Consider the following 56,105-nt stretch of genomic DNA (forward strand, 5'->3'; position numbering starts at 1 on the left):
CAGGCCAGTTCGGTGTCGGTACTCGATGCGATGGAAATCCTCGGGCCGGACCTGACCCGTTACCGTCTGCGCCAGGCGATTGACCTGCTGGGCGGCGTGTCGAAGAAAGAAAACAAAGAGTGGGAAAAGCTGCTGGGCGCTATCGCTTAATAGCGTCTGACTCTGCAGGAACCGCCGAAGGCCGGGATCGTTTGATTTCGGCCTTCGGCGTTTTTCCCCCGGACTTTCGGGGGGAGGGCGGTAAGTGATTGTTATGCCGACAAAAAACTTTGAAATATTTTAAAAATAAGTTTGACAGCCCTCCGATACGCCCTTAAGATTCGCCCCGTCCTCAGCGATGACATCAACGATGAGGGGCTATAGCTCAGCTGGGAGAGCGCTTGCATGGCATGCAAGAGGTCGACGGTTCGATCCCGTCTAGCTCCACCAATTTACACTTCGATGCCTGGCCACACCGGCTTCGAAGCGATCAACACTCAGCGTTGATCAGTTGTATAGAAGGGTTTGCGTCCCCTTCGTCTAGTGGCCTAGGACACCGCCCTTTCACGGCGGTAACAGGGGTTCGAGTCCCCTAGGGGACGCCAGTTTTACAGAAGTGATGTTGAAAAATATCGCTCCGCCGCGAGGCGAAAAATCCGGGGCTTTAGCTCAGCTGGGAGAGCGCCTGCATGGCATGCAGGAGGTCAGCGGTTCGATCCCGCTAAGCTCCACCAATTTTACAATTTCAAGGTCTGGCCACACCGGCCTTGAATCGATCAGCTCTCAGCACTGATCAGTTGTATAGAAGGGTTTGTGTCCCCTTCGTCTAGTGGCCTAGGACACCGCCCTTTCACGGCGGTAACAGGGGTTCGAGTCCCCTAGGGGACGCCACGATTACCCGCTCTGCGGGATTTATAAGGGTCATTCAATTATTGAATGGCCCTTTTGTTTGTCTGGCGTTTGGCCAATTCTCCTTTTTCCTTACACTGTGCTTCAGACCAGCGGTCATATCCTCGACTTGCAGAATATTATTATGCGAATAATATTCTAGTCGTAATATTCGGAGGCAACGATGAACGATAAAAAAGCTCAAACCCGCGAACGCATCCTCAAGGCTGCCAGCGCCGCACTGATCCAGCGTGGCCCGGCAGACCCAAGCGTGGGCGAAGTGATGGGCGCGGCCGGCCTGACCGTCGGCGGTTTTTATGCGCACTTCGAAAGCAAGGACGCAATGATGCTTGAGGCGTTCAAGCAATTGCTCGGCCGCCGTCGCGACCTGATTGCCGACATGGATGCCGAACTGACCGGCGAAGAGCGCCGCGCACTGGTCGCAGCTTTTTACCTGTCGCGCAAACATCGCGATTCCAGCGAGTCAGCATGCCCAATTCCGGCCTCGATCGGCGAACTGGGGCGTTTGCCGGAGTCGTTCCGCATCGCGCTCAACGAACATCTGGAATTGATGCTTGCGCAGTTGGCGTCCAGCCCTGAGGACACCGACAAAGCCTTGGCCGACGTGGCCTTGATGGTGGGAGGTCTGGCACTCGCAAGAGCGCTCGGCCCTGGCGATTTATCTGATCGATTGCTGCGCGCGGCCAAGTCGGCGGTGCGTTGACCTGAAGGCAACACGCCTGAGGAGAGAGCGATGAACACGTTGAAGTGGGTTCGTGGCGTTAATGGCACCTTGGGCTGGATTGCACCGAAACGGGTAGCGAGCAAAATGCGCCTGGCGTTCATGACGCCGCGTGCGCTACCACTGCGGGATTGGGAGTTACCGTTGCTGGCCAATTCCGAACGGATCACGTTGCGCTTTGGTCTGTCAGCCCTGCGCTGGGGTCAAGGTCCGACCGTTTTGCTGATGCACGGCTGGGAAGGGCGGCCAACCCAATTCGCCGCGCTGATCACCGCGCTGGTCGAGGCCGGTTACACGGTCGTCGCACTCGATGGCCCGGCTCACGGCAGATCGCCGGGGCGCGAGGCCAATGTCGTATTGTTTGCCCGAGCGATGCTCGAAGCCGCCGCCGAGCTGCCGCCATTGCAAGCCGTGATTGGTCACTCCATGGGCGGCGCCAGTGCGATGCTGGCCGTGCAACTGGGCTTGCGCACCGAAACTCTCGTCAGCATTGCTGCTCCCGCGCGAATTCTCGGAGTGCTGCGCGGTTTCGCACGCTATGTCGGGATGCCACCCAGAGCACGTTCCGCGTTCATTCGTCAGGTCGAGCAGGATGTGGGCATGCGTGCCGCCACGCTGGACGTCGCCCACTACCAACTGGATATGCCTGGCCTGATCGTGCATGCCGAGGACGACAACTTCGTCTCGGTCAAAGAATCGCAACTGATCCACGAAGCCTGGTTCGACAGCCGACTACTGCGCCTGGAAGCCGGCGGCCATCAGCGTGTGCTGGCCGACCCTCGGGTGATTGATGGCGTGTTATCACTGTTGGCCGGTCGCAGCCTTCAGGCCCGGCAATCGGCGTAAGCATCCGTTACACTGCCCCGGTTGAATAATCTGACCGGGAGTGGGGCATGGGCTGGGATCGGGCAACGCCGTTTACCATTGATCTGCAAGTGGGCGCCGAGGACATCGACGGACTGGGCCACGCGAACAACGCGGTTTACGTCACCTGGCTCGAACGCTGCGCCTGGCGCCACTCGCAGCGACTGGGGCTGGATCTGGTCGAGTACCGGCGCCTGGATCGGGCGATGGCGGTGGTGCGTCACGAGATTGATTATCTGGCGGCGGCCTATGAAGGCGACGAGTTGCAGTTGGCGACGTGGATTGTCGATTGGGATCAGCGCCTGAAAATGACCCGGCATTTCCAGCTGATTCGCCCGAGCGACAACGCCACGCTGCTGCGCGCTCAAACCACGTTCGTGTGCATCGAACTGTCCACCGGCAAGCCCAAGCGCATGCCGGCCGAGTTCATCGAAGGCTACGGGCCGGCGATCCAGACGCCAGAGTCAGCGTAAATCACCCCCTACAGGTGGTCGTGGGTTTACCTCGCACAATCCAGTAAACTGCCGCACGTTTTTCCTTTAAGTAGTGTTTCCCATGCAAATTGCTCTGGCGCCCATGGAGGGGTTGGTCGACGACATCCTTCGCGACGTGCTGACCCGCGTTGGCGGCATCGACTGGTGCGTGACCGAATTCATTCGCGTCAACGATCAGTTGCTCACTCCGGCCTATTTCCACAAGTTCGGCCCGGAGCTGCTCAACGGTGCCCGCACGGCGTCCGGCGTGCCGCTGCGTGTTCAGCTGTTGGGTTCCGACCCGGTGTGCCTGGCGGAAAACGCTGCGCTGGCCTGTGAACTGGGTTCCGAAGTGATCGACCTCAACTTCGGTTGCCCGGCCAAAACCGTCAACAAGTCCCGTGGCGGTGCGGTGCTGCTCAAAGAGCCGGAACTGCTCAACCAGATCGTCGAGCACGTGCGTCGCGCCGTGCCGGCACACATTCCCGTAACCGCCAAGATGCGCCTGGGCTTCGACAGCCCGGACGGCTCGCTGGTCTGCGCCACCGCGTTGGCTGAGGGTGGGGCGGAGCACATCGTGGTCCATGCCCGGACCAAAATGGACGGCTACAAACCGCCGGCGCACTGGGAGTGGATTCCGCGCGTGCAGGACGTGGTCAAAGTGCCAGTGTTCGCCAACGGTGATATCTGGAGCGTCGAAGACTGGCGTCGTTGCCGCGAAATCAGCGGCGTGGAAGACATCATGCTCGGTCGCGGCCTGGTGTCGCGCCCGGATCTGGCCAAACAGATCGCCGCTGCACGGGCCGGCGAAGAAGTGGTCGAAATGACCTGGGCCGAGCTGATGCCGTTGATCCAGGACTTCTGGTTGCAGGCCAAGGCGCAGATGACTGCACGTCAATCCCCGGGTCGTTTGAAGCAATGGCTGGCCATGCTGACGCGCAATTATCCTGAAGCCACCGAGCTGTTTACCGTCCTGCGCCGTGAGACCGAACCGGATCATGTCTCGCGTTTGCTCGGTCTGCCGGTGGCTGAAGCCGCCTGAAAAAAATCTGCAAATAATCTCTTGAAATCAAATCAGCGGTCCCTATTTAAGGGGTACGCGATGCCGAATTCGGGTCGCGGAATCAAAAAACCTTGCTGATTGTTTTCAGGAGATTTGAACTATGAGTACTGCATTTTCCCTCGCGCCACTGTTCCGTTCCTCGGTGGGTTTCGACCGTTTCAACGACCTTTTCGAAACCGCTCTGCGCAACGAGCCAGGCAGCACCTATCCTCCCTACAACGTTGAAAAACACGGCGACGACCAATACCGCATCGTCGTAGCGGCAGCCGGCTTCCAGGAAGAAGACCTGGAGCTGCAAGTCGAGAAGGGTGTGCTGACCATCAGTGGCGGCAAACGTGATGCCAACGAAGGCGTGACCTTCCTGCATCAGGGCATTGCCCAGCGTGCCTTCAAGTTGTCCTTCCGCCTGGCCGATCACATCGAGATCAAGGCTGCCGGCTTGAGCAACGGTTTGTTGAGCATCGACCTGTTGCGGGTGATCCCGGAAGAAGCGAAAGCCAAACGCATCCCGATCAACGGGGAGCAAAAACCGGCTCTGCAGCACTGAGTCATAAGCAGCAACACACTCGTCTGAACAGGCGATGAGTCGCTGAACGAAGGCCCCGATACGTCGGGGCCTTTTTTGTGCGCGCAGTAAACGCGCTCACAATATTTGCCGCTCCTGCCACGGCTCTTTACAATCCGCGCCAACAAGGCCGGCACTCCCTCATTCCCGCTGGCTCCGGAGCCTTTCTTCATGGACGAAATGGAACAGCGCTGGCTCTATGCGCTTTCTGCGCCTTTGGTCGCCCTCAATCCCGATGCGGACTACGCCGCACCCACATACTGCTTTGACCTCAAGCATGTCGACGTCGAAGGCGGCTGGGGCATTACAACGCGTCCGCAATTGCTCGACATGCTGAGCACGGCCGACGATGGGCACGCGACCTATTTGAATGAAGCCTATCGACAGTGGGAGCGTTGCCTGCCGTCCGAATGGCAAGCCTTGCTCGGCTCGCTGGATACCCGTCAACGCGCCTTTTATGAGTTGGCCAGTCGCACGTTCGGCGAGTGCGGCTCGGGTGGTATTCGCGCCTGGGACATTGGCCGAATGGGCTTTCTGTTGCGCTCGGCGGTACTGCATGGCTGGATCGATCTCACCGAAAGTCTCTGGCTGCACGGTCGCATGGCGGCGCGTGCGCGGTACTACTACGACAGTTGGACGAGTTACCTGAATGGCTTCGTCCTCGGCAAAGCCTTCTGGCATTGTCTGGGGAATAAAGATGAGGAACTTGCCCATGAATACGATCGGCAAGGCGACTACATCGGCACTACGGTGGTCATCAGAAAGCTTGATCGCGATGCCCGCGAATTCTTTGCCCAATTGCCCTGGGATATGCCCCTGCATCTGCCTGAGCGGCCGGACTCACTAGGGGAGTTCGACTGGTCATGAGCTGCTGGATTCGCTTGGGTATCGAGCCCACCAAAGACAATGACGCCATTCGCGGTGCCTATCGTGCGCGTTTGCCGCAACACCACCCGGAAACCGATCCGGAAGGTTTTCAGGCCCTGCGCGAGGCCTATGAACTGGCACTGCGATTCGCCCGCGAGGAAGTATCTGAAGCGCACGTGCCGACCGACGATGAGGTGAGTCCTGCTGACCAGATGTTGGCGGACTTCGAAGCGCTACTGCTCGATTCGACGCGTCGATTCACTCCGACGGCCTGGCAGGCATTCAACCTTGAGCTTGATCGACTGCCGCTAGAGGTGCTGGACGAAGTCTGCTGGCCGCTGTTGCGCGCGTTGCTCGACGCCGGCCCGATTTCCCACGTCTGTGCGCGTTTGCTCGCGCAGCGCATGGGCTGGGCGAGTCGGATGCTCGATCTGGCTTTCGACAACGCCCGCACTGTCGATGAGTTTTTGAAGGCTATCGACGCGCCGGATCCGTTCGACACCTCGTTGATGAGCCATTGGCCAGCCACCGCGCAACTGGAGACCCTCTGGTACGTGCGCACGTTGAATCATCTTCACCGTAACGCATCGCTGGACGATTTCCGCTACTTCGCCAGCCTGCATACCTGCATTGCGCTGCCTGGGGATGACGCGATGTTACAACGTCTGGCAATACAGTTCAGTCAGGCCGGCATTGCCAGTAAAGACTTTCTCGACATCATCAGCGAGCAGCATCGGCTCGCGCCGCAGGATGTTGACTGGCTTTATCTGCTGGCATGTCAGCGCAGTGCGCTGGGCATGGAAGAGTTGGCGCTTCAGGCCTGGGTGCAACTCTGGCGAGAGCATCAACACCCAAAAGCCGCCACCTGGTTGCTGGATCTGTGCGCGCGCCATCAACCACAGCGCTTGCCATTGCTGATCCAGGCGTTTGATCGTCTGGAAAACTTCCGCGGCTGGTCCGCTGACCTCAGTGATTTCACCCAGGAATACGGCAGTCCATCGCAGCGCCCGGAAACGTTGGGGCGCTGGTTCCGCGCACGGCAGCTCGACTTGCAGGGCATCGCCGATGCCTTTGTTGAATGGCGCGTCAGCGGTGATGAATTACCCCTGCTGGCGTGGTTGATCATTGAAAGCGACGACCCGTCACTCCAAACCCTGTACCAACATGCCTGGGCCTTGCATCGTGGTGATGTGACCTTGTTGCAACGAATCATGGATGCGCCAGAGACTCCGGAGATTCTTGACCAGTTGGTGCTAGAGGGCTTCAAGTATCAAGCCGATCAGCAGATCTGCTGGCTGTCCCAGGCACCCATTCCGCGTGCGCTGCATGCGTTTCTGGCCAGCGATGCAGCGGCGCAACTGCCGCCGGAACTGCAAAATGGCGAGCCGCTAGAGCTCAGTCTGCTGTGGATGCGCCGCTTGCGAGCCTATGACGCGCGTTCGCTGGCGCGGCTGGACGAAGCATTCAGTCTGAACAAGCGCGATGTCGTGCTCGACGGCCTGAAACTGCAAGCACAGTTGGCGGAACAGGGCATGTTGCTCCCGGCCATCAATACCCATGGTGATGTATGGGAATGGCATCGTCAGGCGTTGTATTTGCTGGCGACTCTCGATGAGCCAGCACGTTGGCTAGGTGCTCAATCGGCGCACTGCGTTGATTCGATGAACGTTGCGCGTGAGCATCCATTGGCGCGTTTGCAGCCTCTGCTGTGCCGATTGAATCGCGAGCAGGGCAGCGCCAGTGGTCTGCTGGGCTGGCTGCAAGCGAAGGATCCAGTGCATGCCTTGCTCGCGCGTAAATTGTTCAGCGTCCAGGAAGCGCTCGACAGCACACGGCTGTTGAGCAATGACCGCTTGTACGAGTGCATGCGCAGCGAGATCAGCCGTTTCAATGAGGATTTGCTCGGTCGCATGTTGTTGGGTGGGGTGCTTTATCACGATCCGCTGCTGAATGCGCAGCAGCGCAAATACCTGCTTGAGAGCATCACCGAAGTCGTCAATCCTCAGGACTGGTTCGACGGATTCCGCCACAGTCTGATCAAAGGTGAACCCATACGCCCGCCGCGTGAGGTGCTGGAGGATGACGGCGTTGATTACACCGACTCGTTTTACCTGGCGCTGGATGTGCTCAAGGATCTGGCGCGTTACGGTAGCGCCGGGGTGCCGCGACAGAAAATTCTGATGCGCATGCAGCAGGCCAAGGACAACACGCACAATGGCCTCGGCTTACGCTTTGCCTTCAGTGCATTGCTGTCGTGGTCAGAGCGTTTGCTGTTGGCCAAGGCTGACACTCGGCCAACGCCTGCAACCGCGTTCTGGCGCCTTGGCACACGACTGGGGCGCGAGGCATTTATCGGTCAGGTGATCGGCATCGTGCTGCTTACGCCATTGCTGGCCTTGTTCAGTGGCTCGATGTTTTCCGCTTTCGTGGTGTTGGCAGCGGCGCTGGTGCTGATGCTCAGCGCCATTCTGAGGCGCCTGCATGATATGGGCCGAGGTGTTGCCAGCTTTCTGATTCTGGCCGGCCTGACCCCGGTCTTGCCATTTCTGCCGCTGGTGCTGTTCGGCTTTCCCGGCGAGAAGTTGCCCAACCGCTACGGTGTACCACCGGACAGTGATCGTGAGGACACGTTATCCGGTGGTTTGCAGGCCGCGTTGCGGCGACTCAACGGTTAGAGACGCAGCTCATCCAGCACTTTGTTGAGTTGTGAGCGATGGCTGGCGATTTCTTCTGATCGCTGGCCACTCAGCACCGTGGTGAAACTGTCCAGCCATTCAGCGATGCGCTGACGCTCCTCGCCAAGGCTTTGCATCCAGGCACGTTCCAGTCGCGCCAGCAGGGTTCGGTTGGGCAGAGCATCGCGAGGATGAATTTTCAGGCTGGACAAGCGTTCCTGGCTGGCCTGACGCGATTGCTCATCGAGCCCGGTCGGGCTGCGATCGATGCTATGGCTGTGGCGCTCGCCGGTTTCCAGCAACGTGACGTCGACTTCGAGCAAGCCATTGATGTCGTAACTGAAGCGCACGTCCAGCGCCTGGATGTGATCGCTGGGTGTCAGCGTGACATCGAAGGCATCGATGAAGATGTTGTCGCGCACCCACGGCCGTTCACCCTGATAGACCGCAATGCGGATGACGTCCTGCCTGGGCGAAGTGGTGTGGAAGCGCTCCACCCGTGACGTCGGAATGATGGTGTTGCGTTCGATAATGGGTGAGAACGCGCCTTTGACGTCATCGCCGCGCATGGTCGAAATCCCCAGCGTGTACGGACAGACATCGGTCAGGATCAACTCTTCAACCGCTCCATCCCGCGCCTTGCAGGCCGCTTGCGTGGCCGCGCCGAGCGCGACAATGGTGTCCGGATCAAGATGCCGATAGGGCAGGCGCCCGAACAGCGTGGCGACCATCTGCTGCACCGCCGGCATCCGCGTGGCACCCCCCACCAGCACCAGACTGTCGAGGTCACGCGGCTTGAGCCGGGCATCGCGCAGGGCTTGTTCGATGGGTGCGCGCAGGCGGCCGAGCAGTGGCTCCCAAATCTTCACGGCACCCGCTTCGTCCAGCGACCATTCGAATGTCTTGTCGGCATGCCGCCAGCTCAATGTCTGGATACCTTCGCCGAGTTTGCATTTGAGCTGCTCCAGCGCATCACCGAGGCTCGCCATGCCTTGCGCATCGATCATTGACGGGGTCAGTTGCCAGTCTTTCAGGCAGGCCTGCAACAGCGCAGCGGTGAAGTCTTCGCCACCGAGAAAGTTGTCACCGGTCGACGCATGCACCTCGATCAGTGGCAGCGCATATTCCAGCACCGTGACATCGAAGGTGCCGCCGCCCAGATCGAAAATCAGCGTGCGTTCGAATTTCTGCTCATGCAGCCCATAGGCCATGGCGGCGGCAGTCGGCTCGTTGATCAGGCGCGTGACGGACAGGCCGGCCAACTCCGCAGCAAACAGCGTGCGTTTGCGTTGTTCGTCGCTGAAATAAGCCGGCACGGAAATCACTGCTTCGGATACCGGATGGCCAAGAAAGGCTTCGGCGTCCTGCTTGAGTGAGCCAAGCACCAGCGCTGATAACTCCTCCGGTCTGAACTGGCGACTACCGAGTTCTATTTGTTTGTCGCTGCCCATGAACCGCTTGAACGCAGCGGCGGTGCGCTCCGGGTGCGTGGTCAGTCGGGCGCGGGCGGCTTTGCCGACCAGAATCGTGTCGTCTTCATCGAGACTGACCACCGATGGGGTCAGCACGTCGCCGAGGGCGTTGGGAATCAATCGGGCCTGGCCGTCCTGCCAGACGGCGATCAGACTGTTGGTGGTGCCAAGGTCAATGCCCAGCAGGGCCGGGCGGGGGAGGGTTGCATCCTGCATGATTGATCTCGAAACGGCGCAAAAAACGCGACCCTACAGGTTGCCGTCAGCACTGGCAATTGCCGGTCTGTTGCAACCTGCGCGCATCAGGGCAGCAGCTTTTTCAGACCCTCCAGCGGCAATGGCCGGCTGTGCAGATAGCCCTGATACAAGTGGCAGCCCAGACCTTGCAGGAATGCCAGTTGCTCAGGGGTTTCCACGCCTTCGGCAATCACTTCGAGTTCCAGGCTGCGGGCCATGGCAACGATGGCGCGGATGATCTCCGCGTCGTTCGGATCGGTGGTTGCGTCGCGAATGAACGACTGGTCGATTTTCAGCGTGTCCACCGGCAAACGCTTGAGGTAAGTCAGCGACGAATAGCCGGTGCCGAAATCGTCCATGGCGAAGCTCACGCCGAGTTTTTTCAGACGACGCATTTTACTGATGGTGTCTTCCAGGTTCTGAATGACGATGCCTTCGGTGATTTCCAGTTTCAGCAGCGAGCAAGGCAGGCCGTGGCTGGTCATGCTGTGTTCGATGCGCTCGACGAAGTCATTCTGACGGAACTGTCGTGGGCTGATGTTCACGCACAGGCTGAAATTCAGCGGATCGACCAGCTTCAGGGCGATTAGTTGTTTGAAGGCTTCGCAGGCTTCGTCGAGGATCCACGTGCCGACCTCCAGAATCAGGCCGCTGTCTTCCAGTACCTTGATGAACTCGGTCGGCGACTGCGCACCGAGTTCCGGATGATTCCAGCGCACCAAAGCTTCGGCGCCAATGATGCGGTTGTCGCGCGCGTCGATCTGCGGTTGAAAATGCACATTGAATTCGCCGCGAGACAGCGCCAGGCGCAAGTCGGTCTCCATGCGCAGCCGTTCGCTGGCCGCCTTCTGCATGGTGTTGTGGTACATCGTCGTGGTGTTGCGCCCGGAATCCTTGGCCCGGTACAAGGCGATGTCGGCGCGTTTGAGCAGATCAGTCGGGGTCGAGCCGTGGTCTGGAATCAACGCCACGCCGATGCTCGGCGTCACTTGCAGGCGCTGGCCATCGAGGAACATCGGTTCCGAGAGCAGTTCGCGAATGGTGTCGGCCAGATTGCGCACCTGCGCGCTGACTTCGTTGCGCGAGCCTTCCAGGCCGCTGAGCAACACCACGAATTCATCACCGCCCAGGCGCGCCACGGTATCTTCCATGCGCACGCTGGCTTCGAGCCGTGCGGTGATGATCTTCAGCACGGTGTCGCCGACCGGGTGGCCGAGGGAGTCGTTGATGTGCTTGAAGTGATCCAGATCGAGAAACAGCAGCGCACCGCGCAGGTTGTGGCGTTTGAGCAGGGCGATCTGCTGGCTCAGACGATCCATCAGCAGGGCGCGGTTGGGCAGGTTGGTTAGCGGGTCGTGGTAAGCCAGATGACGGATCTGTGCTTCGGCGTTTTTCAGCAGGCTGACGTCCCGGGCAGTCAGCAGCAGGCACGCCGTTTCGTTCAGTGTGATCGGTTCGACCGAGACCTCAACCGTGAGCATTTCCCCGCGTTTGTTGCGCCCGAGCATTTCCTGATGATGCACGCGGCCCTTGATCTGCAACTCGGCCAACAATGCCGAACGTTGTTTCTCCTCGGCCCAGATGCCCACCTGATACACGGTTTTACCGACCACTTCATCGGCGCGATAGCCGGTGAGGCGACAGAAACCATCGTTGACCTCCAGATAGCGCCCGGTGTCGCGCTCGGTGATGGTGATCGCGTCGGGGCTGGAGTGAAAAGCCTTGGCGAATTTCTCTTCGCTGGCCTTGAGTGCGGCTTCCGAGCGTTGCTGTTGGGTGATATCCCGCAGCGTGGTGACGATGCACGGTTGGTCGCCGACGCTGATCTGCCGGCTGGAAATCACGCAAGTCAGCGACTGTCCGTCCTTGTGCTGGACGATGATCGCGACATTGCTCAGGCCCTGTTCACGGATGACCCGTTCGATGCGTTGCAGGCTTTTTGCCGAGGCGTCCCACAGGCCGATATCTTCGGCGGTGCGACCGATCACGTCAGCAGCGCTCCAGCCGAATGTTTGGGTGAAGCTGGAATTGATTTCGATGAAATCGCCGCTGTCCTGGCGGGTAACGCAGATCGGGTCGGGGCTGACCTGGAACAGCGTGGCGAATTTTTCTTCCGACGCCACCAGCCGCTGCTCGCGCTCGACCTGATCGGTGATGTCCAGCAGTGTGCCGGCCATGCGCAGTGGCGCGCCGTTGTCGTCGCGATAGAGGCGCGCGCGGCTTTCCAGATAACGTGAGCTGCCATCCGGCAGTTGCACGCGATACGTCAGTTGATAGTTTCCTGCCGGGCCTTCGCGCAGGCTGCGATACGCATCGCGCATGCTGTCGCGTTCTTCGCCGGGCACGCCTTCGAAAAACTCGTCGAACGATTCATGAAACGGAATCGGTTCCAGGCCATGCAGTTGCGCAGCACGGGCCGAGCCGTAGAGCATGCCACTGGGAATGTGCCAGTCCCAGGTACCGAGCTGCGCCGAGTCCAGCGCCAGATCGAGGCGTTCCTGGCTGTCTTTAAGGGCGTGTTCGGCAACTTTGCGATCGGTGGTGTCGAGGAAGGTGCTGAGCAGATAGGGCTGGCCTTCGAGTTCGACCTTTTGCGCACTGAGGATGCCGTCGTGGACCTGGCCGTTACTGGCGCGAAATTGCACTTCCATGCTGATCAGTTCGCCCTTGGCCTTGGTTTTCTTGACAAGCTCGGCGCGTTGCTCGGGGTGAACCCACAGGCCCAATTCCAGGGTGGTGCGGCCAATGGCGCTCTGTACCGGCCAGCCGAAGAGGCTTTCGAAATACTGGTTGGCTTCGCTGATCAAGCCGTCTTCCTGGCGGGTCAGCAGAACCATGTTCGGGCACAGGTGAAACAACGTGGCGAAACGTTTCTCCGAGCTGCTCAGGGCCTGTTCGCGTTGGCGCTGGTGGGTGATTTCGCGAATCACCCCGATCATTCGGGGGCGGCCGTTTTTGTCCGGGAGCAAACTGCCGTTGATCTCCAGCCAGTGCAGGCTGCCGTCGGGCCAGCGGATGCGGTGGTGCATCGCCTGTTCCAGCGGTGCGCCGGCAATCACCGCGTGGAAGGCACGGACGGTTTTCGCCCGATCTTCCGGCGGCAGCAAATCGAGGTACTCGAGATCTTCCGGCAGCGGCTGGCGCGGATCGAAGCCGAACAATGCCTGGGTGCCCCGTGACCAACTGATCTGCCCACGCTCGATATCCCAATACCAGGCGCCGAGCCGCGCGCCGTTGAGCGCCGCGAGCAATTGCGGCGCGCTCTCCCAGCTCTGCTCGGAGTGTCGCGGGTCAATGGCTTGAATGCGCGGCATCGGCGGAATTCGGTCAACAGATTTCGGCATCGTTAACAGGCCTTGAGCGGGTGGTGGCGTTAGGCACAGAGACAGCAGCTCTATAGGAGTAGCACAAGTTAGCCGTGAGTCCCTGGCAGATCGATTTGTGCATCCAGCAAGGCCATAAACGCCCTTGCCGCATTCGATAGCGTCCGTTCGGTGTGCACGATATAGCCTAGCTGGCGAGTGAGCTGTATGCCCGGCAATGCGATGCTCGCCACCTGATCGTCGAGCATGGTGCGCGGCAGAACGCTCCAGGCCAGGCCGATCGAGACCATCATTTTGATGGTTTCCAGATAGTTGGTGCTCATGGCGATGTTCGGCGTCAGGCCCTGCGCCTCGAATAACCGCTGAACAATATGGTGTGTAAATGTGTTGCCGCCGGGGAAAACCGCCGGATGACCGGCGATGTCCGCGAGGCTGACGGCGCCATTGCTGATCAGCGAATGCTCGGGAGCGACCACGAAATCCAGCGGATCGTCCCAAACTGGCGTGGCTTTGACCAGTGTGTGGGGCTCCGGGGCGAGGGTGATGACTGCCAGTTCCGCACGGCCATGGAGAATTTCTTCGTAGGCCACTTCCGAATCGAGAAACTGAATATCCAGCGCGACTTGTGGGAAGCGGCGGGTGAACTCCCTTAATAGAGCCGGCAAACGATGCAGACCGATGTGGTGACTGGTGGCCAGCGTCAGGCGACCGCTGACTTCACCGGTCAGATTAGTCAGTGCGCGACGGGTGTCGTCCAGCACGTTGAGAATCTGATAAGCCCGGGGCAGCAGGGCGCGGCCGGCCTCGGTCAGGCCGACTTCGCGACCCAGTCGATCAAACAGGCGCACCTTCAGTTGCTGCTCCAGCCCGGCGATACGCTTGCTGATCGCCGGTTGTGTCAGATGCAAGCGTTCGCCGGCGCCGGAGAAGCTACCGGTCTCGGCGATCGCAATAAAAGCGTTGAGGTTGGCCAGGTCCATGTTGGTATTCCAGTTGGTTATCCAAAGCATAAAAAATATGAATTTGAGTTATTTAATCTAACCCCATAGGATCGGCCTCACAAGCCAAAGGGTTATTGAGAAGCCCAAGGCATAGAAACAAGCTGATGAGGAACCGTCTGATGGCCGGCAAAACGCTCTACGACAAGCTCTGGGATTCGCATTTGGTCAAACAGCGCGACGATGGCTCGGCGCTGATCTACATCGACCGTCACATCATTCACGAAGTGACTTCGCCGCAAGCCTTTGAAGGCCTGCGTCTGGCCGGGCGCAAGCCTTGGCGTATCGATGCCAACATCGCGACCCCGGATCACAACGTACCGACCACGCCAGAGCGCAAGGGCGGCATCGCCGCGATTGCCGATCAGGTCTCGCGTTTGCAGGTTCAGACCCTCGACGACAACTGCGATGAATACGGCATCGTCGAATTCAAGATGAACGACGTACGCCAAGGCATCGTCCACGTGATCAGCCCGGAGCAGGGCGCGACCTTGCCGGGCATGACCGTGGTCTGCGGCGACTCCCACACCTCGACCCACGGCGCATTCGGCGCCTTGGCTCACGGTATCGGCACTTCCGAAGTCGAGCACGTGCTCGCCACCCAGTGTCTGGTCGCCAAAAAAATGAAGAACATGCTGGTGCGCGTCGAAGGCCAATTGCCGTTCGGCGTGACCGCCAAGGACATCGTCCTCGCCGTTATCGGCAAGATCGGCACTGCTGGCGGTAACGGCCACGCCATCGAATTCGCCGGCAGCGCGATCCGCGACTTGTCCGTCGAAGGCCGCATGACCATCTGCAACATGTCCATCGAAGCCGGCGCCCGTGTGGGTCTGGTGGCAGCGGATCAAAAGACGGTCGATTACGTGAAAGGTCGCCCATTCGCACCAAAAGGCGCGCAGTGGGACATGGCAGTCGAAGCCTGGAAAGAGCTGGTGTCCGACGCCGACGCCAAGTTCGACACCGTGGTTGAACTCGACGCCGCGCAGATCAAGCCGCAAGTCAGCTGGGGCACTTCGCCGGAGATGGTTTTGGCCGTTGACCAGAACGTGCCGGACCCGGCCAAAGAGATGGATCTGGTCAAACGCGACTCGATCGTCCGCGCCTTGAAATACATGGGTTTGACCGCCAATCAGGCGATCACCGACATTCAGCTCGATCGCGTGTTTATCGGCTCCTGCACCAACTCGCGAATTGAAGACTTGCGCGCTGCCGCCGTGATCGCCAAGGGCCGCAAGGTGGCTTCGACTATCAAGCAAGCGATCGTGGTGCCGGGTTCGGGTCTGGTGAAGGCGCAGGCTGAATCCGAAGGTCTGGACAAGATTTTCCTCGAAGCCGGTTTCGAATGGCGCGAGCCGGGTTGCTCGATGTGCCTGGCGATGAACCCGGACCGCTTGGAGTCCGGCGAGCATTGCGCCTCGACCTCCAACCGTAACTTCGAAGGCCGTCAGGGCGCCGGTGGCCGTACCCACCTCGTCAGCCCGGCCATGGCTGCTGCTGCAGCGGTGAACGGTCGTTTCATCGACGTTCGTGAATTGATTTAAGGAGCGCAGCATGAAAGCTTTTACCCAGCACACTGGCCTTGTCGCGCCCTTGGATCGTGCCAACGTCGACACCGATCAGATCATTCCGAAGCAATTCTTGAAGTCGATCAAGCGCACCGGTTTCGGCCCTAACCTGTTCGACGAATGGCGTTACCTGGATGTCGGTCAGCCGTACCAGGACAACTCCAAGCGCCCGCTGAACAAGGACTTCGTCCTCAACGCCGAGCGTTATCAAGGTGCCAGCGTGTTGTTGGCCCGCGAGAACTTCGGTTGCGGCTCCAGCCGTGAACACGCGCCGTGGGCGCTGGAAGAATACGGTTTCCGCAGCATCATCGCGCCGAGCTACGCCGACATCTTCTTCAACAACAGCTTCAAGAACGGCTTGCTTCCGATCATCCTCAGCGACGCTGAAGTCGACGAACTGTTCAAACAGGTCGAAGCCGAGCCGGGCTATCAATTGCAGGTTGATCTGCAAGCACAGACCGTGACCCGCCCGGATGGCAAGGTTTACAGCTTTGAGATCGATGCGTTCCGTAAGCATTGCTTGCTCAACGGTCTGGACGATATTGGCCTGACCTTGCAAGACCACGAAGCGATTGCGACGTTTGAGGCCAAGCATCGGGTTAGCCAGCCGTGGTTGTTCCGCGACGCGTGAGATTGATGTAGTCATCAGCGATGAGGCCCTAAAAGCAGCACAAGTCTCACCCAAAAAGGAAGCCACCATGACCAGCACCGCCCAGCACACTCAAGTCGTCCAAAAGCAATTCGGTGACCAGGCCGCCGCCTACCTGAGCAGCGCCGCTCACGCTCAAGGCACTGAATTTGCGCTGCTACAGGCTGAGCTAGCAGGGCAGGGCGAGGCTCGGGTGCTGGATCTGGGGTGTGGCGCCGGTCACGTGAGTTTTCACGCGGCGCCGCTGGTCAAGGAAGTGGTCGCCTATGACCTGTCGCAGCAGATGCTCGACGTGGTGGCTACCGCTGCCGTTGATCGCGGTCTGAACAATATTTCCACGGTCAACGGTGCCGCCGAGCGTCTGCCGTTTGCCGATGGCGAGTTCGACTTCGTGTTCAGCCGTTATTCGGCGCATCACTGGAGCGATCTCGGTCTGGCCCTGCGCGAAGTGCGTCGGGTGCTGAAGCCGGGCGGCGTGGCGGCGTTTGTTGACGTGTTGTCACCGGGCAGCCCGTTGTTCGACACTTACCTGCAAAGCGTCGAAGTGCTGCGCGACACCAGCCATGTGCGCGATTATTCCGCCGGCGAGTGGTTGCGTCAGGTCAGCGAAGCCGGCCTGCATACCCGCAGCACCACGCGTCAACGCCTGCGTCTGGAATACAGCAGTTGGGTCGAGCGCATGCGCACACCCGAAGTGATGCGCGCGGCGATCCGCCAGTTGCAGCAGTCGATGGGCAACGAAGTGCGCGAATATTTTGAGATTGATGCCGACGGCTCGTTCAGTACAGATGTGATTGTGTTGATGGCTGAACGCTAAGAATTTTTCCGGGAGTGCCAGTAAACGGCGCACCGATTGAAGACACGAGGAAAGCATGAGCAAGCAGATTCTGATTCTCCCAGGTGACGGTATTGGTCCGGAAATCATGGCCGAAGCGGTCAAGGTGCTGGAGCTGGCCAACGACAAATACAGCCTGGGCTTCGAGCTGAGTCATGACGTGATCGGTGGCGCGGCCATCGACAAGCACGGCGTGCCGCTGGCTGACGAAACCCTCGACCGTGCCCGCGCTGCCGATGCTGTGCTGCTGGGGGCCGTGGGTGGGCCGAAATGGGACACCATCGAGCGCGACATTCGTCCTGAGCGCGGTCTGCTGAAAATTCGTGCGCAACTGGGCCTGTTCGGCAACCTGCGTCCGGCGATTCTCTATCCGCAATTGGCCGACGCTTCCAGCCTGAAGCCGGAAATCGTTGCCGGTCTGGACATCCTGATCGTTCGTGAGCTGACCGGTGGCATCTACTTCGGCGCGCCGCGTGGCACCCGCGAGCTGGAAAACGGCGAGCGTCAGGCCTACGACACCCTGCCGTACAGCGAAAGCGAAATCCGCCGCATTGCCCGCGTTGGTTTCGACATGGCCATGGTGCGTGGCAAGAAGCTGTGTTCGGTGGACAAGGCCAACGTGCTGGCGTCCAGCCAACTGTGGCGTGAAGTGGTTGAGCAGGTGGCCAAGGATTACCCGGAAGTCGAACTCAGCCACATGTACGTCGACAACGCGGCCATGCAACTGGTGCGCGCGCCGAAGCAGTTCGACGTGATCGTCACCGACAACCTGTTCGGCGACATCTTGTCCGACGAAGCGTCGATGCTCACCGGCTCCATCGGCATGCTGCCGTCGGCCTCACTGGATGCCAACAACAAGGGCATGTACGAGCCTTGCCACGGTTCGGCGCCAGACATCGCCGGAAAGGGCATTGCCAACCCGTTGGCGACGATTCTGTCGGTGTCGATGATGCTGCGTTATAGCTTCAATCTGCAGGATGCGGCCGATGCCATCGAGAAAGCCGTCAGCGTCGTGCTTGATCAAGGGCTGCGCACCGGCGACATCTATTCGGCCGGTTGTACTAAAGTCGGTACGCAGGAAATGGGCGACGCAGTAGTCGCCGCGCTGCGGAATCTGTAATCTCTCGGGCCCGCTGCGAAATTCAATACAAAGCAGCGGCCCACTTTTCAAGAAGGTGTAGTTGCGATGAAACGTGTAGGTCTGATCGGTTGGCGCGGTATGGTCGGTTCCGTGCTCATGCAGCGGATGCTGGAAGAGCAGGATTTCGATCTTATCGAGCCGGTGTTTTTCACCACTTCCAATGTCGGTGGCCAAGGCCCGTCCGTGGGCAAGGATATTGCTCCGCTCAAGGACGCTTACAGCATTGAAGAGCTGAAAACCCTCGACGTGATCCTGACGTGCCAGGGCGGCGACTACACCAGCGAAGTGTTCCCCAAGCTGCGCGAAGCCGGCTGGCAGGGTTACTGGATCGACGCGGCTTCCAGCCTGCGCATGAACGATGACGCGGTCATCATTCTCGATCCGGTCAACCGCAAGGTTATCGACCAGCAACTGGATGCGGGCACCAAGAACTACATCGGCGGCAACTGCACCGTCAGCCTGATGCTGATGGGCCTGGGCGGTCTGTTCGAGGCCGGTCTGGTCGAGTGGATGAGCGCCATGACCTATCAGGCGGCCTCCGGTGCCGGCGCGCAGAACATGCGTGAACTGATCAAGCAGATGGGCGCGACTCACGCCGCTGTTGCCGATCAACTGGCCGATCCCGCCAGCGCGATCCTCGACATCGATCGTCGCGTGGCTGAAGCCATGCGCAGCGAAGCGTACCCGACCGAGAACTTCGGCGTGCCGCTGGCCGGCAGCCTGATCCCGTGGATCGACAAGGAATTGCCGAACGGCCAGAGCCGCGAAGAGTGGAAGGCCCAGGCCGAGACCAACAAGATTCTGGGTCGCTTCAAGAGCCCGATCCCGGTCGACGGCATCTGCGTGCGCATCGGCGCCATGCGTTGCCACAGCCAGGCGCTGACCATCAAGCTGAACAAAGACGTACCGATCGCCGACATCGAAGGGCTGATCAGCCAGCACAATCCTTGGGTCAAACTGGTGCCGAACCAGCGCGAGATCAGCATGCAGGAGCTGAGCCCTACCAAGGTCACCGGCACTCTGAATGTTCCGGTCGGCCGTTTGCGCAAGCTGAACATGGGTTCGCAGTTCGTCGGTGCGTTCACCGTCGGCGACCAACTGCTGTGGGGCGCGGCCGAACCGCTGCGTCGCATGCTGCGGATCCTGCTGGAACGTTGATCGCTTGAAGCCATGAAAGAACCCGTGCCTTGTGAGATGTGCGGGTTTTTTTATGTCCTAAGTTTCTCGGGCGACTGTGCCAGCCTCTTCGCGAGCAGGCTCGCTCCCACAGGGGAATGCATTTCAAGGTCGGAGCGAGCCTGCTCGCGAAGGGGCCGGTCGAGGCACCGCAAATCCCGGACAGAAATTGCCTGTGCGGCACTCACCCGGTAAAGTGCCGCTCCCCCCGTTTCGCCAGAGGCCGCACCATGACCCAGACCCTAGATATTGCCGTGATCGGCGCCACCGGTACTGTCGGCGAAACCCTCGTACAGATTCTCCAAGAACGCGACTTCCCGGTCGGCAACCTGCACCTGCTGGCCAGCAGTGAATCCGCTGGCAGTTCGGTACTGTTCCGTAACAAAAACGTGCGCGTGCGTGAAGTCGACGAGTTCGATTTCAGCAAGGTCAAACTGGTGTTCTTTGCCGCCGGTGCTGCCGTCTCGCTAAGCTACGCCGCTCGCGCTCATGCTGCCGGTTGCTCGCTGATCGATCTGTCCGGCGCCTTGCCGGCCGATCAGGCGCCGCAAGTGGTGCCGGAAGCCAACGCCGCTGTACTCGCCGGTTTGAAAGCGCCGTTCCAGGTCAGCAGTCCAAGCCCGTCGGCCACCACGCTCGCCGTGGTGCTGGCGCCGCTGCTTGATCTGATCGACCTGCAATACGTCAATGTTACCGCCAATCTGGCCGTTTCCGCTCAAGGTCGCGAAGCCGTGACCGAACTGGCGAGACAGACCGCCGAACTGCTGAACATGCGCCCGCTGGAGCCAGCATTTTTCGATCGTCAAATGGCGTTCAACCTGCTGGCGCAGGTCGGCACCCCCGACGCACAAGGCCATACGCTGCTGGAAAAACGCCTGGTGCGTGAGTTGCGTCAGGTGCTGGCGCAGCCTTTATTAAAGATTTCCGCAACTTGCGTTCAAGCCCCGGTGTTTTTTGGCGATAGCTTTAGCGTGACCTTGCAGTCAACGAAGGCCGTGGACCTGGAAAAGGTCAATGCCGCGCTCGAAGCTGCGTCGGGTATCGAACTGGTCGAAGCGGGTGATTACCCGACAGCAGTCGGTGACGCGGTCGGGCAGGACGTTGTCTATGTCGGGCGCGTGCGCAGTGGTGTCGACGACCCGGCGGAACTAAATCTGTGGCTGACGTCAGATAACGTACGCAAAGGCGCCGCCCTCAATGCTGTGCAGGTGGCTGAATTGTTGATAAAAGACCTGCTGTAAAAGATACTTGGCAACAATTTGTCGACTGAATCTAGGTGAGCGCTATGCTTGGCCGGAGCATTCGATAACGTTTCACCCTCCGGGACTTTCCGGGGCATCAAAGAAATGATCGCGCGCGACACCTGTCGTCGTCGCGCGCAATGCCTTACGGCAGCGGCAATCAACATCTTCTCGCTGGCCGAGGAACGTTCAAACAAAGGATGAGGCTATGGTTCAAGTTCGCAAACTGGTGTTAGCAATAGCGGCCGCCTCGGCGCTGTCCTCCGGTATGGCGCATGCCCTCGGGCTCGGGGAGCTGACCCTGAAGTCGACCCTGAACCAGCCGCTGGTGGCCGAGATCGAGCTGCTCGACGTCAAGGATCTCACCGCTGCCGAAGTGGTGCCGAGCCTGGCCTCGCCGGAAGATTTCGCCAAGGCCGGTGTTGATCGCCAGGCCTTCCTTAACGATCTGACGTTTACCCCGGTGCTCAACGCCAGCGGCAAGAGCGTGTTGCGCGTGACCTCGAGCAAGCCACTGTCTGAACCGATGGTGAAATTCCTCGTTCAGGTGATGTGGCCGAACGGCCGTCTGCTGCGCGATTACAGCGTGCTGCTGGATCCGTCGAAGTTCTCGCCGCAGACCGCAGATGCTGCCGCTCAGCCAGCACCGTCGCAAACCGTCACTGCGCCGACCACTGGCGCCACTCATTCGAATCAATACACCACCACGCCGCGAGATACCCTGTGGGAAATCGCCGCGAAGGCGCGCACCGGCGGTTCGGTACAGCAGACCATGCTGGCCATTCAAGCGCTGAACCCGGATGCGTTCATTGGCGGCAATATCAATCGATTGAAAACCGGCCAGGTGCTGCGTCTGCCTGACTCGGTACAAAGTACTTCGCTGCCACAGTCGAAAGCTATTGCTGAAGTCGCTGCACAAAACGAAGCATGGCGTCAGGGGCGTCGTTACGTGGCCAAGCCTGGCACTGGCCAGCAGCAACTCGATGCGACCAATCGTGGTCGCGGCAATGCTGGCGCTGCGCCCAATGCCCAGGACAACCTGAGCCTGGTCTCCGCCGAAAGCGCCAAGGCGCGCGGCAACGGCCCGGCCGGCGATGCCAAGGCCCTGAGCAACAAGCTCGCCGTGACCCAGGAAAGCCTCGACACGACCCGTCGTGACAACGAGGAACTGAAAAGCCGCATGTCCGATCTGCAAAGTCAGCTGGACAAGCTGCAAAAGCTGATCGAACTGAAGAACAATCAACTCGCGAAGATGCAGGCTGAAGGGTCGGGTGCCGCGCCAGCCGCCAATCCTGCCGTTGCACCGGTTCCAGCGATCACTGCCGAACTGGCCGCCACTCCGCCAGCCACACCAGCAGAAGCGGCAGCGGCAGCGGCATCGCCTACGCCGGAATCGGCTATTGCGCCGCCGGCTGAGACACCGACTGAAACTCCGGTGGTCGAGCCGAAACCGGTTGTCGATGACGAGAAGACATTCAACGAGCTGCTGACCAATCCGATCCTGCTGGGTCTGATCGGTGGCGGTGCTGTGGTTCTGCTGCTCCTGCTGTTGCTTTTGGCGCGTCGCCGCAAAGCTCAGCAGGAAGCCGAGAAACATGTGCGGATGGCTCGCGCCCTGGCTGAAGAACAAGAGTTCTCCGCCGAACAGGATCTGCCGGAAAGCAGCTTTGAAGGTCTGGAAACACCGGCCGCCAGTGTCAAACTGAACACGCCAACCCCTGCGCCATCTCCAATCCCGGCAGCAGTAGTCGCGCCGGTGGTCATGGCTGAACCGATTGCCGCGCCACTGGTTGCCCCGGCAGCCGAGCGCTCCGACGACGTGCTGGACAAGGCGCAGTCGCACATCAATGCCGGTCGCTTGAATCAGGCAGCCGCGTTGCTGGAAGAGGGCGTCAGCTTTGAGCCACAGCGCAGCGACCTGCGTCTGAAGCTGATGGAAGTTTACGGTCAGCAAGGTGATCGTGATGCGTTCGTTGCTCAGGAGCGTCAGCTGGTGGCCAATGGCGACAACTTCGCCAAGGTCGAAGAGCTGAAAAGCCGCTTCCCGGCCATGGCCGTGGCGGTCGCCGGCGGTCTGGCGGCAGCGGCTATTGCTGCCGAGCTGGATGCGCAGTACGTCAAGGATCTGCTGCTGGATGAGCCGCAAGCGCCGGAATCGACTCCTGTTGAAGACAATCTCGACAGCGCGTTTGATCTGAGCCTGGACGATCTCGACAACATCACCCCGGTTGAGCCTGCGCCAGTGGTCGAGCCAGAGGCTCCGATCGAGCTCGACGAGTTCCCGTCGGACGATGACCTGAGCTTCGAGTCGGTGCTGCAACAGCAGACCGAAATCAAAGAGAATCTGGACGATCTCTCGGACTTCGACCTGGACATGGACCTTGGCGCTGAGCCTGCGCCCGTGGCATTGGCCGATGACGACTTCCTGCTGGATCTGGACGAAGGTGTGAAGGATCTGCCAGCTGTCGAGGCGCCGGTCGTTGCCGACGTGCCGCAGGATGACCTGGAGCTGCCAGCCGATTTCGATCTGTCGCTGGCTGACGAAATGGACAGCAACCCGGCCGAGCCTGATGCGTTTGCTGCCGAACTGGACGATGTCAACGCCGAGCTGGATCGCCTGTCGCAAAGCATCGCCGAACCGACCTTCACCGAAGCCGATGCGGCAATGGGTGATGATCTGGGCGAAGATGATTTCGACTTCCTTGCCGGTACTGACGAAGCGGCCACCAAACTCGATCTGGCCCAGGCCTACATCGATATGGGCGACAGCGACGGTGCACGCGACATCCTCAACGAAGTGTTGACCGAAGGTGACGAGAAACAGCGCGGCGAAGCGAAGGAAATGCTTTCCAACCTGGCCTGAGTCAGCGTTCAGCAGTCAATAAAACGGCAGTCCATCGAGGCTGCCGTTTTTGTTTGTTTTTCCAGAAGCAAAAGATCGCAGCCTTCGGCAGCTCCTACATCGTGATCCGCATTTTTATGTAGGAGCTGTCGAAGGCTGCGATCTTTTGATCTTGAGGCCCTATAATGCCCGCCTTTGCAAAAACAGCAGGCTGTCCCACCTTGGCAAACATAGATAACCCGGTCGCCGAACTGGCCCCCGACGGCTTTTACCGCGTCGCGCTCGGCGTTGAATACAAAGGCTCGCGCTACAGCGGCTGGCAGCGTCAGTTAACGGGTGTGGCGACGGTGCAGGAAGAGCTTGAGAAAGCCCTGTCGAAAGTCGCCAATGCGCCGGTTTCCCTGCAGTGTGCTGGCCGTACCGACGCAGGCGTGCACGCCTGCGGACAAGTGGTGCATTTCGACACTCAGGTCAATCGTTCGCTGAAAGCCTGGGTGATGGGCGCCAATATCAATCTGCCCCACGACATCAGCGTCAGTTGGGCGCGGGTCATGCCGGCGCATTTTCATGCGCGGTTCAAAGCCATCGCCCGGCGTTATCGTTACGTTATCTACAACGACCAGATTCGTCCGGCGCATCTCAACGAAGAAATCACCTGGAACCACCGCCCGCTGGATGTCGAGCGCATGGCCGAGGCCGCTCAGTATCTGATCGGCAGCCATGATTTCAGCGCCTTCCGTGCCGGCCAGTGCCAGGCCAAGTCGCCGATCAAGAAGATGCATCACCTGCGCGTGACCCGTCACGGCAAGATGATCGTACTCGACATCCGCGCCAACGCCTTCCTGCACCACATGGTGCGCAATATCGCCGGCGTACTGATGACCATCGGTGCTGGCGAGCGGCCAGTTGAGTGGATGAAGGAAGTGCTGGAAAGCCGCGAACGCCGTTCCGGTGGTGTCACGGCGCATCCGTATGGGTTGTATCTGGTGCAGGTCGAGTACCACGACGAATTCCCGTTGCCCGAGCGTTTTATCGGGCCACACTTCCTTACGGGTTTCTCGGAACTTGACGGCTGACGCCCTCGAACGCTTTTGTTACCATCCGGGACTTTCCCGTATTTGCCTCGGAGTTTTTCTCGACATGTCAGCCGTTCGCAGCAAGATCTGCGGGATTACCCGCATAGAAGATGCGCTGGCCGCCGTTGAGGCTGGGGCGGATGCGATCGGATTCGTGTTTTACCCCAAGAGCCCGCGCGCGGTAACCGTGCAGCAGGCTCGGGCAATTATCAAAGCGCTGCCGCCGTTTGTGACTACGGTAGGGCTGTTCGTTAATGCCAGCCGCTGCGAGTTGGGGGAAATCCTCGATGCCGTGCCGCTGGATCTGTTGCAGTTTCACGGTGACGAGACCGCTGACGAGTGTGAAGGCTGGCATCGTCCGTACATCAAGGCGCTGCGAGTCAAGGCTGGCGATGATATTGCTGCCGCCTGCAACGCTTATCCGAGTGCCAGCGGCGTATTGCTTGATACCTACGTTGAAGGTGTGCCCGGCGGAACCGGCGAGGCGTTTGACTGGTCATTGATTCCTCGGGAGTTGAGTAAGCCGCTGATTCTGGCGGGCGGGCTCACTCCAGAGAGCGTCGCAGATGCGGTGGCGCGGGTTCACCCGTATGCAGTCGATGTCAGCGGCGGGGTAGAGGCGAGCAAGGGCATCAAGGATCACGCAAAGATTCGCGCGTTTATCAACGCTGTACGCGGGATATGAATGTGACGGCTGGCGAACTGCCGCCGTCCATCAATGCACCTGCATAAAGCAGGCGAGGCTGAGGGTTTCCGGATGGCACGCAGGTCATGTTTCGCACTGACCGTGGCTGTCCAGCAATCATCGCCACACACATGAATTTAGCTGAAGGGCATACGCGGGGCTGCGAACCAGAGCGTTCGGGCCGCCGGTACTGGAGAAAGAAAGCATGAGCAACTGGTTAGTAGACAAACTGATCCCTTCGATCATGCGTTCGGAGGTCAAGAAGAGCTCGGTGCCTGAAGGTCTGTGGCACAAATGCCCGTCCTGCGAGGCTGTGCTGTATCGTCCGGAGCTGGAAAAGACCCTGGACGTTTGCCCCAAGTGCAACCACCACATGCGCATCGGCGCACGTGCGCGTATCGACATCTTCCTCGATGCCGAAGGTCGCAACGAACTGGGCGCCGATCTGGAGCCGGTTGACCGTCTGAAATTCCGCGACGGCAAGAAGTACAAGGATCGCCTGACCGCTGCGCAGAAGCAGACTGGCGAAAAAGACGCATTGATCTCCGTAAGTGGCACCCTGCTGGGCATGCCGGTGGTGGTTTCGGCGTTTGAATTCAGCTTCATGGGCGGCTCCATGGGCGCCATCGTTGGTGAGCGTTTCGTACGCGCTGCCAACTACGCACTGGAAAACCGTTGCCCGATGATTTGCTTCGCCGCCTCCGGTGGTGCGCGTATGCAGGAAGCCCTGATCTCGCTGATGCAGATGGCCAAGACTTCGGCCGTGCTGGCGCGTCTGCGTGAAGAAGGCATTCCGTTCATCTCCGTGCTGACTGATCCGGTCTACGGCGGTGTTTCCGCCAGTCTGGCGATGCTCGGCGACGTGATCGTCGGCGAACCTAAGGCCCTGATCGGTTTCGCCGGTCCGCGTGTCATCGAGCAGACCGTGCGTGAAAAACTCCCGGAAGGCTTCCAGCGCAGTGAATTCCTGCTGGAGCACGGTGCGATCGACATGATCATCCACCGTCAGGAACTTCGCCCACGTCTGGGTAACCTGCTGGCCCAAATGACCGGCAAGCCGACGCCAAAATTCGTCGCGGCGCCAATCGAGCCGATCGTGGTTCCGCCGGTGCCTGCTGGCCTATGACCGAGCGCACCCTTGGCGAGTGGCTCGCCTACCTTGAGCAGTTGCATCCGTCGGCCATCGACATGGGCCTGGAGCGTTCGCAACAGGTAGCGTCCCGCATGGGGCTGGGCCAGCCGGCGCCTCGGGTGATTACGGTCACCGGCACCAACGGCAAGGGGTCGACCTGCGCATTCGTGGCTTCGTTGCTGCGGGCGCAGGGCCTGAGCGTTGGTGTCTACAATTCTCCGCACCTGCTGCGTTACAACGAGCGGGTGCAGCTCAATGGTGTCGAAGCCACTGACGCACAGCTGTGCGAAGCCTTTGCAGCGGTCGAGGCCGGGCGCGGCGAAACTTCCCTGACTTACTTCGAAATGGGCACCCTGGCGGCGTTCTGGCTGTTTCAACAGGCCGGGCTCGATGCGGTGGTGCTGGAAGTCGGTCTGGGCGGGCGTCTGGACACGGTCAACGTGGTAGACGCCGATATCGCGCTGGTCACCAGCATTGGCGTCGATCACGCCGATTATCTGGGCGACACCCGTGAGTCCGTGGCCTTCGAGAAGGCCGGTATCTTCCGCCAGGGCAAGCCTGCCTTGTGTGGCGACCTGAATCCTCCACAACCGTTGCTCGATAAAGCGCGCGAACTGGCATGCCCGTTCTTTCTGCGTGGACGCGACTTTGACCTTGGCATCACTGACCAGAACTGGCAGTGGCGCGGCACCGATGCGCAGGGGCAGGTTGTCGAATTGCACGATTTGCCGCTGCTCGATCTGCCGATGGAAAACGCCGCGCTGGCGTTGCAGGCTTATCTGCTGCTCGGTTTGCCATGGAATGCCCGGCAAATTGTGGCCGCCTTGCAGGCGACTCGCGTTGTCGGTCGGCTTGATCGTCGTTCGTTCGAATGGAACGGCAAGCGCCTGAATCTGTTACTGGATGTGGGGCATAACCCGCACGCGGCCGAGTATTTAGCCCGTCGTCTGGCCTCGCGACCTCCGGTCGGCAAGCGTCTGGCGGTGTTCGGCTTGCTGGCGGACAAGGATCTGGATGGTGTTGTCAGCGAATTGAATGCTAGTGTCCAGCACTGGGCTGTGGCACCGCTGGATTCGCCGCGCGCGCGTCCGGTAGCAGAATTGCACGCGACCTTGCAGAACCTTGGCGCATCGGTCACGTCTTACGACAGTGTTGCCGCCGCTTTGGAAGGGCAGTGCGCAGTCGCAACCCGCGACGACGAGATTCTGTTGTTCGGATCATTTTATTGTGTCGCCGAGGCCCTTGAATGGCTGGCCCGGCGCTCCACGGAGGAAGCGGCAAATGGCTTTGCTGGATAAAGCGTACAAGCAGCGCATGGTTGGCGCGCTGGTGCTGGTGGCGCTGGCGGTGATCTTCCTGCCGATGCTGTTTTCCCGTCAGGACGAGCAACGGCAAGTGACTGTCGAGGCGCCGGCTGCTCCGCAAGCGCCCGCTTTACCGCAAGTGCAAATCGAGCCGGTCGCCGTGCCTGAACCGCAAGCCTTGCCGCAAGAGCCTGTGCCAACGGATGAAGAAGTCGCGCAAGACACTGCACCTGCTGCACCGATCGCGTCTGCTCCGGCGCAGACAGCTCCCATAGCAATCGCCAAACCGACTGCGCCGCCTGCGGTGGCCAAGCCGATTCCGGCGCCTGCTCAGCCGATCGCTGCTGCGTCGACCAAGCCTGACACCACGCAAAGCCGCGTCGATGCCAATGGTCTGTCGGTGAGCTGGTCGGTTCAGCTGGCGAGCCTGTCGAGTCGCGCCAGCGCCGAAAGCTTGCAAAAAAACCTGCGCAGCCAGGGGTATAACGCTTACATCCGCTCTGCCGATGGCAAGAATCGGGTGTTCGTCGGGCCGCTGATCGAGCGTGCCGAGGCCGATCGTCTGCGTGATCTGTTGAGCCGTCAGCAGAACCTCAAGGGCTTTGTCGTGCGCTTCCAGCCCGAGCGTGGCTAAGATCTATCGATTCGATTGAAATGCACTGAAAATCGCAGCTTACCGACAGCCATGCGCTCTGCTAAAATGCGCCGCCTTATCCGTATGTAGGCTGCACTGTGCCATTTACCTGGGTTGACTGGGCGATCGTTGCAATCATCGCCATCTCCGCTTTGATCAGTTTGAGCCGCGGCTTCGTCAAGGAAGCATTATCGCTGGTGACCTGGATCATCGCAGGAGTCGTCGCCTGGATGTTCGGTGGCTCACTGTCCGAGTACCTCGCCGGATACATCGAAACCCCATCGGCTCGCGTGATCGCGGGCTGTGCCATCATGTTTGTCGCCACACTGATCGTGGGCGCAATGATCAATTATCTTATCGGCGAGTTGGTTCGCGTCACCGGGTTGTCCGGGACCGACCGATTCCTGGGCATGGCCTTCGGCGCTGCGCGTGGCGTGTTGCTGGTGGTCGTGGCAGTCGGGCTGTTGAGCCTGGGGCCGGTACAGCAGGACGGGTGGTGGAAAGATTCACAGCTCGTGCCAAAGTTTCTATTGGTCGCCGACTGGTCCAAAAACCTGATTCTCGGGTGGAGCAGTCAGTGGCTTGCCAGCGGAATCAGCGTACCCGCTGATATTCCGTTCAAGGAACAGCTCTTGCCGTCGGCGAAAACGCCACAGTGAGTGTTGTTCAGTTCAGATCCATTAAGTAGAGGTTGCGTCGCATGTGTGGCATCGTCGGTATCGTCGGTAAGTCGAACGTCAATCAGGCGCTGTATGACGCGCTAACCGTGCTCCAGCACCGCGGCCAGGACGCTGCCGGTATCGTGACCAGCCATGATGGCCGGTTGTTCTTGCGCAAGGACAATGGCCTGGTGCGTGACGTGTTTCATCAGCGTCATATGCAGCGTCTGGTCGGCCATATGGGTATCGGCCACGTCCGCTACCCGACAGCGGGCAGCTCGACTTCGGCCGAAGCCCAGCCGTTTTACGTCAACTCGCCTTACGGCATCACTCTGGCGCATAACGGTAACCTGACCAACGTTGAGCAGTTGGCCAAAGAAATCTACGAATCCGATCTGCGTCACGTCAACACCAGTTCCGACTCGGAAGTGCTGCTCAACGTGTTCGCTCACGAGCTGGCCCAGCGCGGCAAGCTGCAACCGACCGAAGAAGACGTGTTTGCTGCGGTGACCGATGTGCACAACCGTTGCGTCGGCGGTTACGCGGTAGTAGCGATGATCACCGGTTACGGCATCGTCGGTTTCCGCGACCCGCACGGCATCCGCCCGATCGTGTTCGGCCAGCGTCATACCGACGAAGGCGTCGAGTACATGATCGCCTCGGAAAGCGTTTCGCTGGACGTGCTCGGTTTCACCCTGATTCGCGACCTGGCGCCGGGCGAAGCGGTCTACATCACTGAAGACGGCAAGCTGCATACCCGTCAGTGCGCGACCAACCCGTCCCTGACCCCGTGCATCTTCGAGCACGTCTATCTGGCGCGTCCGGACTCGATCATCGACGGTGTGTCGGTGTACAAGGCTCGTCTGCGCATGGGTGAGAAGCTTGCCGAGAAGATCCTGCGCGAGCGTCCCGAGCACGACATCGACGTGGTCATCCCGATTCCGGACACCAGCCGCACCGCAGCGCTGGAGCTGGCCAATCATCTGGGCGTGAAATTCCGCGAAGGTTTCGTCAAGAACCGTTACATCGGCCGTACCTTCATCATGCCGGGCCAGGCTGCCCGCAAGAAATCGGTGCGCCAGAAGCTCAACGCCATCGAGCTGGAATTCCGCGGCAAGAACGTGATGCTGGTGGATGACTCCATCGTGCGCGGCACCACGTGCAAGCAGATCATTCAGATGGCCCGCGAAGCCGGCGCGAAAAACGTCTACTTCTGCTCGGCTGCTCCGGCAGTGCGCTTCCCGAACGTCTACGGCATCGACATGCCGAGCGCTCACGAGCTGATCGCCCACAACCGTTCGACTCAGGACGTGGCTGATCTGATCGGCGCAGACTGGCTGATCTATCAGGACTTGCCTGACTTGATCGAAGCGGTCGGTGGCGGCAAGATCAAGATCGAGAACTTCGATTGCGCGGTGTTCGACGGCAAGTACGTCACCGGCGACGTCGACGAGGCTTATCTGGACAAGATCGAACAGGCACGCAACGATGCCTCGAAGGTCAAGACCCAGGCGGTCAGTGCGATCATCGATCTGTACAACAACTGAGTTTCTACCGGCCCTGAGGGGCCGGTTTTGTATCTGGCAAAAGACTTTTATTTATTTAGAACAGGGCGAGGAGTGACAGCATGAGTCAGGAATGGGATGCCGGTCGGCTGGACAGCGATCTCGAAGGCGTAGCGTTCGATACCCTGGCCGTACGTGCCGGTCAGCACCGTACGCCGGAAGGCGAGCACGGTGATCCGATGTTCTTCACCTCCAGCTATGTGTTCCGCACCGCTGCTGACGCGGCCGCGCGGTTTGCCGGGGAAGTGCCGGGCAACGTTTACTCGCGTTACACCAATCCGACCGTGCGCGCGTTCGAAGAGCGCATCGCCGCGCTGGAAAGTGCCGAGCAGGCAGTTGCGACTGCGACCGGTATGGCCGCGATCATGGCTGTGGTCATGAGCCTGTGCAGTGCCGGCGATCACGTGCTGGTATCGCGCAGCGTGTTCGGTTCGACCATCAGTCTGTTCGAGAAGTACTTCAAGCGTTTCGGCGTGGAAGTCGATTACGTACCGTTGGCCGAGCTGTCGGCCTGGGATGCGGCGATCAAGTCCAACACCAAATTGCTGTTCGTCGAGTCGCCGTCCAATCCGCTGGCTGAGCTGGTGGACATCGCTGCGCTGGCGCAAATCGCTCACTCTAAAGGCGCAATGCTGGTGGTCGACAACTGCTTCTGCACGCCAGCGTTGCAGCAGCCGCTGAAGCTCGGCGCCGATATCGTCGTGCATTCTGCGACCAAGTTCATCGACGGTCAGGGTCGTTGCATGGGCGGCGTGGTTGCCGGTCGCGGCGAGCAGATGAAAGAGGTAGTCGGCTTCCTGCGTACCGCCGGGCCGACCCTGAGTCCGTTCAACGCGTGGATCTTCCTCAAAGGTCTGGAAACCCTGAACCTGCGGATGAAGGCCCACTGTGCCAATGCCCAGCAACTGGCCGAATGGCTGGAGCAGCAGGATGGCATCGAGAAAGTCCATTACGCCGGTCTCAAGAGTCATCCGCAGCATGAGCTGGCGCAGCGTCAGCAGAAGGGCTTCGGTGCGGTGGTGAGTTTTGAGGTCAAGGGCGGCAAAGAGGGTGCCTGGCGCTTTATCGACGCGACGCGGTTGATTTCGATCACCGCCAACCTCGGCGACAGCAAAACCACCATCACCCACCCGAGCACCACGTCCCACGGTCGTCTGGCGCCGCAGGAGCGTGAAGCGGCGGGTATTCGTGACAGTCTGATTCGCGTTGCGGTCGGTCTGGAAGACGTCGCTGATCTGCAAGCCGATCTGGCGCGCGGTCTGGCGGCATTGTGATCGAGTTGTCCACTCCGAAAGCCGGCACCCATGGCCGCGTTGCGCTGGTCACGGGTGCTGCGCGCGGCATCGGTCTTGGTATCGCGGCATGGCTGATCAGTGAAGGCTGGCAAGTGGTGCTGACTGACCTGGATCGTGCGCGTGGTTCGAAAGTGGCGAAAGTGCTGGGCGAAAACGCCTGGTTCATTGCCATGGACGTTGCCGATGAAAGTCAGGTGGCTCTCGGTGTGGCCGAAGTGCTGGGGCAGTTTGGCCGTCTCGATGCGCTGGTGTGCAACGCGGCGGTGGCCGATCCGCACAACATCACCCTGGAGAGCCTTGATCTGGCTTACTGGAACCGGGTGTTGGCGGTGAATCTCAGTGGGCCGATGCTGTTGGCCAAGCACTGCGCGCCGTATCTGCGGGCGCATAACGGCTCGATCGTCAATCTGGCATCGACGCGTGCCGGGCAGTCTGAGCCGGATACTGAGGCCTATGCAGCGAGCAAGGGTGGATTGCTGGCACTGACGCATGCGCTGGCCATCAGCCTTGGGCCGGAGATTCGCGTCAATGCGGTCAGCCCGGGCTGGATCGATGCGCGGGATCCGTCTGCGCGTCGGGCTGAGCCTCTGGCTGATGCCGATCATGCCCAGCATCCGGCGGGCAGGGTAGGGACGGTCGAGGATGTGGCGGCGATGGTTGCCTGGCTGCTGTCGCGCAATGCAGGGTTTGTTACCGGGCAGGAATTTGTGGTCGATGGCGGTATGACCAAGAAGATGATCTATACGGAATGACTCAATTTCGTCTTTTTTAGAAAAACTTCAATCCTGCTATTGACTTAGGTTCGCTACCTGCGTAGATTTCGCGGCCTCGGAGATGCAAACGGGTGATTAGCTCAGCTGGGAGAGCGTCTGCCTTACAAGCAGAATGTCGGCGGTTCGATCCCGTCATCACCCACCACTTCCGAGTAACTTGCTAAAGCAAGAGCGTAGGCTGAAAGTGCCTGCACCGACGCGCAGCGGTAGTTCAGTCGGTTAGAATACCGGCCTGTCACGCCGGGGGTCGCGGGTTCGAGTCCCGTCCGCTGCGCCATATTTAACGAATCAGACATGTCTGGTTCGCGATTGCAAAGCACCGAAGCTTTCAGTCAAAACGAGTTACTTGAGCGCAAGCTCAAAGCGATACGCAGCGGTAGTTCAGTCGGTTAGAATACCGGCCTGTCACGCCGGGGGTCGCGGGTTCGAGTCCCGTCCGCTGCGCCATATCTGCTTCAAGGACCCACTGAACGCCTTGAAGCACCGAAAGCAACCATTGGTTGATTCGGAATCGATAGCAAAGACCCTGGTCGAAAGACCGGGGTTTTTTGTGTCTGAAATTTGACCCTCCACTCTCTTTCTTCCTGTTCCCCCCCCATCCACTATCCAATACAGATCCCACATAGGCATGCCTGGTTATCTCTACGGAACTGCTGCGGTGCCACGTCGCATTGATTTTTTGATTCTTTAGTCAAATTTTTGTAACTGGTTGTCTGCCGCGGCCGAAGAAACCTTTAAAGTTAACCTTTCGGTCAGCTTTGCACTGTCAACACAGCTCTTTGCTTCGCCAGAAAGAGCTTCTGCAAGACTCGAGATTCCCAGTAGATAACCAGAAGGGCGGACACATAACCGCCCAGAGGATGATCCATGTCCAACCGTGAAATATCCCGGCGCTCGTTCCTCCAGGGCGGGCTGGTGGCGGGTGTGAGCGTCACGCTCACGCCGCTCAGCAGTCAGGCGCTGGCTGCCTTGATGGAAAACAGCGTGACCGTGCCGTCCGAGAAGTGGCTCGGCAACAACGGCAAGGCGCGCCAGCGTAACGATGCCTTGTCTAAAGTCTGCGGCAGCAAAGTGTTTGCCCGCGACATCCGCTCCAAGGACATGCCGGGCTGGCCTGAGCAACAAGGCCACGCCATGCTGCTGAAAACCATCAAGGCCGACCGTATCTACGAAGGTTACGATCTGTCGTGGCTCGGCGCCGACTTGCAGCCTGATCGCATCGTCACCGCTGCCGACTTGGTCAAGGACGGCATCGTGTTTCCGGAAGAGCACGCGCCGGACCCTTTGCTGCCGGAAGGCAAGGTGCCGATGTTCATCGGTCAACCGGTGGCTATCCTTATCTGGAACGACTTCGAGCGTTTCCGTCAGGCTAAGAACAAACTCAAATTCAATGACAAGGCGATTCGTTACGGTGCTCAAGTGCCGTTCTACGAAGGCGATCCCTACGGCAGCTTCCGCTACGTGCGCGTCGGCGGCCCAACCTCTGCCGATGAAGACGAGTTCGCCAGCCTCAAGGACTCGATCCTGTTCCCGATGCTGAAAAACCGTCGCCCGGTGTGGAATTCACAGCCGAACCTGCACGGTAACCTGACCGAGCGGGGTCTGTTCTACGCCGAGCGAATGAAGAAAGAGATCGACACACCACCGGACAACTGGCTGGTGTTCGACGAACGCTACAAGACCCCGTCGATCGAGCCTGCCGCCATGGAGCCGGATAACGGCAACGGTTGGTACGATCCGAAAACCAAGACTTTGCACTTCGTCGTGGCCACCCAGTGTCCACTGGAAACTGCGACCGAGACCGCGAAAATGATCGGGCCGTCGCGATTCGGGCTGACCAATCTGAACATGCACCCCGGTTACACCGTGGGTTACGGTTCCAAAGACCACAACATCTTCGTCTACTACGCAGCCCTCGCTGCGCTGTATGGCGCCGGTGTGCCGGTGCGCTTGGCCAACGACCGTTACGAGCAGTTCCAGAGCGGCATCAAGCGTCACCCGTTCGACATCCGCTACCAGTTGGCCGTGGACAAGAATGACTACAGCTTCAAGATCTTCCGCGCCGAAATGAGCGTCGACGGTGGCGGTCGCATCAACTACAGCCCATCGGTAGCTGCGGTTGGCGCTACGGCGGCGCAGTCGATCTACTACATGCCGCAGAACGACTTGCAAGTCACCGCTTACCACTCCCGTGCTGTTGAGGCGGGTTCGATGCGCGGTTACGGCACGCTGCAGAGCATGGCCTCGACCGAAATGATGGTCGACGAAATCGCCAATCGCCTCGGTGTCGACGCGATTGATCTGCGTCGCAAGAATGCTCTGCGTTCCGGCATGAAAAACACCCAGGGTGCGATCCCGGCCGGTGCCTTGCGCCTGCACGAAATTCTCGACAAGGCCTCGGTGCATGAAGTCTGGAAAAACCGCGACGCGATCAAGAAGCAGCGCGAAGCGGTCGATCCGGATAACTGGTACGGCGTTGGTTTCGCCATTTGCCAGAAAGACTTCGGCACCGGTTCCGAAGCGCCGATGGCCAGCATCGAATTCACCGCTGACGGTCGCATCACCTTGCGCCACATCGGCATCGAAATCGGCACCGGCATGTCTACTTCGCAAGCCCTGGTGGTCGCCGACTTCCTTGGCAGTCCCGCCCACGAAGTAAAGACGGGCGAAACCGAATGGAAGGAAATGCAGCTGATCACCAGCGGCAACCCATACATCATGAGCCAGGCCGAGCAGGATAATCTGCTGCGCAATCCGCGTTGGGTTGGCAAGTTGGCTTCGGCGTCGTCGGCGACCAACTCGGCTTACTACTTCAGCCACGCCACCCGCGAAGCGGCGCGTGTGTTGTTCAACCACGGCTTGTGGCCAGCGGCGCTGGATATCTGGCGTCAGGGCCCTTATGGCGGTCAGGCCAATCCTTATGTGGTGCGTCGCGAAGATGCGCATTGGGTTGACGGCAAACTCACCGCCAACGGCATGCAGCCGCTGAGCTTCGAGGAGCTGGCAAAGCGTGCTCACGAACGCGGTCTGGTCACGGGCGCCACGGTGCATGGTTTCAACCGTTGGAGCTGGGCCGAGGCCGAATACAGCATCGACGGCGTGAAAGAGCGTCTGCCGCTCGACGGTCTTGCGGTCAAATACGGCGACGGCGCACCGAAAGCCAAGCAGGCGCTGATGAGCACTGCCGGTTTCCACCTGCTGGATCGCCAGAACATCAACTATCCGGTAACTCAACTGAACAACGCGGCGGTGACTTACTACAGCCCTGTGGCCACGTTGGTCGAGTTGAAGGTCAACAAAGGCTCGGCGGAAGTCGAAGTGCTCAACCACCATTCGTGGGTCGAATGCGGTCGTGTGCTGGTCGAAGAACTGGTCAAGGGTCAGCTCGAAGGCGGCATCGCCATGGGTATCGGTCACGCGCTGATGGAAGAAATGCCGCTGTACGAAGGTGGGCCAGGGGAGGGTGACTGGAACTTCAACCGTTACCGTCTGCCGATGGCGCGCCACGTCGCGGTGTGGAAGCAGACGGCGGAAATTCTGCCGCCGCTGTCGCCAAGCGACCCGTCCAAAGGCATTGCCGAAGTGGTGATGATCCCGGTGGTCGGTGCCATCGGTAATGCCGTGGCACACGCCATTGGTAAACGTGTTCGCGATCTGCCTATCACTGCTGCGCGCATCAAGGAGGCCCTCAATGGCTAACCGTCCGCTTCAACTGACCCTTAATGGTCAATCCGTCGGCCCGGTGGACATCCCTGATGACCTGCCGATGATCGACTACTTGCACGAATACAAAAATCTCACCGGTTCGCGTCTGGGTTGTGGCCAGGGTATTTGCCACGCCTGCGTGGTGATCGTCGACAACCCGGACGGCACCAGCGAAGAAGTGCGCACCTGCATCACTGGCGCGCATTACTTCGAAGGCAAAAAAGTCCGCACCATCGAAGGCCATGCGACCCGCGATGAGCAGGGACAGGTCACTGAGCTGAATCCGATCCAGCAACGCTTCGTCGATGAATTCGCCTTCCAGTGCAGCTACTGCGCGCCGGGCTTCGTCAACGCCGCGACCGTTTTGGTTGAAAAGCTGCAACGCCAGCCGATCGTCAAAAGCAAACTGGAACAAGTCATTGAGGACAGCCTCGGTCACCACGTCTGCCGTTGTACCGGGTACGTGCGTTACTACAACGCCACCCGCAACGTGTTAACCGATCTCGGCCTGGTCAAGGAGGGTTAAGCATGAAGCTTTTAATCACCCGCCTGACCCTGGCGGTCGGGCTGGCTGCGCCGGTACTTTTTGCCCATGCCGATGATCAGGTCAAGCGCGGCGAGTACCTTGCCCGCGCCGCCGACTGCATGGCCTGCCATACCGCGCCAGGTGGCGCGCCGTATGCTGGCGGCCTGCCGATTGTGTCGCCGTTTGGCACGATTTACGGCACCAACATCACTCCGAGCAAAGAGCACGGCATCGGTTTGTATACCGATGACGAGTTCTTCGCTGCGCTGACCGTAGGCAAGCGTCGCGATGGTGCGAACCTGTATCCGGCAATGCCGTATACCTCGTATCACTTGGTGCCGCGTGAAGATTCGGACGCGATTCATGCGTACCTGAAAACCGTCGAGCCAATCGAGAGAGCGGCTCCGGTCACCAGCCTCAGCTTTCCGTTCAACGTGCGTCTGGGCCTGATGGGCTGGAACATGATGTACGGCAAAGACGTGAAACTTGAGTCTGGCGAAGGCAAAAGTGAAGCCTGGAAGCGCGGGCAATACATGGTCGACGTCCTCGGCCACTGCGGCGAGTGCCATACGCCACGCGGCCTGCCGGGCGCGATGCAGATGGACAAACGCATGACTGGCGGCATCCTCAATGGCTATCTGGCGCCGAGCCTGCTGGCCACTGATCTGGCGGCGCGCGGCTGGAATCATCAGGACCTGAGCACGTTTCTCAAGCACGGCATGAGTGCGCAAGGGACGATGTTCAACGAGATGTTCCCGGTGTTCCACAACAGCACCCAGGGGCTGAACGACACCGATCTGGCAGCGATGGCCACCTTCCTGCTTGGCGATAAACCGCCGGCAGCCAAAGCACTGGTCGAAGTGCCAGTGGACAAGCTCAGCCCAAGCGCCCAGCGCGGCCGTCAGGACTACTTGAACGTCTGCGCCGGTTGCCACGCCGCTGGTGGCGAAGGCAAGCCGCACATTGCGGTGGCCATGCGTGGCAACACCACGCTGCGACTGGAAGATCCACGCAATCTGTTGCGCGTGATCGAAGATGGTATCGGCGAACAGAAGTTCGCCGGATTCGAGCACATGCAGCCGATGCCGGGTTTTGCCGATAAGTTGAGCCCCGAACAGCTGACTGATCTGCTGAACTACCTGCGACAAGGCTGGGGCGGTCAGTCCGGTGAACTGGCGGTGACCGAGGTGCAGAAGCTGCAAGCCGAAGCGCCGTCCATTGAGCACAAGGCGCACTGACATGCAGCATCTTGATCTACAAGTGGTGCGACGGGCACTGGAGTGGTCGGTGGCGGGGCGGCGAATCTGGCTCTGCACCGTGCTGACCACTTATGGCTCGGCACCGCGTGCGCCGGGTTCGCTGCTGGCAGTGAATGATGGCGGACTGTGGATCGGGTCGCTGTCCGGCGGTTGCGTCGAGGAGGATTTTCTCGAGCGCGTCGCCGAAGGTGCGTTTCTCGATTCGGTCAACGTGGTGCGCTACGGCGAAGGCGACGATCCGCGTTCGCGGGTCAGCCTGCCCTGTGGCGGCATTCTCGATGTGCTGGTAGAGAAATTTGACGCTGACTGTGTTGTGCAGGCGCATTTGCGTGAACTGGAGTCGGCGCTGCTTGGTCAGCGTCGGCTGATTCGTGAGGTCGATCTGGCCAGTGGTGCGCGCAGTCTGTTTGCTGACCGTGAGCAGGGTGCGCGGATCGAGCGTGAGATCGATCGGGTGCGTATCCGTGTCGGCGCGGCGCAGCGCTTGTTGCTCGCCGGGTATTCCAGCGTGGCGCAGGCGTGTGCCGAGTTTGCCGTGGGATTGGGCTTCGAAGTGATTCTCTGTGACCCGCGCGATGAAGTGCTTGAAGGCGTGGTTCTCAATGGTGTGGAGATTCGTCGGCAACTGCCGTCGGTGTTCATTGCCGACGGTGGTTGCCACCGCGACACGGCAGTGGTGGCACTGACCCACGATCCGCGCATCGACGATCTGGCGATGATGGAAGCGGTACGCACCGAGGCGTTCTACATTGGTGTCATGGGTTCGCAGCAGACATCGCAGAAGCGCTTCGAGCGTTTGCGTCGTATTGGCGGGTTGGGGGAGGGCGAGTTGGCGCGGATTCATGCGCCGATTGGTCTTAACCTCGGCAGCAAGACGCCGGCAGAGATTGCCTTGGCAGTGCTTGCTGACATCCTGCGAATTCGTAGCGGGATTGCTCGTGATCAGCTCTGACAGTGTTTCACTCTCAATAAAAGGCCGCTTTTCCAGCGGCCTTTTGTTACATTCCAAACTTGTCGCGCAGTCCGTAATACCAAGCGCCTAGCGCTGCAAACGGTGTGCGCAACATTTGTCCGCCTGGGAACGGGTAGTGCGGCAGATCAGCGAACGCATCAAAACGCTCGGCCTGACCACGCAATGCCTCGGCCAACACCTTGCCGGCCAGATGCGTATAAGTCACACCATGGCCGCTGCAGCCTTGCGAGTAATAGATGTTGTCACCCAAACGCCCAACCTGAGGCAAACGCGACAGCGTCAGCAGGAAATTTCCTGTCCAGGCGTAGTCGATCTTCACGTCCTTGAGCTGCGGAAAGGCTTTGAGCATTTTCGGGCGGATGATTGCTTCGATGTTGGCCGGATCCCGTGCGCCATAAACCACGCCGCCGCCGAAGATCAGGCGCTTGTCGCCCGTCAGGCGGTAATAATCGAGCAAGTAGTTGCAGTCCTCGACGCAGTAGTCCTGAGGCAGCAGGGTCTTTGCCAGTTCATCACCCAGCGGCTCCGTGGTAATCACCTGGGTGCCGCACGGCATGGATTTGGCTGCCAGCTCCGGCACCAGATTGCCGAGGTAGGCGTTGCCGGCGACGATGATGAATTTGGCTCTGACCTTGCCTTGCGGTGTATGCACGACCGGGTTTGCGCCGCGCTCGATGCGCACGGCGGGCGATTGCTCATAGATAGTGCCGCCGAGGGATTCAACGGCGGCCGCTTCGCCGAGCGCCAGGTTCAGTGGATGTATGTGGCCACCGCTCATGTCGAGCATCCCGCCGACGTATTGATCGCAGGCGACCACTTCGCGAATACGGCGCTGATCCAGCAACTCTAATTGCGTGTGGCCGAAACGCTCCCACAGGCGTTTCTGAGATTCCAGATGGCCCATTTGTTTTGCTGTCAGTGCGGCAAACACGCCCCCGTCCTTCAGATCGCACTGAATGTTGTACTTGGCTACGCGTTCGCGAATGATCCGCCCGCCCTCAAAAGCCATCTGCCCGAGTAGTTGCGCCTGTTTAGGGCCAACGGTACGCTCGATCACGTCGATGTCGCGGCTGTAGCTGTTGACGATCTGGCCACCATTACGGCCCGACGCGCCGAAACCGACCTTGGCCGCTTCCAGTACGGTCACGCGAAAACCGTTTTCCAGCAGGAACAGGGCGGAGGACAGCCCGGTATACCCGGCGCCAATCACACAGACGTCGGTCTCCACATCATCCTGCAAGGCCGGACGTGGCGGTACGGCATTGGCCGACGCGGCGTAATAAGACTCTGGGTAAAGGGTATTCGCCATCCTGCAGCCTCTGTTTAATATATTTTACGAGTGCGCCGATCCTACCCGAGTTGAAAAACCTCCGCCAGCCACCGGAAAATCTTCTTCTCTGGCCAGAAATTAAATATTTTGCATATTCATAGGGTTAGGTGAAAAAAAGGTGTTGACACCCCTCCGGAATTCCGTAGAATGCCGCCTCACAGCAGGCACGTAGCTCAGTTGGTTAGAGCACCACCTTGACATGGTGGGGGTCGTTGGTTCGAGTCCAATCGCGCCTACCAAACAAAATCCGCTCTGCTGGGCGGTCTAGAAGGGCTCACCGAAAGGTGGGCCCTTTTTTGTTGTCTGCGATTTTAAATCTCTTTCAAAGCTCTTCGTTTCGCTCCCTTCTGATGTATTGGTTTGGGCGAGTACCGCTGTTTTTCGATGTAGATCGCTCGGAACTGAAAATTTCAACGGGTCGACTTTTTCGTCCATTAAATAGTGTTGATATTTAATGGCTTACGGATGTTACGAACCAACCGGTTATCAAAAAATCGTTGTTACCGATCGTGGAATTCAGTAACATCTGCCCCGCGTTCACCACCACGGTTTATGCATTTTTAAATCCCAAGCTTCCATCAGCTGCTTGGGATTTTTTTTGCCTGCGATTTGGCTTTCGCAGTGCTTCTCTTTGTTCCTGCGATCCTGTGCGGGCAAATCCGTACTTTTTCAGCTACTACTGACTGGCCGAATTCCAACCCTTTCCAAAGGAGTGTGTCGATGCTGGTTCACTGGTTTCTAGCGGCTATTCATCTACTGGCTTTTGCCTTGGGCTTTTGGGCCGTGCTGACGCGCGCAGCGGCGTTCAGTCGCTTGGCGGCCGGCACGGGGGAGGCCGGGCGGGTTTTGCTTGCCGATAATCTATGGGGCGTTTCTGCGTTGATTCTGCTTGTGACGGGTGGGATGCGGGCGTTCGGCGGATATGAAAAGGGCACTGACTATTATCTTCATCAGCCACTGTTCCATCTGAAGATGACGTTGTTTGTGCTTATTCTGTTGATAGAGCTTGCGCCGATGATCACGTTGGTCAAATGGCGGATTGCCTCAGCGCGGGGTGCGGCGTTCGATACCGGGCGTGCAAAGCTGTACGCACGAATCAGTCATGTCGAGGCATTGCTGCTGGTGCTCATGGTGGTAGCCGCCACAGGTATGGCGCGTGGCGTGACATTCGCTTAGCAGAGCAAATTCCCTGCGCTCTATCGGAAACGTCCGACAGCCAGCCTTGGGAATGGCGGGTAGTATCGGGCGGCAACTGGGGATGGGGTACAGCAATGAATCGGAAGGGGATTCGCGTGTCAGGCGCCGTGCCCAGCAGAGTGGGGAGCGGATGGCGATACGGCGCGTGAATCTTTAGCCAGTCATTACACGAGGCAAACGAACTGGCTACTGACTGCGAGGCGTTTCAGGGAGTTTGTGGCTTGTCCGGAGCGGTCAGGCCAGCCTGAATGCGCTGGTAAATCTCTTCACGGTGCACCGCAACGTTCTTCGGGGCATTGATGCCAATTCGTACTTGCTGGCCGCTAACGCCCAGGATAGTGATAGTAATGTCATCACCAATATTTATGCTTTCACCGACTTTGCGGGTGAGTATCAGCATGGTCTTCTCCTTGATTGCTTTGTAGGGCACCTGATTCAGACAGTGCAGAGGTCGGTGGTACGTATAGATTAGTGCGAAGTCTCATGGTTTGGGTGCCTCTTTCTGACGCGCAGATGCGGCATTAATTCCCAGGGCGTAACTATACAGAGGCTGCAATCATCAATCTCGTTGTTTTGTGCCCATTTTGCGGGGCTCGCGAAGTATTTATGAATGATAAGATCGCCGCTTTGAGATTTCCGAGGAAAGCGTTGTGCGCAAATTGGTCTGGATGGTCGCGGCACTGGCATTGGCAGGATGTGGTGAAGGCAAGAGTGTAGACGTGCAGAAGCCGAAAGCGGCGGTGGCGAGCGCTCCAGCGGTGGTCTCTGCTCCACAGTGGGATCTGGAAGTGCGCGGCGAAACCCCTCAGGCAGTCAGTGACCTGAGTGGCTGGTTGATCGAACATGCTTTCGTTCCGACAGTCATCAAGGACAGTAGCGGCAAGACGCGGATTCTGATTGGTCCGTTCAATTCCCAGGCCGAGGCAGAAGCTCGAAAGGTGCAAGTTGATGCAGCATTGGTGAAGGCCAAAAAGCAGAATGTTGAATCAGTGCTGGTTGAACATCCGCTCACGCCGTAAACGATCCATTCGGCGGAGCTGCCTAAAGGTTGTCAAACGCGATTCGTTCCTTTTGAAGTCGCCGATGATTTCCAGAAGGAGCTCCGCATGGCCTCCGCCAATCCCTACAAATTATTCGATGTCATCCTGCGTCGTAAAACGCAGTTGACCCCGCACATGATGCGGATCACGCTCAGCGGCCCGCCAGTCAATGAAATGGCTACTTGGGCGCCGGATCAACGGGTGAAGCTGTTTTTTCCTGCCGCCGACGGTTCGCAATCCAGGCTTTCCCAGAGCGAAGGCTGGTACGCTCGCTTCCGGGCGATGCTGGCGGATCGACGTCCGGCGATGCGCACTTACACCATTCGCCATTTGCGCGCCTCACAGGGTGAAGTGGATATCGATTTCGTCCTGCACGGCGAGACTGGGCCGGCATCTCGCTGGGCGCTTCGAGCGCAACCCGGTGAGTCGATGCAGATCCTCGCTCCCGACAGCCATTTCTCGGCGCAGGATGCCGGAGGATTTGAATGGAAACCGCCGCAAGTCCTCAAGCAGGTTCTGCTCGTCGCCGACGCGACGGCGCTACCGGCTGCCATGGGTATTCTGGATGAGTTGGCAGTGCTTGCCGAGCCGCCGCAAGTCCAGGCATTTTTCGAAGTCGATAGCGCACAGGACATGCTTGCCGTTCCTCATTGGCCGGGGCTGTCGGTGCAGTGGTTAATCCGCGATCAAGCGGGTGAAACGGTCACTGGAGCATTGATGGTTGAGGCGGTGCGTGAGGCAAAGCTGCCCATTCATAGGTCGGCAGCAGGGCGTGCAGTCGAGTTGGCCGATGTCGACATCGACAAGGACATTCTCTGGGAAATTGCCGAGACGGCTCCCGAAGGATTTTACGGTTGGGTTGCTGGAGAGTCTGCGGCGGTGATGAGTTTGCGCAGATACCTGATCAAGGAATACGGTATCCCTCGCGAGTCGCTCAACCTGATGGGGTATTGGCGCTACAACAAGTCTGGCAGCTAGCCACAAAAAAGGCCTCGAACATAACGTTCGAGGCCTTTCTTTTTTTGCGTTGCAATCAGCCGCAGGCTTTCATGTTCACCGGGCCGACAAATTCATTGCCGCGTCCCATCACGCACGCCACGCTTTGATTGCGCTGGCGTTCCCAGTCTTGCACCGGGTAGGTCTTGTCCCACGCCTCATACAATTGCCGATCCTGTTTCGACAAACGCAAGCCGTACTGCTTGCTCATGTAGAAATAGGTGCGGGCGATCATGCCGCGAATCGAAGGGCGAGGCATGACCTTCTTGGCCTTGAAGTCGACTTGGGTCAGGCACGAGCCGTACTGACCGGATTGCACCGGCAGCCAGCCGTAGCTGAAGTTACTGCGGTCACCGTTGACCTCGCCAATACTCGGCACCAGGTTGTGCAGGTCGGCCTCGGCCTTCTGATAGCTTGGATCGTAACGTGTGCAGTTCTTGCGTCCACCTTCCTGCCAGCATTGGCGCTGATGGCCGAACTGCCAGGCCGGTACGATGTGCTCCCACTCGATGCGCGAAGCTCGCTTGGCATTTTTGCGTGGTACGTAACCGCAAGCTTTCAGATCAACCTTGTTGCCGGTGTATTTGCACCCGCAATAAAACTCGGTGGACTGCGGCGCATACAGCTTCCAGGCGACCTTCTTGGCTTCCGTGAATGTACGAGGTGCACCCGCCTGGGCGCCCGTGGCGATGAACAGCAACAGCAAAGCAAAACAGCGGACAATCATTGAATCAATCTTCCTTCGGCACAACCCAAAAAATCTGCACGCCGCCATCGTCGCGGTAGGCGAGGGTGACGTTGTCGTTCTCGTCGATTTCCTCGAGCAGCTGTTCCCATTTATCCATCGGCTCATCCGGCAGGCGGAAGATCAGTGCGGCTTTGGCTTTTTGTGCGGTAGGGGAGTTGATGATTTTTTGAACGCGCATACCCATACGTTCATAAGCGTCAGGAGCATCAGGGGAGGTGGCCACGAGGTTATCCTTATTAAGCTGTACGTGCATACAGTATTTAACTGTAAGCGTTTTCGCAACTGCTTAAAATTCAAGAAAATCCTCTGACAGCGGTTTTCTGACTTTGGTGTGAGTTCTGTCGGTTTTTTTGTGAGAAAAATGCTTGAGTGCTGTAGGCGACGCACCGCTCGCCGAAGAGGCGAGTGGTGCGAAGGTTGCCCGACCGAGAGGTGATCGGGCGAAGGTCAATCAGTATTCCCAGAACATCCGTTGCAGCTCTTTGCTGTCGTTGGTTTTGGTCAGCGCAACCATCGCCAGAATGCGGGCTTTTTGCGGATTCAGGTCGTGAGCAACGACCCAGTCGTACTTGTCGTCAGGCTGTTCGGCGTTGCGCAGAACGAAGCCGCCAGCGTTGACGTGGGAAGAACGGATGATTTGCACGCCATCCTTGCGCAGTGCCTGCAGGGATGGAACCACGCGGGAGGACACCGAGCCGTTGCCGGTACCGGCGTGGATAATGGCTTTGGCGCCGGATTGGGCGAGTGCCTTGTAGGCGGTATCGCTCACGTTGCCGTAGGAATAGGCGATTTCTACGTCAGGAAGGCTCTTGATATTTTTGATGTCGAATTCCGAATCCATGGTGTGACGCTTGGCCGGCATGCGGAACCAGTAGGATTTGCCTTCAACCACCATGCCCAGCGGGCCCCAGGCACTTTTGAATGCCTCGGTCTTGATGTTGATCGTTTTGCTGACGTCGCGACCGGACTGGATTTCATCGTTCATGGTCACCAGGACGCCTTTGCCGCGAGCTTCCTTGCTGCTGGCCACGGCCACGGCGTTGTACAGGTTGAGCATGCCGTCCGCCGACATGGCGGTGCCCGGACGCATGGAGCCGACAACAATGATCGGCTTGTCGGTCTTCTCGACCAGGTTCAGGAAGTAGGCGGTTTCTTCCAGGGTGTCAGTGCCGTGGGTGATGACGATACCGTCGACGTCTTTGCTGTCTGCCAGTTCGGAGACACGACGACCCAGTTGCAGCAGGTTGTCGTTTGTGATGCTTTCCGAGGCGATCTGCATGACTTGTTCGCCACGCACATTGGCCAATTTGCTCAGTTCAGGAATGCCGGCAATCAATTGCTCGACACCGACTTTGGCGGCCTGATAAGTCGCGCTGTTGGCTGCGCTGGCCCCGGCCCCGGCGATGGTGCCGCCAGTGGCGAGAACCACGACGTTGGCGAGTTTGGTCTGGGTTTCGACTTCTTTTGCCTGAAGGGCGGCAGGCAGGAGCAGGAGGAGGGCCAAAGCGCCCGGAACGAAGGTGTTGAAAGCAGATTTCATTATTTTTCTCTCTAGTAGTGAGACGGTGCTGATGCAGGTTCATCTAGATTCACCCCGAGCCGATCTGAATGCCCGGGTGCAGTGAAGGGAGCAGGATCTGTACCAGCCCTACTTTGCGTCAGAGAAATGTTTAACCTTATGATTTAAATCAACATTTTGTGATCTGTAAAATTCACTGTTGATTCGTTTATCCGGGTTTCCGAACAATGCACACTTTCGCGTTCGGCTCTCCGAAAAGGACTACCGCGTCTGTCGAACAAATCGGGTTGTCGGTATCGGGTTTTCTGCTAAAGAATCCATCGCTCAGGCCGATGCGTGTTCAAGGGCACTAAATTTCTAGGGAGTTCACATGTCACTTACGGTCGGTTTTTCAAACCCTGGCGCAGTCACCATCGGCGGCAAAACCGCCGCCACAATCAGTGCACTGAGTGAGGCGGAAGAGAACGCTGCCGCCGAGGCGTCAGGTGCGGATAAAGATGACGGCAATCAAGTCAGAACCGGTGGTGCTGCCCAGGAAGAAAGTAAGGCCGAAAACGGTGATAACCTGAGTATCACCGTCAAAATGCTGCTGAAGCGGATGCAGGAATTGCAAAAGCAACTTCAGGAGCAGCAGCAGCAATTGGCTGCGGCACAGGCGGCGAGCTATCCGACACCCGAAGCCAAGGCGCAGGTGGTCATGTCCATGCAGGGGCAAATCGCTGACACCAACAGCGCGCTGTCGGAAGTCACCAATGCATTGGTCAAGGAGATGGCCAAGGACTCCAGCAGCGGTGGCCTGGTCAATACCACGGCATAAGCATCGCGGGGCGGTCAGAAGAATCGCCCTACAATAAATGACGATTTCTGATTGTTGACAAATGTCGGCGGGATTCGCATAGTTCGGTCTACGCAAACGTTTGCGCGGCTTTCCCGATGAACTATGCCGTCGGCGAAGGCGACGTAGCTTACGCCAGCGCAAGCGTTGCTCACAATAATCATAAGATCGGAGTGAACCCATGAAGCTGCCATTCGCTGGACGTCTTCTTGCTGTCGCTATGCTGGCTGCCACAGCCGCTGCACTGCCTGTCTCTTCGGCGTTCGCCGAATCCCCGGAAAAACCAAAAGTCGCGCTGGTCATGAAATCTCTGGCCAACGAATTCTTCCTGACCATGGAAGATGGCGCCAAGGCATACCAGAAAGAACACTCTGCCGAATTCGACCTGATCTCCAACGGCATCAAGGACGAAACCGACACAGCAGGGCAGACTCGCATCGTCGAGCAAATGATTCTGGCCAAGGTCAACGCCCTGGTCATCGCGCCTTCTGACTCCAAGGCCATGGTGCCGGTGATCAAGAAAGCCGTTGATGCCGGTATTACCGTGATCAACATCGACAACCAGCTCGATCCGCAAATCGTCAAAAGCAAAAACATCAGCGTGCCATTCGTAGGCCCGGATAACCGCAAAGGTGCGCGTCTGGTCGGTGAGTACCTGGCCAAACAGCTCAAGGCTGGTGACGAAGTCGGCATCATTGAGGGTGTGTCCACGACGACCAACGCTCAGCAGCGTACCGCTGGCTTCAAGGATGCGATGGAAGCGGCGCAGATCAAGGTTGTGTCCCTGCAGTCCGGTGACTGGGAGATCGACAAAGGCAACAAGGTAGCCGCTTCGATTCTCAGCGAATACCCGGATGTCAAAGCATTGCTGGCAGGCAACGACAGCATGGCTGTCGGTGCCGTTTCCGCCGTGCGGGCTGCTGGCAAGGCTGGTCAGGTGCAGGTTGTCGGCTACGACAACATCAACGCGATCAAGCCAATGTTGAAGGACGGTCGCGTACTGGCGACTGCAGATCAATATGCCGCGAAACAAGCCGTATTCGGCATCGAGACTGCGCTGAAAATCATCAAGGGCGAGAAGGTCGACAGCGGTGCCAATGGCGTGATTGAAACGCCGGTCGAGCTGGTCACCAAGTAAGTCCTCTGGCGACACAATGGCGCTCGTCCGTCCGGGCGAGCGCATGGAGATTTTTTATGTCAGTTTCCGCCCCGAACGCTGTCCTCTCGGTCAGCGGTATCGGTAAGACCTATGCGCAACCGGTGCTTGCCGGCATCGATTTGACGCTGATGCGCGGTGAAGTGCTGGCGCTGACCGGCGAGAATGGTGCCGGTAAAAGCACGCTTTCGAAGATCATTGGTGGTCTGGTCACGCCGACCACGGGCCAGATGCAATTTCAGGGCAAGGACTATCGTCCGGGCAGCCGTACCCAGGCTGAAGATCTTGGCGTGCGCATGGTCATGCAAGAACTCAATCTGCTGCCGACGCTGTCGGTAGCGGAGAACCTGTTCCTCGACAACTTGCCGAGTAACGGTGGCTGGATCAGCCGCAAGCAATTGCGAAAAGCAGCGATCGAGGCCATGGCCCAGGTTGGGCTCGACGCGATCGATCCGGACACACTGGTCGGCGAGTTGGGCATCGGGCATCAGCAGATGGTCGAAATCGCTCGCAACCTGATCGGCGACTGCCATGTGCTGATTCTTGATGAGCCGACCGCGATGCTCACTGCGCGCGAAGTCGAAATGCTCTTCGAGCAGATCACCCGATTGCAGGCTCGCGGCGTCTCGATCATTTACATTTCCCATCGTCTTGAAGAGCTGGCGCGAGTCGCCCAGCGCATTGCCGTGCTGCGCGACGGAAATCTGGTCTGCGTCGAGCCGATGGCCAATTACAACAGCGAACAGTTGGTCACGCTGATGGTCGGCCGCGAACTGGGCGAACACATCGATTTGGGGCCGCGCAAGATTGGCGCTCCGGCGTTGACGGTCAACGGCCTGACTCGCTCAGACAAAGTGCGCGATGTCTCGCTCGAAGTGCGCGCCGGGGAGATCTTCGGGATTTCCGGGCTGATTGGAGCGGGGCGCACAGAACTGCTGCGTTTGATCTTCGGTGCCGATCTCGCCGACAGTGGCACGATCGCATTGGGTTCGCCTGCTCAAGTGGTGAGCGTACGTTCACCTGTCGATGCTGTACGTAATGGCATTGCGTTGATCACCGAGGACCGCAAGGGCGAAGGCCTGCTGCTCAGTCAGTCGATCAGCGCCAACATCGCCTTGGGCAACATGCCGGAAATTTCCAGCGGTGGTTTCGTCAATAACGGTGACGAGATCTCGTTGGCGCAACGTCAGATCGCCGCCATGCGCATCCGCAGTTCCAGCCCGACACAGCTGGTGTCAGAGCTGTCCGGCGGCAACCAGCAGAAGGTCGTGATTGGCCGTTGGCTGGAACGCGATTGTTCGGTGCTGTTGTTCGACGAGCCCACGCGCGGTATCGACGTCGGTGCCAAGTTCGACATTTATGCCTTGCTCGGGGAGCTGACTCGCCAGGGTAAAGCGCTGGTGGTGGTGTCCAGTGACCTGCGTGAATTGATGCTGATCTGCGACCGGATCGGCGTGCTGTCGGCAGGGCGTCTGATCGACACCTTCGAGCGCGACAGCTGGACCCAGGATGATTTGCTTGCCGCCGCGTTCGCCGGCTACCAAAAACGTGATGCGTTGCTCAACGAAGCAGCGCCTAGGGATCTCCCATGAAAACTGCATCTCCTGCCGGCAAACGTAGTGGCAATTTTTACGGACTGGGTACCTATCTGGGGCTGGCCGGTGCCTTGCTGGCGATGATCGCGCTGTTCTCGGTCTTGAGCAGCCACTTTTTGTCCTATAACACCTTCAGTACGCTGGCCAACCAGATCCCCGATCTGATGGTTCTGGCAGTGGGCATGACGTTCGTGCTGATCATCGGTGGCATCGACCTTTCGGTGGGCTCGGTGCTGGCGCTGGCGGCATCGACGGTCAGCGTGGCCATGCTCGGTTGGGGCTGGAGCGTCTTGCCCTCGGCGTTGCTCGGCATGGCGGTAGCGGCATTGGCCGGTACCATTACCGGTTCGATCACCGTGGCCTGGCGGATTCCGTCGTTCATCGTTTCCCTCGGTGTGCTGGAAATGGCCCGTGGTCTGGCGTATCAGATGACTGGCTCGCGCACGGCTTATATCGGTGATTCCTTTGCCTGGCTGTCGAACCCGATCGCGTTCGGTATCTCGCCATCATTCATCATTGCCTTGCTGGTGATCTTCATTGCGCAGGCGGTTCTGACTCGTACCGTTTTCGGCCGTTACCTGATCGGCATCGGCACCAACGAAGAGGCGGTGCGTCTTGCGGGGATCAACCCGAAACCCTACAAGATTCTGGTATTCAGCCTGATGGGGCTGCTGGCCGGTGTCGCCGCACTGTTTCAGATTTCCCGTCTGGAAGCGGCTGACCCGAATGCCGGTTCCGGTCTGGAACTGCAAGTGATTGCCGCTGTAGTGATCGGCGGCACCAGTCTGATGGGCGGCCGGGGTTCTGTAATCAGCACATTCTTTGGCGTATTGATCATTTCGGTGCTGGCGGCCGGGCTCGCGCAGATTGGCGCAACTGAACCGACCAAACGCATCATCACCGGTGCAGTGATTGTCATTGCGGTAGTGCTCGATACTTATCGCAGCCAGCGCGCCAGTCGGCGGGGCTGAGACATGGCGACGATCAAGGATGTAGCGGCGCTTGCGGGAATTTCCTATACGACCGTGTCTCATGTGGTGAACAACACCCGCCCGGTCAGTCAGGAGGTGCGGCTGAAAGTCGAGGCGGCCATCAAGACCCTCGATTATGTACCGAGCGCGGTGGCGCGTTCGCTGAAAGCCAAGACCACTGCAACTATTGGCCTCTTGGTGCCCAACAGTCTCAACCCGTACTTTGCTGAGCTGGCGCGGGGCATTGAGGATTACTGTGAGCGTAACGGCTACTGCGTGATTCTCTGCAACTCCGATGACAACCCTGAGAAACAGCGCAGCTATTTACGTGTTCTGCTGGAGAAACGCATCGATGGTCTGATCGTCGCCTCAGCCGGTGGTGACAGTGGCCTGGCGCAAGGGCTGGCCGGTGTGAAGACGCCGATGGTGATTGTCGACCGTGGCCTGGATGGCGTGGATGCGGATCTGGTACGCATCGATCATGAATACGGCGCTTACCTCGCCACCCGGCATCTGCTGGAGCTTGGTCATCGCGACATAGCGACTATCGGCGGCCCGGCGAGCACCAGCGTCGCGCAGATGCGCCAAGCCGGATATTGCCGTGCGCTGAAGGAGGCGGGTATAGAAGTACGCCCGGCGCGCATGCTGGAAAGCGATTTCACCAGCACTGGGGGTTACAACGCAGCGGCGGTCCTGCTCGAAAAGAATCCGCCGAGTGCGATTTTTGCCGGTAACGACATGATCGGTATCGGTGTGTTGCGCGCAGCGGCAGAACGCAACGTGCGGGTGCCGACCGAGCTGTCGGTGATCGGCTTCGACGATATCCAGATGAGTCGTTACGTTTACCCGGCGCTGACCACCGTCGGCCAGTCGATCCTGCAACTGGGCGAGATGGCGGCCGAAGTGTTGCTGCGAAGGATTGCTACCCCGAGTCTGGGCAGTGATCAACGAATCGTGACCCCGAGTATTGTCTTGCGCGAGTCGACCGCGCCGCTGTCCGGCGTGTTCACCGAATACCGCTGAAACCGAATTGACGAGTAATGATGTATGCCAGCAAATGTAGTGGTAATAGGCAGCCTGAACATGGACCTGGTGACCCGGGCGCCACGGTTGCCCCGGGGTGGAGAAACACTGATCGGTCATTCGTTTACTACCGTATCTGGTGGCAAGGGCGCCAATCAGGCCGTGGCTGCTGCGCGATTGGGCGCGCAAGTGGCGATGGTTGGTTGTGTTGGCAACGACGATTACGGCGTGCAACTGCGTGACGCCTTGTTGGCTGAGCAGATTGACTGCCAGGCGGTGAGCGTTGTCGAAGACTCCAGTGGTGTTGCGCTGATCGTGGTCGATGACAACAGTCAGAACGCTATTGTGATTGTCGCCGGAGCCAACGGCGCAATGACGCCCGGGGTTATCGACCGGTTCGACCCGGTTTTGCAGGCCGCTGAAGTTGTCATCTGCCAGCTCGAGATCCCGGATGCAACGGTGGGCCATGCGCTCAAACGCGCACATGCGCTGGGCAAGACCGTCATCCTCAATCCGGCACCCGCCAGCCGTCCATTGCCGGCCGACTGGTTCGCGGCCATCGATTATCTGATTCCCAATGAAAGCGAAGCTGCCGCGTTGAGCGGCCTGCCGGTCGACTCGCTGGACACCGCGAAAAGCGCGGCGAGTCATTTGATTGCGATGGGGGCTGGCAAAGTCATCATCACTCTCGGCGCCGAGGGTTCGTTATTCGCCAACGGCAAAGGTTTCGAGCATTTCCCCGCTCCGAAAGTGAAAGCTGTCGATACCACGGCGGCGGGGGACACTTTCGTCGGTGGTTTCGCCGCTGCGCTGGCCGCTGGCAAGTCCGAGGCCGAAGCGATTCGCTACGGGCAGATTGCCGCCGCATTGTCAGTGACTCGCGCCGGTGCACAGCCATCCATCCCAACAATGTCCGACGTACAGGCCTTTAAACCCGCATGAAAAAGACTCCATTGCTCAACGTTGCGTTGTCGCGGCTGATTGCTTCCCTGGGTCATGGCGACATGGTGGTCATTGGTGATGCCGGATTGCCGGTGCCGCCTGGTGTCGAGCTGATCGATCTGGCGCTGACCCATGGTGTCCCCGATTTCGTCGGCACGCTGAAAGTCGTGCTCAGCGAAATGCAGGTGGAAAGTCATGTGCTGGCCAAAGAGATCTTCGACAAGCAGCCGACAGCGCTGATCACGCTGGACGAGTTGAATGAAGAGGGCGCCTTGGGTCGTCGAGAACTACTCAGTCACGAGCAATTCAAGGTTCTCAGCCGACAGGCACGGGCGATTGTTCGTACAGGCGAATGTCAGCCTTACTGCAACATCGTTTTGTTGGCAGGTGTTACGTTCTAACTTTCGATTTCTCATGCACAAGGAATGCGCCATGCAACGCTATGCTCAAAAACTGCATCAACTAATCCGGAGTCTGCTGCTTTTGTCAGTGATAACTGCAACCGGCGCTCATGCGGCGGAAAAAATCGACCTGATCATCGACACTGACCCGGGTGCCGACGACGTGGTCGCCTTGCTGTTCGCGCTGGCCTCGCCGGACGAACTGAACATTCGTGCGCTGACCACTGTGGCCGGCAACGTGCGCCTCGACAAGACTTCGCGTAACGCGCGTCTGGCTCGCGAGTGGGCGGGGCGCGAAGATGTGCCCGTCTATGCCGGCGCACCGAAGCCGCTGATGCGTACGCCGATCTACGCAGAGAACATCCATGGCAAGGAAGGCCTGTCGGGCGTCACTGTGCACGAACCGAAAAAAGGACTGGCCGAAGGCAATGCGGTCAATTATCTGATCGACACCCTGAAAAAAGCCAAGCCGCACAGTATCACTATCGCCATGCTTGGCCCGCAAACCAACCTGGCGCTTGCGTTGATCCAGGAACCGGAGATTGTCCAGGGCATCAAGGAAGTGGTGATCATGGGTGGTGCGCACTTCAATGGTGGCAACATCACCCCGGTGGCTGAATTCAACCTGTTTGCCGATCCGCAAGCTGCAGAAGTGGTGCTCAAGAGCGGCGTGAAGCTGACCTATCTGCCACTGGATGTGACCCACAAGATTCTCACCAGCGATGCGCGCCTGAAGCAGATTGCCGCACTCAACAATAACGCGAGCAAAATTGTCGGCGACATCCTTAACGAATACATCAAAGGCGATATGGAGCACTACGGCATTCCGGGCGGCCCGGTGCATGACGCCACCGTCGTGGCTTATCTGCTCAAGCCCGAACTCTTCACCGGTCGTTCGGTGAATGTCGTGGTTGATAGTCGTGAAGGCCCGACTTTCGGTCAGACCATTGTCGATTGGTATGGCGGCCTCAAGGCACCGAAGAATGCCTTCTGGGTGGAAAATGGCGATGCCCAGGGTTTCTTCGATCTGTTGACCGAACGCCTGAAACGCCTGAAGTAAATGAGCGACCCGCAGGTGCCAGCCTGCGGGTTTTTTTATTCTCCCTGCGCTTGTTCGACTTGCTCGTTCGGGTACCTTTCGAAAATCTGCTGGATGAAATGCTGGGCCGCTTGTGTTCCCAGATCCTTGACCAGCAGATCAATACCAATCAGCGCCAACTCTTCTGTGGTTCCCGGGCTGTAGGAGCTGTGTCCGTCGGCCCATTTGGCTTTGATGTCGGCTTCGATGCTTAGGCTGGTCATGATGAGGCTCGGAAAGTCGGGAGGTCTGTGCGTCGAGTTAACCATTTTGTCGGGCGTTTGGCACTGCGACTTAGGCATGAGCGGAGCGCTATGCGACACTTGGTCTTTTCCGGCTTATCCAAGGATTGTGCTGTGCAGATCGATTTGAGTACCCCTGACGGCCTTACCCTCGATGCAGTACGCCAATTGCTGGCGTCGGCCAGCGATGATGAGCACACGCAACTGCGTGTGACCAAGGGCGGTATCGCCTACATCTCTTCGGGGGTGACGGGCGGCCAAGACATCGACGGCCTGTTGTTTCGTCTTGAAACCTGGGCCAAGGGCTCGGGTTATGTGGGTAATGTCGCGGCCAGCGATGAAGTGTGGGTAATGCAGATCTTCAACGCGCTAAAAGAGAATTGGCCGAATCCGCCATATGACTACATAGACGTCTACTGAGCGTCGTTAATATTCAGTCACGATTGAGATATGAGGCGATGGGTGCTGCTCAGGCACACTCGGCGTTTTTCCGGTCATGGGGCAGGGTGATGGCATTTGTCATGCAACCAAACGCCGGAACGGCGGTCGCACGATCTCAGCTTAATAATTTGAAAACAAGGAGGCTTCATGCATTTGAAGTTCGCGTCACTGGGTGCACTTATGGCCGTTGCCATGTTGGCCGGTTGCAGTACGACCTCCAGCGAGTCGGCAAAGGAATCTGTGGCGACCGATGCCGGTCATGGCCGCTGTGAAGCGACGGCGGCGGAATTCGCCATTGGCAAGAAAGCTTCGCCAGAGCTGCTGGAGCAGGCTCGCGCCAAGGCCAGTGCGCAAAACGCCCGTTTCCTCAAGCCAGATGACATGATCACCCTGGAATACCGCTCGGATCGCTTGAACCTCAATACCGATAACAACCTGGTGATTACTCGCGTCAACTGCGGCTGATTGCTGGCCGCTTTTATGTCAGGCATAAAAAACCCCGTCACATGGACGGGGTTTTTTTAGTGCGCCGAGAAATTACTCTGGGCGAACCTGTGCAGCTTGCATACCCTTTTGGCCTTTCTCAGCCACGAAGGAAACGGTCTGGCCTTCTTTCAGGCTTTTGAAACCGTCGCTTTCGATAGCTTTGAAGTGTACGAACAGGTCGTCACCGCCACCTTGAGGAGTGATGAAGCCGAAGCCTTTTTCATCGTTGAACCACTTAACGGTGCCGGTTTGGCGATTAGACATGGTGTATCTCCAAGAAACATATATTTTTCAGTACTGTGCTGCTCAGGCCAACTGGGCACACCCGGGTATCATAGTCGAAATGTTCGCTTTGGTAGCCCCCCGGACGTGCTGTTTGCCAATCCGTCGTGTTTTCTTTACCGCCTGTTTCGGCTGAAAGCCCCGGTTTGAAAGGGTTTTAGCGAAAAGTAAAGACAATAAAAAAACCTGTAAAACCTGCATAAATCGTCTGAAAAGGCTCAAATTCAGCCGTTTTTTCCGGCGTTGAGTCGAGTCAGATCACATTTTTTCTTACTTTTTCGCTGGAGCGTTGGCCTTGCATTTGGCGATTTGTCCCAGCGCTTTCTGCTGCAGTTCAGGGGTGGCCTTGTTGTCCATCAGTGCTTGAATGTCGCCGGCCGGGTAAGACTTGATGGCATCGGCGCCACAGGCGCAGTGAGACTTGGCCGCGGCGGCGCCGATTTGCGGAGTCGCCGCCTGGGTGCACTGGGCCATGTATTTGTCGCGCTCGCCCTTTGGCCAGTCGGCATGGGCGCTCAGCGGCAGCAGCAGAACAATGGGGGCGACTACGGCGAATAAGGTATTCAGACGCATGCGAGGATGCTCCTTGTGGGTCAATGTCTTGTTATCTGAGGGCATAAGGGGCCATCAAGTTCAGCACTC

Annotated in this window: 52 protein-coding genes and 8 tRNA genes (1 of these 60 only partly in view); 49 read left to right on the plus strand and 11 right to left on the minus strand. The window is 58.9% G+C overall.

The window, feature by feature from the left end:
- The 12 genes from gltX to IAI51_RS01815 form a co-directional block, all read left to right on the plus strand.
- Window positions 1–150 carry the final stretch of a glutamate--tRNA ligase gene (gltX, locus tag IAI51_RS01760; RefSeq protein WP_187676921.1) on the plus strand. The gene continues 1,332 nt to the left of window position 1, outside the view, so the window shows 150 of its 1,482 coding nt (coding positions 1,333–1,482); the start codon falls outside the window, past its left edge; it ends in the stop codon at window positions 148–150.
- Between the two features lie 203 nt (window positions 151–353).
- Window positions 354–429 (plus strand) — tRNA-Ala (locus tag IAI51_RS01765).
- 79 nt (window positions 430–508) lie between these two features.
- Window positions 509–584, plus strand: a tRNA-Glu gene (locus IAI51_RS01770).
- 53 nt (window positions 585–637) lie between these two features.
- Window positions 638–713 (plus strand) — tRNA-Ala (locus IAI51_RS01775).
- An 81-nt stretch (window positions 714–794) separates the two neighbouring features.
- Window positions 795–870 (plus strand) — tRNA-Glu (locus IAI51_RS01780).
- Window positions 871–1,051: 181 nt separating this feature from the next.
- Complete coding sequence (locus tag IAI51_RS01785; protein ID WP_187676922.1) at window positions 1,052–1,591, plus strand: TetR/AcrR family transcriptional regulator; 540 nt, start codon at window positions 1,052–1,054, stop codon at window positions 1,589–1,591.
- Window positions 1,592–1,621: 30 nt separating this feature from the next.
- A complete protein-coding gene (locus IAI51_RS01790; protein ID WP_187676923.1) occupies window positions 1,622–2,455 on the plus strand; it encodes an alpha/beta fold hydrolase in 834 nt (277 codons plus the stop codon).
- Window positions 2,456–2,502: 47 nt separating this feature from the next.
- Window positions 2,503–2,946 carry an acyl-CoA thioesterase gene (locus tag IAI51_RS01795; RefSeq protein WP_187676924.1) on the plus strand — a complete coding sequence of 148 codons (444 nt, stop codon included), beginning with the start codon at window positions 2,503–2,505 and terminating at the stop codon, window positions 2,944–2,946.
- 82 nt (window positions 2,947–3,028) lie between these two features.
- Window positions 3,029–3,988 carry a tRNA dihydrouridine synthase gene (locus IAI51_RS01800; RefSeq protein ID WP_116031011.1) on the plus strand — a complete coding sequence of 320 codons (960 nt, stop codon included), beginning with the start codon at window positions 3,029–3,031 and terminating at the stop codon, window positions 3,986–3,988.
- A 121-nt stretch (window positions 3,989–4,109) separates the two neighbouring features.
- Window positions 4,110–4,556: an Hsp20 family protein gene (locus IAI51_RS01805; protein WP_187676925.1), complete on the plus strand. Its 447-nt coding sequence runs from the start codon at window positions 4,110–4,112 to the stop codon at window positions 4,554–4,556.
- Between the two features lie 189 nt (window positions 4,557–4,745).
- Window positions 4,746–5,441 (plus strand): DUF1266 domain-containing protein, encoded by a 696-nt coding sequence (locus IAI51_RS01810; protein WP_187676926.1) that lies wholly within the window; start codon window positions 4,746–4,748, stop codon window positions 5,439–5,441.
- Window positions 5,438–8,116, plus strand: coding sequence for a DUF805 domain-containing protein (locus IAI51_RS01815; protein ID WP_187676927.1), 2,679 nt, complete (start codon window positions 5,438–5,440; stop codon window positions 8,114–8,116). Before IAI51_RS01810 ends, IAI51_RS01815 begins: the two co-directional genes overlap by 4 nt.
- Here IAI51_RS01815 and IAI51_RS01820 read toward each other — a convergent pair.
- From IAI51_RS01820 to IAI51_RS01830, 3 genes are all read right to left on the minus strand, one after another.
- Window positions 8,113–9,804 carry a molecular chaperone HscC gene (locus tag IAI51_RS01820; RefSeq protein ID WP_187676928.1) on the minus strand — a complete coding sequence of 564 codons (1,692 nt, stop codon included), beginning with the start codon at window positions 9,802–9,804 and terminating at the stop codon, window positions 8,113–8,115. The two genes, IAI51_RS01815 and IAI51_RS01820, sit on opposite strands and share 4 nt — an antisense overlap.
- Window positions 9,805–9,890: 86 nt before the next feature.
- Window positions 9,891–13,169 carry a PAS domain S-box protein gene (locus tag IAI51_RS01825; protein ID WP_187676929.1) on the minus strand — a complete coding sequence of 1,093 codons (3,279 nt, stop codon included), beginning with the start codon at window positions 13,167–13,169 and terminating at the stop codon, window positions 9,891–9,893.
- A gap of 68 nt (window positions 13,170–13,237) precedes the next feature.
- Window positions 13,238–14,128, minus strand: a complete 891-nt coding sequence (locus IAI51_RS01830; protein WP_187676930.1) for a LysR family transcriptional regulator — start codon at window positions 14,126–14,128, stop codon at window positions 13,238–13,240.
- 140 nt (window positions 14,129–14,268) lie between these two features.
- On the opposite strand from IAI51_RS01830, the gene leuC reads away from it, so the two are divergent.
- The 23 genes from leuC (at window position 14,269) to IAI51_RS01945 (ending at window position 39,160) form a co-directional block, all read left to right on the plus strand.
- Window positions 14,269–15,687, plus strand: coding sequence for a 3-isopropylmalate dehydratase large subunit (gene leuC / locus IAI51_RS01835; RefSeq protein ID WP_187676931.1), 1,419 nt, complete (start codon window positions 14,269–14,271; stop codon window positions 15,685–15,687).
- Window positions 15,688–15,697: 10 nt separating this feature from the next.
- Complete coding sequence (gene leuD / locus IAI51_RS01840) at window positions 15,698–16,342, plus strand: 3-isopropylmalate dehydratase small subunit (protein WP_187676932.1); 645 nt, start codon at window positions 15,698–15,700, stop codon at window positions 16,340–16,342.
- Window positions 16,343–16,409: 67 nt separating this feature from the next.
- Window positions 16,410–17,177: a class I SAM-dependent methyltransferase gene (locus tag IAI51_RS01845; protein WP_187676933.1), complete on the plus strand. Its 768-nt coding sequence runs from the start codon at window positions 16,410–16,412 to the stop codon at window positions 17,175–17,177.
- A 55-nt stretch (window positions 17,178–17,232) separates the two neighbouring features.
- Window positions 17,233–18,315, plus strand: coding sequence for a 3-isopropylmalate dehydrogenase (gene leuB, locus IAI51_RS01850; protein ID WP_187676934.1), 1,083 nt, complete (start codon window positions 17,233–17,235; stop codon window positions 18,313–18,315).
- Between the two features lie 66 nt (window positions 18,316–18,381).
- Window positions 18,382–19,494: an aspartate-semialdehyde dehydrogenase gene (gene asd, locus IAI51_RS01855; RefSeq protein ID WP_187676935.1), complete on the plus strand. Its 1,113-nt coding sequence runs from the start codon at window positions 18,382–18,384 to the stop codon at window positions 19,492–19,494.
- Window positions 19,495–19,742: 248 nt separating this feature from the next.
- Window positions 19,743–20,753: an aspartate-semialdehyde dehydrogenase gene (locus IAI51_RS01860; RefSeq protein WP_187676936.1), complete on the plus strand. Its 1,011-nt coding sequence runs from the start codon at window positions 19,743–19,745 to the stop codon at window positions 20,751–20,753.
- A 208-nt stretch (window positions 20,754–20,961) separates the two neighbouring features.
- Window positions 20,962–23,616 carry a FimV family protein gene (locus IAI51_RS01865; RefSeq protein WP_187676937.1) on the plus strand — a complete coding sequence of 885 codons (2,655 nt, stop codon included), beginning with the start codon at window positions 20,962–20,964 and terminating at the stop codon, window positions 23,614–23,616.
- A gap of 164 nt (window positions 23,617–23,780) precedes the next feature.
- Window positions 23,781–24,671 carry a tRNA pseudouridine(38-40) synthase TruA gene (gene truA, locus IAI51_RS01870; RefSeq protein ID WP_410457992.1) on the plus strand — a complete coding sequence of 297 codons (891 nt, stop codon included), beginning with the start codon at window positions 23,781–23,783 and terminating at the stop codon, window positions 24,669–24,671.
- A gap of 64 nt (window positions 24,672–24,735) precedes the next feature.
- Window positions 24,736–25,356 (plus strand): phosphoribosylanthranilate isomerase, encoded by a 621-nt coding sequence (locus IAI51_RS01875; protein WP_187676939.1) that lies wholly within the window; start codon window positions 24,736–24,738, stop codon window positions 25,354–25,356.
- 205 nt (window positions 25,357–25,561) lie between these two features.
- Entirely contained in the window at window positions 25,562–26,482 is a 921-nt protein-coding gene (accD, locus tag IAI51_RS01880) for an acetyl-CoA carboxylase, carboxyltransferase subunit beta (protein WP_016984535.1), read from the plus strand.
- Window positions 26,479–27,786 carry a bifunctional tetrahydrofolate synthase/dihydrofolate synthase gene (folC, locus tag IAI51_RS01885; protein ID WP_187676940.1) on the plus strand — a complete coding sequence of 436 codons (1,308 nt, stop codon included), beginning with the start codon at window positions 26,479–26,481 and terminating at the stop codon, window positions 27,784–27,786. The genes accD and folC overlap by 4 nt, the downstream gene beginning before the upstream one ends.
- Entirely contained in the window at window positions 27,770–28,426 is a 657-nt protein-coding gene (locus IAI51_RS01890) for an SPOR domain-containing protein (RefSeq protein ID WP_187676941.1), read from the plus strand. The genes folC and IAI51_RS01890 overlap by 17 nt, the downstream gene beginning before the upstream one ends.
- A gap of 98 nt (window positions 28,427–28,524) precedes the next feature.
- Entirely contained in the window at window positions 28,525–29,085 is a 561-nt protein-coding gene (locus IAI51_RS01895) for a CvpA family protein (RefSeq protein ID WP_187676942.1), read from the plus strand.
- A 41-nt stretch (window positions 29,086–29,126) separates the two neighbouring features.
- A complete protein-coding gene (purF, locus tag IAI51_RS01900) occupies window positions 29,127–30,632 on the plus strand; it encodes an amidophosphoribosyltransferase (protein WP_086793216.1) in 1,506 nt (501 codons plus the stop codon).
- A gap of 80 nt (window positions 30,633–30,712) precedes the next feature.
- The gene (locus IAI51_RS01905; RefSeq protein ID WP_187676943.1) at window positions 30,713–31,924 is read left to right on the plus strand and encodes an O-succinylhomoserine sulfhydrylase; all 1,212 of its coding nucleotides are present in this window, start codon (window positions 30,713–30,715) and stop codon (window positions 31,922–31,924) included.
- On the plus strand, window positions 31,921–32,697 hold the full coding sequence (locus IAI51_RS01910) for an SDR family oxidoreductase (protein ID WP_187676944.1): 777 nt from the start codon (window positions 31,921–31,923) through the stop codon (window positions 32,695–32,697). Before IAI51_RS01905 ends, IAI51_RS01910 begins: the two co-directional genes overlap by 4 nt.
- 90 nt (window positions 32,698–32,787) lie before the next feature.
- A tRNA-Val gene (locus IAI51_RS01915) sits at window positions 32,788–32,863 on the plus strand.
- Window positions 32,864–32,918: 55 nt separating this feature from the next.
- Window positions 32,919–32,995 (plus strand) — tRNA-Asp (locus IAI51_RS01920).
- Window positions 32,996–33,088: 93 nt separating this feature from the next.
- A tRNA-Asp gene (locus IAI51_RS01925) sits at window positions 33,089–33,165 on the plus strand.
- Between the two features lie 420 nt (window positions 33,166–33,585).
- Entirely contained in the window at window positions 33,586–36,417 is a 2,832-nt protein-coding gene (locus IAI51_RS01930) for a xanthine dehydrogenase family protein molybdopterin-binding subunit (protein WP_187676945.1), read from the plus strand.
- Complete coding sequence (locus IAI51_RS01935) at window positions 36,410–36,949, plus strand: (2Fe-2S)-binding protein (protein WP_187676946.1); 540 nt, start codon at window positions 36,410–36,412, stop codon at window positions 36,947–36,949. Before IAI51_RS01930 ends, IAI51_RS01935 begins: the two co-directional genes overlap by 8 nt.
- Window positions 36,950–36,951: 2 nt before the next feature.
- Window positions 36,952–38,187, plus strand: a complete 1,236-nt coding sequence (locus IAI51_RS01940; protein WP_187676947.1) for a c-type cytochrome — start codon at window positions 36,952–36,954, stop codon at window positions 38,185–38,187.
- Between the two features lies 1 nt (window position 38,188).
- The gene (locus IAI51_RS01945) at window positions 38,189–39,160 is read left to right on the plus strand and encodes an XdhC family protein (protein WP_187676948.1); all 972 of its coding nucleotides are present in this window, start codon (window positions 38,189–38,191) and stop codon (window positions 39,158–39,160) included.
- Window positions 39,161–39,206: 46 nt separating this feature from the next.
- Here IAI51_RS01945 and IAI51_RS01950 read toward each other — a convergent pair whose 3' ends face one another.
- Window positions 39,207–40,490 (minus strand): NAD(P)/FAD-dependent oxidoreductase, encoded by a 1,284-nt coding sequence (locus tag IAI51_RS01950; protein ID WP_187676949.1) that lies wholly within the window; start codon window positions 40,488–40,490, stop codon window positions 39,207–39,209.
- A 183-nt stretch (window positions 40,491–40,673) separates the two neighbouring features.
- Between IAI51_RS01950 and IAI51_RS01955 the strand changes: the two genes are divergently transcribed.
- Both IAI51_RS01955 and IAI51_RS01960 read left to right on the plus strand, forming a co-directional pair.
- A tRNA-Val gene (locus IAI51_RS01955) sits at window positions 40,674–40,750 on the plus strand.
- 481 nt (window positions 40,751–41,231) lie between these two features.
- Entirely contained in the window at window positions 41,232–41,687 is a 456-nt protein-coding gene (locus IAI51_RS01960) for a DUF2214 family protein (protein ID WP_187676950.1), read from the plus strand.
- Between the two features lie 226 nt (window positions 41,688–41,913).
- Here the strand turns inward: IAI51_RS01960 and csrA are convergent, their stop codons facing one another.
- Window positions 41,914–42,108, minus strand: a complete 195-nt coding sequence (csrA, locus tag IAI51_RS01965) for a carbon storage regulator CsrA (protein WP_003179932.1) — start codon at window positions 42,106–42,108, stop codon at window positions 41,914–41,916.
- Window positions 42,109–42,358: 250 nt separating this feature from the next.
- Between csrA and IAI51_RS01970 the strand changes: the two genes are divergently transcribed.
- Entirely contained in the window at window positions 42,359–42,727 is a 369-nt protein-coding gene (locus IAI51_RS01970; RefSeq protein WP_187676951.1) for an SPOR domain-containing protein, read from the plus strand.
- Window positions 42,728–42,814: 87 nt separating this feature from the next.
- The gene (locus IAI51_RS01975) at window positions 42,815–43,726 is read left to right on the plus strand and encodes a siderophore-interacting protein (RefSeq protein WP_187676952.1); all 912 of its coding nucleotides are present in this window, start codon (window positions 42,815–42,817) and stop codon (window positions 43,724–43,726) included.
- A gap of 55 nt (window positions 43,727–43,781) precedes the next feature.
- Here IAI51_RS01975 and IAI51_RS01980 read toward each other — a convergent pair whose 3' ends face one another.
- From IAI51_RS01980 to IAI51_RS01990, 3 genes are all read right to left on the minus strand, one after another.
- Entirely contained in the window at window positions 43,782–44,471 is a 690-nt protein-coding gene (locus IAI51_RS01980; RefSeq protein WP_187676953.1) for an endonuclease, read from the minus strand.
- A 4-nt stretch (window positions 44,472–44,475) separates the two neighbouring features.
- Window positions 44,476–44,745 (minus strand): DUF1654 domain-containing protein, encoded by a 270-nt coding sequence (locus IAI51_RS01985; protein WP_187676954.1) that lies wholly within the window; start codon window positions 44,743–44,745, stop codon window positions 44,476–44,478.
- A gap of 198 nt (window positions 44,746–44,943) precedes the next feature.
- Complete coding sequence (locus IAI51_RS01990) at window positions 44,944–46,032, minus strand: asparaginase (protein WP_187676955.1); 1,089 nt, start codon at window positions 46,030–46,032, stop codon at window positions 44,944–44,946.
- Window positions 46,033–46,381: 349 nt separating this feature from the next.
- On the opposite strand from IAI51_RS01990, the gene IAI51_RS01995 reads away from it, so the two are divergent.
- From IAI51_RS01995 to IAI51_RS02030, 8 genes are all read left to right on the plus strand, one after another.
- On the plus strand, window positions 46,382–46,828 hold the full coding sequence (locus IAI51_RS01995) for a hypothetical protein (RefSeq protein WP_187676956.1): 447 nt from the start codon (window positions 46,382–46,384) through the stop codon (window positions 46,826–46,828).
- 199 nt (window positions 46,829–47,027) lie between these two features.
- Window positions 47,028–47,984: a sugar ABC transporter substrate-binding protein gene (locus IAI51_RS02000; RefSeq protein ID WP_187676957.1), complete on the plus strand. Its 957-nt coding sequence runs from the start codon at window positions 47,028–47,030 to the stop codon at window positions 47,982–47,984.
- 56 nt (window positions 47,985–48,040) lie between these two features.
- Window positions 48,041–49,594: a sugar ABC transporter ATP-binding protein gene (locus tag IAI51_RS02005; RefSeq protein WP_187676958.1), complete on the plus strand. Its 1,554-nt coding sequence runs from the start codon at window positions 48,041–48,043 to the stop codon at window positions 49,592–49,594.
- Window positions 49,591–50,568: an ABC transporter permease gene (locus tag IAI51_RS02010; RefSeq protein WP_187676959.1), complete on the plus strand. Its 978-nt coding sequence runs from the start codon at window positions 49,591–49,593 to the stop codon at window positions 50,566–50,568. Before IAI51_RS02005 ends, IAI51_RS02010 begins: the two co-directional genes overlap by 4 nt.
- Window positions 50,569–50,571: 3 nt before the next feature.
- A complete protein-coding gene (locus tag IAI51_RS02015; RefSeq protein ID WP_187676960.1) occupies window positions 50,572–51,591 on the plus strand; it encodes a LacI family DNA-binding transcriptional regulator in 1,020 nt (339 codons plus the stop codon).
- Between the two features lie 24 nt (window positions 51,592–51,615).
- The gene (gene rbsK, locus IAI51_RS02020; protein WP_187676961.1) at window positions 51,616–52,533 is read left to right on the plus strand and encodes a ribokinase; all 918 of its coding nucleotides are present in this window, start codon (window positions 51,616–51,618) and stop codon (window positions 52,531–52,533) included.
- Window positions 52,530–52,934 carry a D-ribose pyranase gene (gene rbsD, locus IAI51_RS02025; RefSeq protein ID WP_187676962.1) on the plus strand — a complete coding sequence of 135 codons (405 nt, stop codon included), beginning with the start codon at window positions 52,530–52,532 and terminating at the stop codon, window positions 52,932–52,934. Before rbsK ends, rbsD begins: the two co-directional genes overlap by 4 nt.
- Window positions 52,935–52,965: 31 nt before the next feature.
- Window positions 52,966–53,994, plus strand: a complete 1,029-nt coding sequence (locus IAI51_RS02030) for a nucleoside hydrolase (RefSeq protein ID WP_187676963.1) — start codon at window positions 52,966–52,968, stop codon at window positions 53,992–53,994.
- Window positions 53,995–54,029: 35 nt separating this feature from the next.
- Here the strand turns inward: IAI51_RS02030 and IAI51_RS02035 are convergent, their stop codons facing one another.
- A complete protein-coding gene (locus IAI51_RS02035) occupies window positions 54,030–54,236 on the minus strand; it encodes a hypothetical protein (RefSeq protein ID WP_187676964.1) in 207 nt (68 codons plus the stop codon).
- A gap of 132 nt (window positions 54,237–54,368) precedes the next feature.
- On the opposite strand from IAI51_RS02035, the gene IAI51_RS02040 reads away from it, so the two are divergent.
- Both IAI51_RS02040 and IAI51_RS02045 read left to right on the plus strand, forming a co-directional pair.
- Window positions 54,369–54,674: a hypothetical protein gene (locus IAI51_RS02040; protein ID WP_187676965.1), complete on the plus strand. Its 306-nt coding sequence runs from the start codon at window positions 54,369–54,371 to the stop codon at window positions 54,672–54,674.
- 168 nt (window positions 54,675–54,842) lie between these two features.
- Window positions 54,843–55,160 carry an I78 family peptidase inhibitor gene (locus IAI51_RS02045; RefSeq protein ID WP_187676966.1) on the plus strand — a complete coding sequence of 106 codons (318 nt, stop codon included), beginning with the start codon at window positions 54,843–54,845 and terminating at the stop codon, window positions 55,158–55,160.
- A gap of 72 nt (window positions 55,161–55,232) precedes the next feature.
- On the opposite strand, the gene IAI51_RS02050 is transcribed toward IAI51_RS02045, so the two are convergent.
- Window positions 55,233–55,445, minus strand: coding sequence for a cold-shock protein (locus tag IAI51_RS02050; RefSeq protein WP_003179963.1), 213 nt, complete (start codon window positions 55,443–55,445; stop codon window positions 55,233–55,235).
- Between the two features lie 288 nt (window positions 55,446–55,733).
- Window positions 55,734–56,036: a hypothetical protein gene (locus IAI51_RS02055; protein ID WP_187676967.1), complete on the minus strand. Its 303-nt coding sequence runs from the start codon at window positions 56,034–56,036 to the stop codon at window positions 55,734–55,736.
- Window positions 56,037–56,105 lie beyond the last annotated feature (69 nt).

Source organism: Pseudomonas sp. N40(2020) (genome assembly GCF_014472415.1).
Lineage (GTDB): Bacteria > Pseudomonadota > Gammaproteobacteria > Pseudomonadales > Pseudomonadaceae > Aquipseudomonas.

Excerpts from the sequence above, each read along its gene's own strand:
- IAI51_RS01785 (WP_187676922.1), top strand. The coding sequence starts at position 1,052 with ATGAACGATAAAAAAGCTCAAACCCGCGAACGCATCCTCAAGGCTGCC.
- IAI51_RS01790 (WP_187676923.1), top strand. The coding sequence starts at position 1,622 with ATGAACACGTTGAAGTGGGTTCGTGGCGTTAATGGCACCTTGGGCTGG.
- IAI51_RS01795 (WP_187676924.1), top strand. The coding sequence starts at position 2,503 with ATGGGCTGGGATCGGGCAACGCCGTTTACCATTGATCTGCAAGTGGGC.
- IAI51_RS01800 (WP_116031011.1), top strand. The coding sequence starts at position 3,029 with ATGCAAATTGCTCTGGCGCCCATGGAGGGGTTGGTCGACGACATCCTT.
- IAI51_RS01805 (WP_187676925.1), top strand. The coding sequence starts at position 4,110 with ATGAGTACTGCATTTTCCCTCGCGCCACTGTTCCGTTCCTCGGTGGGT.
- IAI51_RS01810 (WP_187676926.1), top strand. The coding sequence starts at position 4,746 with ATGGACGAAATGGAACAGCGCTGGCTCTATGCGCTTTCTGCGCCTTTG.
- IAI51_RS01815 (WP_187676927.1), top strand. The coding sequence starts at position 5,438 with ATGAGCTGCTGGATTCGCTTGGGTATCGAGCCCACCAAAGACAATGAC.
- IAI51_RS01820 (WP_187676928.1), bottom strand. The coding sequence starts at position 9,804 with ATGCAGGATGCAACCCTCCCCCGCCCGGCCCTGCTGGGCATTGACCTT.
- IAI51_RS01825 (WP_187676929.1), bottom strand. The coding sequence starts at position 13,169 with ATGCCGAAATCTGTTGACCGAATTCCGCCGATGCCGCGCATTCAAGCC.
- IAI51_RS01830 (WP_187676930.1), bottom strand. The coding sequence starts at position 14,128 with ATGGACCTGGCCAACCTCAACGCTTTTATTGCGATCGCCGAGACCGGT.
- leuC (WP_187676931.1), top strand. The coding sequence starts at position 14,269 with ATGGCCGGCAAAACGCTCTACGACAAGCTCTGGGATTCGCATTTGGTC.
- leuD (WP_187676932.1), top strand. The coding sequence starts at position 15,698 with ATGAAAGCTTTTACCCAGCACACTGGCCTTGTCGCGCCCTTGGATCGT.
- IAI51_RS01845 (WP_187676933.1), top strand. The coding sequence starts at position 16,410 with ATGACCAGCACCGCCCAGCACACTCAAGTCGTCCAAAAGCAATTCGGT.
- leuB (WP_187676934.1), top strand. The coding sequence starts at position 17,233 with ATGAGCAAGCAGATTCTGATTCTCCCAGGTGACGGTATTGGTCCGGAA.
- asd (WP_187676935.1), top strand. The coding sequence starts at position 18,382 with ATGAAACGTGTAGGTCTGATCGGTTGGCGCGGTATGGTCGGTTCCGTG.
- IAI51_RS01860 (WP_187676936.1), top strand. The coding sequence starts at position 19,743 with ATGACCCAGACCCTAGATATTGCCGTGATCGGCGCCACCGGTACTGTC.
- IAI51_RS01865 (WP_187676937.1), top strand. The coding sequence starts at position 20,962 with ATGGTTCAAGTTCGCAAACTGGTGTTAGCAATAGCGGCCGCCTCGGCG.
- truA (WP_410457992.1), top strand. The coding sequence starts at position 23,781 with ATGCCCGCCTTTGCAAAAACAGCAGGCTGTCCCACCTTGGCAAACATA.
- IAI51_RS01875 (WP_187676939.1), top strand. The coding sequence starts at position 24,736 with ATGTCAGCCGTTCGCAGCAAGATCTGCGGGATTACCCGCATAGAAGAT.
- accD (WP_016984535.1), top strand. The coding sequence starts at position 25,562 with ATGAGCAACTGGTTAGTAGACAAACTGATCCCTTCGATCATGCGTTCG.
- folC (WP_187676940.1), top strand. The coding sequence starts at position 26,479 with ATGACCGAGCGCACCCTTGGCGAGTGGCTCGCCTACCTTGAGCAGTTG.
- IAI51_RS01890 (WP_187676941.1), top strand. The coding sequence starts at position 27,770 with ATGGCTTTGCTGGATAAAGCGTACAAGCAGCGCATGGTTGGCGCGCTG.
- purF (WP_086793216.1), top strand. The coding sequence starts at position 29,127 with ATGTGTGGCATCGTCGGTATCGTCGGTAAGTCGAACGTCAATCAGGCG.
- IAI51_RS01905 (WP_187676943.1), top strand. The coding sequence starts at position 30,713 with ATGAGTCAGGAATGGGATGCCGGTCGGCTGGACAGCGATCTCGAAGGC.
- IAI51_RS01930 (WP_187676945.1), top strand. The coding sequence starts at position 33,586 with ATGTCCAACCGTGAAATATCCCGGCGCTCGTTCCTCCAGGGCGGGCTG.
- IAI51_RS01935 (WP_187676946.1), top strand. The coding sequence starts at position 36,410 with ATGGCTAACCGTCCGCTTCAACTGACCCTTAATGGTCAATCCGTCGGC.
- IAI51_RS01940 (WP_187676947.1), top strand. The coding sequence starts at position 36,952 with ATGAAGCTTTTAATCACCCGCCTGACCCTGGCGGTCGGGCTGGCTGCG.
- IAI51_RS01945 (WP_187676948.1), top strand. The coding sequence starts at position 38,189 with ATGCAGCATCTTGATCTACAAGTGGTGCGACGGGCACTGGAGTGGTCG.
- IAI51_RS01950 (WP_187676949.1), bottom strand. The coding sequence starts at position 40,490 with ATGGCGAATACCCTTTACCCAGAGTCTTATTACGCCGCGTCGGCCAAT.
- IAI51_RS01960 (WP_187676950.1), top strand. The coding sequence starts at position 41,232 with ATGCTGGTTCACTGGTTTCTAGCGGCTATTCATCTACTGGCTTTTGCC.
- csrA (WP_003179932.1), bottom strand. The coding sequence starts at position 42,108 with ATGCTGATACTCACCCGCAAAGTCGGTGAAAGCATAAATATTGGTGAT.
- IAI51_RS01975 (WP_187676952.1), top strand. The coding sequence starts at position 42,815 with ATGGCCTCCGCCAATCCCTACAAATTATTCGATGTCATCCTGCGTCGT.
- IAI51_RS01980 (WP_187676953.1), bottom strand. The coding sequence starts at position 44,471 with ATGATTGTCCGCTGTTTTGCTTTGCTGTTGCTGTTCATCGCCACGGGC.
- IAI51_RS01985 (WP_187676954.1), bottom strand. The coding sequence starts at position 44,745 with ATGCACGTACAGCTTAATAAGGATAACCTCGTGGCCACCTCCCCTGAT.
- IAI51_RS01990 (WP_187676955.1), bottom strand. The coding sequence starts at position 46,032 with ATGAAATCTGCTTTCAACACCTTCGTTCCGGGCGCTTTGGCCCTCCTC.
- IAI51_RS01995 (WP_187676956.1), top strand. The coding sequence starts at position 46,382 with ATGTCACTTACGGTCGGTTTTTCAAACCCTGGCGCAGTCACCATCGGC.
- IAI51_RS02000 (WP_187676957.1), top strand. The coding sequence starts at position 47,028 with ATGAAGCTGCCATTCGCTGGACGTCTTCTTGCTGTCGCTATGCTGGCT.
- IAI51_RS02005 (WP_187676958.1), top strand. The coding sequence starts at position 48,041 with ATGTCAGTTTCCGCCCCGAACGCTGTCCTCTCGGTCAGCGGTATCGGT.
- IAI51_RS02010 (WP_187676959.1), top strand. The coding sequence starts at position 49,591 with ATGAAAACTGCATCTCCTGCCGGCAAACGTAGTGGCAATTTTTACGGA.
- IAI51_RS02015 (WP_187676960.1), top strand. The coding sequence starts at position 50,572 with ATGGCGACGATCAAGGATGTAGCGGCGCTTGCGGGAATTTCCTATACG.
- rbsK (WP_187676961.1), top strand. The coding sequence starts at position 51,616 with ATGCCAGCAAATGTAGTGGTAATAGGCAGCCTGAACATGGACCTGGTG.
- rbsD (WP_187676962.1), top strand. The coding sequence starts at position 52,530 with ATGAAAAAGACTCCATTGCTCAACGTTGCGTTGTCGCGGCTGATTGCT.
- IAI51_RS02030 (WP_187676963.1), top strand. The coding sequence starts at position 52,966 with ATGCAACGCTATGCTCAAAAACTGCATCAACTAATCCGGAGTCTGCTG.
- IAI51_RS02035 (WP_187676964.1), bottom strand. The coding sequence starts at position 54,236 with ATGACCAGCCTAAGCATCGAAGCCGACATCAAAGCCAAATGGGCCGAC.
- IAI51_RS02045 (WP_187676966.1), top strand. The coding sequence starts at position 54,843 with ATGCATTTGAAGTTCGCGTCACTGGGTGCACTTATGGCCGTTGCCATG.
- IAI51_RS02050 (WP_003179963.1), bottom strand. The coding sequence starts at position 55,445 with ATGTCTAATCGCCAAACCGGCACCGTTAAGTGGTTCAACGATGAAAAA.
- IAI51_RS02055 (WP_187676967.1), bottom strand. The coding sequence starts at position 56,036 with ATGCGTCTGAATACCTTATTCGCCGTAGTCGCCCCCATTGTTCTGCTG.